This window comes from Granulicella sp. L46, assembly GCF_009765785.1.
In the GTDB taxonomy this organism is placed as follows: Bacteria; Acidobacteriota; Terriglobia; order Terriglobales; family Acidobacteriaceae; genus Granulicella.
In genome coordinates this window covers 225,689-283,359 of record NZ_LMUT01000007.1, presented here as the reverse complement: position 1 = coordinate 283,359, position 57,671 = coordinate 225,689, and the positions used below count along the sequence as shown (strand labels likewise).

Genomic DNA, 57,671 nt, shown 5'->3' with positions numbered 1-57,671 from the left:
GTGACGCTGTCGAACGGCTTCTCGGCGATTGCGAAGCAGGTGGGTCCTGCGGTCGTCAACATCAACACGGAGATCCTGCCGAAGGAGAGCGCAACTCCCGGGCAGCAGGAAGGGCCGACGGGACGCAACCCGCGCGGGCAAAATCCCGAGGGTGGCCAGGGCGACCAGGGCATGCAGGACTTCTTCAACCACTTCTTTGGCGGACAGCCTGGAGGCGGACAAGAAGAAACCGGTCCAAGCCGGGCGCTGGGTTCTGGCTTTATTGTTGATCCGCGCGGCTACATCATTACCAACAACCATGTGATCGACAAGGCGGATCGGATCTATGTGAAGCTCTCGACGGACTCTGAAGATTCGACCGATCCGGGTCGGCTTGCGACGGTGGTGGGTGTGGACAAGGAAACCGACATTGCGGTGATCAAGATCAAGAGCGACACTCCTCTGCCAACGGTGAAGTTGGGCAACTCGGATAGCGCGCAGGTAGGCGACTGGGTGCTGGCGATTGGCGAGCCGTTTGGTTTGTCGGAGACGGTGTCGGCGGGCATCATCTCGGCGCGCAACCGTTCGATCGACGAAGGCGGCGATGCGAATGGCGTCGCCAAGAACGAGTTCCAGAAGTTTATTCAGACCGATGCTGCGATCAATCCCGGCAACTCGGGTGGACCGCTGGTGGATATGCAGGGCGAAGTGATTGGCATGAACACCGCCATCTTTACGCAGTCGGCCGGCAATGAAGGCATTGGGTTCGCGATGCCGTCGAACGTGATCATCGGCGTCTACAACCAGCTGATTGCGCCCGAGCACAAGGTCGTCCGCGGTTCGATCGGCATTCAATTCCAGCCGGCTACATCGTCGGCGGTCGCAAGGGAATACGGATTCTCAAACGGCGGCGTCATGGTCGGTGAGGTGGTTCCGGGTGGACCGGCGGCAAAGGCGGGCATCCAGCCACGGGACGTTATCGTGTCCGTGGACGGGAAGCAGATCAAGAACGGCGATGAACTAATCGCCATCGTCTCCATGAAACATCCGGGATCGACGGTAAGTCTGGGAGTTCTTCGCGGAGGTAAGCAGATCACGATCGCCTGCGGCATTGCGGATCGCTCCAAGCTGTATGAGAACCAGGGCAAAGCAGAGGATGATTCCAATGAGCCGGGCCCCGCAGATGCAGGACAGAGCAAGTTCGGAATCACTGTGCAGGCAGTTCCACAGCAGCTGCAGAGCCGTCTGCACATCGCGGGCGGCGTTACCGTGACCAGTGTAAAGCCGGGTTCGTTTGCCGACTCCATCCAGCTGGGCCAGGGCGCGGTGATTGTGGAGATCAATCGCAAGCCGGTGACTGATATTGCTAGCTACAACGCCATCGCGAGTTCGCTGAAGTCGGGCGATGATGTGGTGTTTGTGATCCGCATTCCGCAGCGTCCGGGTGGCGGCGACTCGTTCGTCGGCGGGACGCTTCCATAGGCTGAGGACAGGAAGTGGCGCAGACGATAATGTCTGCGCCCTTTGGTCTAGCACCTTATGGGTACACTAAAGAGCACCAAGTGTGGTTACACTCAGCTTGCAAGCCATTGCGTGAGAACCAACATTCGGTTAGGCTTGACGGCGAAACGCGGGTTGATCGTGTCGCGCGGTTAAGCTAAACAGGCAAGAGGGAGGTAAGCCGCACGATGCGTATATCTATCCTTAAGGGTATTCCGGCAGGGCTTCTATTACTGGCGGTGCCGGCATTTGCATCCGTTCACCCGAAGGCCGGCTCGTCGAAGAAGCACTACAGTGCGAGCGTGAAGGAAGCTTCGGTAAAGCACTCCAAGGGTGTCCATTCGCGGTCGGCGCACGAGAAGGCGCCGCTGGAGATGCCCGCCGAACGAGCTTCACAGATTCAGACGGCATTGATTAAACAGGGATATCTGACCGGTGAGCCCACAGGCAGGTGGGACGACCAGAGCGTCTCCGCCATGCAGAAAATGCAGGGCGATAACGGTTGGCAGACGAAGATTACGCCAGACTCTCGAGCACTGATTAAGCTTGGCCTCGGACCAACGGATACGGCGGCGTCTGTACCTGGTGCCGATATTGCTTCAGGAAACGGCAAGAGCTCGTCGCAGGACATGGCAGAGGCGCAACAGCAGCCGAAATAGCAGAAACATTGGTAATGCCGGCCATCGGCTATGCTTGGAAGATTAAGACGGTTTTTGGCCTTCCAAGCTGGCCGTGGCGCTGGCGAGCCTGGTTTTGAGTATTGCGGCATTACCGGTCTCAGCGCACGCAATCGAAATCAAAGTCTCTGCATAGGCGCTGGAACACACTTTCAATAATCAACTGTTCAATGGAGCCGATGGGCGCTACTGCTTCCGCGGCAGCGCTGCGTCGCCGTGCTTCGCATATGCGCAGGAACCGAAGGTCAGCTTCAAGGACGAGCGCATCGTTATCCATGTTAAGAGGCATGCAAAGTTAGGCGGGAAGATTGGCGGAAGCTGCCTCGGTGTAGGGATTAATACCGAGGCGACCGGATATGAAGTGAAGCTCGATAACCTGAAGGTGCACTCGATGCAGGTGAGCGGGGATGCGTTGGTGGTGGACTTTGATGGGGATCTGTCGGTGCATTGAGTTGTCAGTTCTCAGTTGTCAGTTCACGGCCGACTGACAGCTGAGAACTAACAACTAAGGACTTTCTACCGCCAGCTGACGGCGAGGTGCCAGCGGTGGCCACGCTCGGCAGATTTGCGCAGTACGGCCCCGTATTCGTGAAGTTCACTGAGGATCTCGGGGCCTTCGCTGCCGAACTGGTGGGGATCGGCTTCGATCGCGGTAATGAGCGCTTCGAGCGTATCAAGGCCGTCTTCGGGGCGATACCACTGTGGGGGCGGAAGGCGCTTGAGCAGGTCGGGATTGCCGCCACCCTCCTGGATGAGGAGCGACATGGAATTTTCGTCGGCGGAGAAGAATTCGAGCAACGGCTTAACGCCCAGTTGGAGAGCAAGCTTTTCGATAGCGCTCTCGTAACGCGCAAGCACACGGCCGTTCACGTAGATGTTGTAGCCAGGGTCTTCGCCCTCGACCACGATATACATCGAGGCTGCCATTGGGTTGAGTGTAGCGCCGGCAGGGTTGTGGATTGAAGGCTTGGGAGCGACGAACCTATTTGGGTTCGCGGATGAGGCGCAGGTGTTCCTAAACGGGAAGCGTGGGGACAGGGGACGCGTCGGCGGCTGACCCATCGCCCGGCGGCAGGAGAAGATAGATGCCGGCAACGATCAACAGGATGAGGCCAGTAAACCAGTGAGCCGTCAGTCTGGGGCGCACGAGGACAATTCCCTCCAGAATGATCAGCAACGGCACCCAGGTGAACTGCGAGGACCAGCGAGTGGATCCAAGCCGGGAGAGCGTGGCGATGACGAGTAGGGCGACGATACCATCGCAGGCGATCGCCAGGAGGGAGAAGGTGGGACGCACGCCGGCGAGGAAGCGGCTCGCTGCGACTGCGGCGGCGAATAGGACGGTGGCACCCACAAGCGCGCTCGTGGTGCGAGGGACGCTCCGGGAATGATCGGTGCAAAACAGAACTGCGCCCAGGCCGGTGAGAACCGGCGCTAGTAGCAGGAGAAGGTCGGTGCGGAGGTCTCCGACGCTGGGCTGGACGAGCACCAGGAGAAGGCCGGCGACTGTAGCCAGCGCTGGCCAGATGCGGCCGGCAATGCCGTCGGAGATTTCGGCGCCGAGGGCGCTGGACGCAATCGCGATGACAATCGGGGTGAGCGCTAGGGCGATAGTAAGGGCGCTGGAGTCGAGATCACGTCCGGGAAGGAGAAAGCCGATGGCGGGGCCGCCGAATAGCATGGCGCCCGCAAAAAACCAGCGGAGCGTGGCCGCGCGCGAAGGCTTGGGCCGCGGAGATGCTTGCTGTCGTTTGGGGAGCAGAAAGGCGAACGCAAGCAACGTCGCCCAGGCACAGCCGAGGGTCTGCGAGGTGAGAGTCGACTCGGCGTCAGGGCGCGCGGCGGAGACTGCCCAGCGACTTCCTCCTACGAGGACCAGCAAGAGGAAGGGCCACCAGCGCTGAGCTTCCACTTGCTGGGTTTGCCTGGCTTGTTGGATTTGGCTGGGCGTGTTCAGACGACGTCCCCTTCCCTCGCTACAAGGCTAGACGTGCGAGGAGGCATGGTGGATTCGCAAAAACAGAGAAGCCGCGCTGAGTGCGCGGCTTCTCTGTTGGATAAGGTCCGAGCGAAAACTAGCTGTTGCCGCCCTGCGGAGTTGGAGTGGGGGTGCCGGGACGACGGCTGCGACGACGGCGTCCACGGCGCTGACCGGCGGGACGTGCACCAGCAGCCAGAGCTGCCGAACCATCCTGCGGTGCGCCTTCGGTTGCCTCTACCTCTTCGCCACCCTCGTCATCGCCTTCGAACTCGTCACCGTCGTCGTCGAAGTCGTCTCCGCCTTCGAGAACGATGGTGGATTCATGCTTGGGCTGTTCGGGTGCGGGAGCTGCGGGACGCTCAGTGCGCTCGGGACGCGGGCCACGATCACGATCACGGCCGCCGCGCTCACCACGCTCGCCACGGTCAGAGCGCTCGCCGCGGTCAGAACGTTCGGAACGCTCGCCGCCGCCTGAATCAGCTACCGGTGGGAGGCCGAGCTTCTCGCGCTGCTCGCGCAGAACTGCTTTGCGGGAGAGCTTGATGCGGTTGCCCTCGATGGAGAGAACCTTGACGAGGATTTGATCACCCTCGCGAAGCTCATCCTTGACTTCCTTGACGCGGTGCTCTGCAATCTCGGAGACGTGGAGGAGGCCGTCGGTGCCGGGGAAAATTTCGACGAAGGCGCCAAACTCTGCAAGCCGAACGACCTTGCCGAGATAGGTCTTACCTACTTCGGGGACGGCCGTAATGTCGCTGATCATCTGGATAGCCTTGGCAAGACCGTCGGCGTCGGACGAAGCCACGTTGACGCGGCCCGTGTCGTCAACATCGATCTTGACGCCCGTCGCATCGACGATGCCACGGATCACCTTGCCGCCAGGTCCGATGAGGTCGCGGATCTTGTCAGTAGGGATCTGGATGGTGTGGATGCGGGGAGCGAAGGCGCTCTTCTCTTCAGCACCCTTGGAGATAACGGCGTCCATGGTGTCTAGGAGGAAGAGACGGCCCTGGCGCGCCTGTTCGAGGGCTTCACGCATGATCTGGGTGGTGATGCCCATGATCTTGATGTCCATCTGCAGGGCGGTGATGCCGTTGCGGGTTCCGGCGACCTTGAAGTCCATGTCGCCGTAGTGATCTTCAGCGCCCGCGATGTCGGTGAGGACGGCGTACTTGTCGCCTTCCTTGACCAGCCCCATGGCTACACCGGCAACCGATCCCTTGAGGGGAATGCCGGCCTGCATGAGGGATAAGGAGGCGCCGCAGACGGTCGCCATGGAGCTGGAACCGTTGGACTCAAGGATATCGGAGACGACGCGGAGGGTGTACGGGGACTCGTCCTCAGCGGGAAGGACGGCCTCGATAGCTCGCCAAGCGAGCGCGCCGTGGCCGATTTCGCGACGACCCACGCCGGTCATACGTCCAACCTCACCAACGGAGAACGGCGGAAAGTTATAGTGCAACATGAACTTCCGCTTCTGCTCGCCTTCGTAGCTTTCCATGCGCTGGGCGTCGTCGGTGGTGCCGAGAGTTGCAGAGACCAGCGCCTGGGTTTCGCCGCGGGTGAAGAGGGCGGAACCGTGGACACGTGGGAGAACGCCGGTCTCGATCGAGATCGCACGGATCTCGTCGAAGGCGCGGTGATCGGGACGGATGCGGTCGTTCAGGACCTGATCTCGGAAGATAGTTTCGCGCAGGCCTTCGAAGTACTTCGAGAGCTTCTTGGCAGCCGCAGGATCGTCGGCGGGAAGCTCCTTCTTGAGCTCGTCCTTGATCTCCTTGACCTTGGCGTAGCTCTCAAACTTGGGATTCTTCTTGGTGTCCAGCGCGTCGCGGAGGCGATCGCCGACCTTAGCCTTGAGGGCTGCGGCATAGGCTTCGTCGTTCTCAAGCGGCGTGACAGTGCGCTTGGTCTTGCCAGCGAGCGAGACGAGGTGCTCAATGCCGGCGACAATCTTCTTGATCTCTTCGTGGGCGAACTCGATCGCGCCGACGACGACTTCTTCGGGGATTTCCTTCGCGCCGGACTCGACCATCACGATGCCGTCCTTGGTGCCGACGACCATGATGTTGAGCTTGCTGACGAGGCGCTCGGAGTAGGTGGGATTGACGAGGTACTGACCATCAATGTAGCCCACGCGGACCGCGCCGACGGGACCGTGGAATGGGATGTCCGAGAGCGCGAGGGCGCAGCTGGCGCCGTTGATGCCGAGCACGTCGGGATCATTTTCCTTATCGGCAGAGTAGACGAACGCGACTACCTGCGTCTCGTTGCGGAAGGCCTCGGGGAAGAGCGGGCGGATGGGGCGATCGATCTGGCGCGAGGTGAGGATTTCCTTCTCGCTGGGACGGCCTTCGCGTTTGATGAAGCCGCCAGGGATGCGTCCGCCGGCGTAGGTGAACTCACGGTACTCCACGGTGAGGGGGAAGAAGTCGATGCCCTCTTTGGGGTCGGGCGAGGCTACGGCTGTGGCGAGAACGGCGTTGTCGCCGCTGGTGGTGAAGGCGGCGCCGGAAGCCTGCTTGGCAATGCGTCCTGTCTCGAATTTGATGTGCTTGCCACCGGCAAGCTCAACGGTTACGTCATGCTTCATAAACGTTCCTCTTTTTCTCTGTCTTTATCTTTAAGCTCGTTGGGTCGTCTGGCGCTCGGTGAGGAGCACTAAGACGAAAGCCCCGCCGAAGCTGCTTCGGTCGGGGCTTCAGATTCTGTGGGCTTGGATACAGAGGTGGGTTGAAGCCAGCGCGATGAGGCGCCGCGATGTGCATCGAGTCGAGCGGCGCGAACAGAAGCAACCACAGTCACTCCCATCCCGTCGATGGCTTTGCGCAGATTCAATCTTCAACCACTCCTGGTGGGGCCGCCGAGGCACAATGAGACCGCAGCAGCACGGATAGGCTACTTGCGGATACCCAGTTTGCCGATGACGTCACGGTAGCGGTCCGAATCCGTCTTCTTGAGGTAATCAAGAAGGCGGCGGCGCTTGCTCACCAGCATCAACAGACCACGGCGCGAGCCATGATCCTTCTTGTGGGTTTTGAAGTGCTCGGTCAGCTCGCCAATACGCTCGCTGAGGATCGCAATCTGCACCTCAGGACTTCCAGTGTCCGAGTCGTGCGTGCGGAACTTGGTAATAATGTCTGATTTCTTCGCTGTTGCCAACACGGCGGGTCTTACTCCTGATTCTCTATGCTCTAGTCCACTTCACGTTAGTGTCCTCTTAAAAGATACCACGCGGAGGGCCGGAAATGGCCTCCGCGTGGCTTGATTTCTGCTGGGTTTGCGCTGATTTTACTTGGCAATGTGCAACTTGAGGAACTCAAGCGCGCGCTGATGGGCCAGCTTGGAGGCGGCGGGGACGTAACTGGCACGCGCTTCGTTGGCGAAAGCATGCCCTGCGCCCTCGTAGAGGAAAATCTCAACGTCGGGATGCGCGGTGCGGACGGCGTCGATCTGGTCCTTGCCGATGTGGTCGTCGTCCGCGCCGAAGTGAAGTTGCACGGGGCAGAAAGGTTCCTCCGCCGCGAACTTGCCAATGCCGCCGGCGTAGAAACCGACTGCGGCCTTGAGGTTAATCTTGAGAGCTTTGGCGCGCGTTGCACTAAGCCAGGTCAGGAGTCCGCCGTAGCAGAATCCAATCACGCCAGTTCCCTTGCCCGTGCCCGCAACATGCGCTGCAGCTGCGGCTACGTCGAGGAGTTGGGTGTCCGGGTTCAGCTTTCCGTAGAGGTCGTAGGCCTCCTTCAGGTCATCACCCGTGTAGCCCAGCTCAATGCTCTTTCCGAATCGATCGAAGAGCGCCGGCGCGATTGCGACGAAATCGTGGCGGGCGTACTCGTCTGCCACCGACCGAATCGACGGATTAACACCAAAGATTTCCTGAATGACGACTACTGCTCCCAGCGGCTCGCCCTTAGGCTTGGCTACATATGCGCTTAACTCGTGGCCGTCGGCCGCCTTCAACTCTACCCATTCACTCATGCTTGCTTCCCTCCAAACTTCAGATGCTCGATCGGCCACAAAAGGCGCACAGCCCGCAGCGGATCTCAGAGGGGATGACGTTGCAAGGATCACTAGAGACGCAACACTAGCCAAGCTGTTTGGAGCATTGTGATTAAAGTTTGCGGGACGATTTGCGACCATGTAATCGATTAGCTTTTCCGCGAGATCGGCGGCTGAGACGTGATAGCGGCCCTCAGCGATGGCTGTTCGGATACGGGCAATATGCTCCATGCGGGCAAGCGAGGCGCCGGAGGAAGGCTGTTCAGCTCCGGCCGCGTGCCTACGGATCGAGCGGAGCTGATCGCTGGATAACATCTTGACCGCAGCGTCGAGGCGCGGCATTTCCTGGCAGCGTAATGTGTAATCAAACAATCGTTGGGATTTCCGCAATCTGTTCAATGAGACCATCCTCATGATGTCTATCGGCAGATCGGGAGGAAACATTAAGGCTGTCTAACAATAATTTAGCAATCGGTCGGTGTGTTGCGCATTCGCCGCACGGCAGTTGGCTTCTGGATCTTCGGTATGCCGTGGAGGCTGGCACGCAGCCGAACCACGGCCGAGGAGTGGATCTGCGAGACGCGTGACTCCACCACACCCAAGGTTAGGCCGATCTCCCGCATCGTTAGCTCTTCGTAGTAATAGAGGGTCAGAACCATGCGCTCTTTCTCCGGCAGCTCCTCGATGGCGTCAACCAGCAACTGCCGCATCTCTCCCTGGAGACAAAGGAAGAGCGGATCGTCCTCGGGTGAACCTGCAATATAGGCGAGCTGGTCTTCGCCGGAGTCGTCGTTGTGTTCCAGATTGAGACTGCCGATCTCGAGTCCCTTGAGCTGCCCAAGTAATAGCTGGTACTCGTGGATGCCAAGATTCAACTCGCGAGCGATCTCCGTCTCGGTGGGCGTGCGCCGCAGGTTGCGGGTCATCGTCTGAATGGCTTCCTGCACGGCGCGCCCCTTGCGGCGAAGTTCGCGCGGGCTCCAGTCCAGAACCCGCAGAGAATCCAGGATGGCGCCGCGTATACGGAACTGCGCGTGAGTCTCAAGTGACACCGGCTCCAACGCCGCATTACTTCCTGGATCGCCCTCGTCCATCACGCGACGCACCGCCGCCTGGAAGTTCAGATCCTTGGTGTGATACCCCGGAGTATCAATATTCGCCATATTGGACGTAATCATCTGTTGTCGGTCCGTCAGAACCTTCAGATACCCTTGCAACATCTCTACAGACGAAAAGGAAGACATATTAAGCAACCCTCCTTGGCGGCAAGCCATATTCGCGGATCCGATTGCGCAGAGTGCGCAGACTAATACCCAGCATCACCGCCGCATGGGTCCTGTTTCCGTCGGTGAGGGCCAGCGTGTTCTCTACATGCAACCGTTCCAGTTCGCGAATCGGTGTTCCCGCCAGCGTCGCGGGAGATAGCACCGGCGCCAGAGCCGATGACAAATTCGACGACCGCGCCGCGACCTGAAATTCTCTGTCGAAACACCCGGCATCGATGTCCTGGGCATCGCTCAGCGTGACCACGCGACGAATAAAATTCGCCAGTTCCCGAACATTTCCCGGCCACGAGTGAGTTTGCAAACGATCCAGAAACTCCGGTCTCAGCTGCGGCGCTCGAGTCTGTGACTGGGCCGCGTGCTTCTCTGCGAAATACTTCGCAAGCGCTGGAATGTCTTCCTTCCGATCGCGCAGCGGCGGTAGCGACAGTGGAATTACATTGAGCCGATAGAACAGATCACTGCGAAACTGCCTTCGTTCCACCATCGCGGCCAGCGACACGTTCGTCGTGGCGATCACTCGAATATCCACATGCACGGACCGCGACTCGCCCAACCGCTCAAACTCACGCTCCTGCAACGCGCGCAACAGCTTCGGCTGCAGATGCAGGGGCATCTCCCCAATCTCGTCCAGCAGAATCGTGCCACCGTCCGCGAGCTCGAACTTGCCCGGCTTCGCACTCACAGCTCCAGTGAACGCCCCTCGCGCATGCCCAAACAGTTCACTCTCGAGCAGCGATTCCGGAACCGCCGCGCAGTTCAACGCAACAAACGGCTTGTTCCTGCGATCGCTCGAGTCATGAATAAACCGCGCAAGCAACTCCTTACCCGTCCCGCTCTCGGCCTCCACCAGCACATCCGCATTCGTGCTCGCCGCCGATCGCGCCCTCTGCAACGCTCGCAGCAGCGACGGCGATCGTCCAATGATTCCGCTGGCCAGGGAATCGTCCTCTACCGGCGCTTGCCTTGCTACCTGCATCACCTTCGCCGCAGTCGCCTGCAGTTGGTCAAACGAGATCGGCTTGGTCAGGTAATCCAGCGCTCCATCGCGCATCGCGCTCACCGCATCCGGCACCGAACCATACGCCGTCAGCAGGATCACCGCCGTCCCCGGAGACAGCTGCCGCGTCGCCCGCATTACTTCCATACCAGTTCCGTCTGGCATGCGTATATCGGTGACGACCAGGTCAAACTCCTTGCCTTCCAGGTGGCTGATCGCCTCACGAACCGAGCCAGCCACCTCAACCCTCCAGCCATGACGCAGAAAATTCGCACGCAACGCCGTCCTGATTCCCGGCTCGTCGTCGACCACCATCACCGATGAAACTCGATCACTCGTCATAACGCCACAAACTCCATTTCAAACGTGCTGCCACTATGCACACGGCTACATACCCGAATCTCTCCACCATGCCCATCCACAATCCGCTTACACACCGCCAGCCCCAGGCCTGGCGTGCCCCCCTGCCCACTGAATCCTGCTTCAAAGACGCGCCCGATCGTCTGCTCCGAGATACCGCACCCCGTATCACTCACTTCCACGACAGCGCGGAGCATTCCACCTCGCCCCACGCCCCGGGTGGTGACCGTAACCTTCCCTCCAGCCGGCGTATGACGAATTGCATTGCAAATCAGGTTCAGCAGTACCTGTCGTAGCTGGTTCTCGCTGCCCTGAATCCTCAGCTCTTCCTCGCTCCGCAGCGACAGCGTCACACCCGCCTGTTCCGCAATCGGACGCACAAACTCCACCCCATCGCGAACACATGCCGACAGCTCGATCGGCATCAACGGAACACTGCTACCACCATGTAGGCTGAGCACGTTGTTAACTGTCGCCGACAGCAAACGAATCCCCGCCCGCAGATGCGACACCCACAACGACGCCTGCTCAGGATCCTCCACCAGCAACCCCGCAAACAACTCCATGCTCGCCAACGGATTTCTAATCTCATGCGCCAGGATCGCCGAAACTTCGGCCAGCGCCATCGCACTCCGTGCCGCCTCGCGCTCCTGCTCCGCCTCTTTCGTTGCGGTCACATCGCGCAGTATCCAGATGCTCTGCAAGCCGCGCTTTCCCACCCCGCCAATCGACCGAAGAGATGCGCCCGACAGCCGCTTCTTGCTGATCGCCAACCACCGGCTCGTCTCGCCACAAGCAAAGCACACCTCGTGCTCAACCTGTTCTTCGACTCCCGCAACCAGCATGTCGAGATCCACAGAACTCACCGTCGCCACATCGCGCAGTGTCCGCACCTGCGCACTGCCAAGCTCAAGCAGCCGCCGGCCTTCGGGATTGATGGTCACAATCATCTCGGCGGTATCCAGCACCAAAACGCCACACGGCATCGAATCGATCATCTGCTGCAGCGCACCGCGCATCGCTTCGTTTTCGGCCAAGCTCCGCGTCAACGCCGCATTCCGCTCCGCCAACTCCGTTCCCAGGTGGCCCACCTCCCGCTGCAGGTCCCGATACGATCCCTCCAACAGCGAGGAAGCAGAGATAAACTCTGAGAACGCGTCCGCCAGCAGCTTCGGGCTCTGCAGGGACGTCAGCGCGGAATCGTTTATTGGAACCACATGAGAACCGGGCAACATTTGCCTATTTCAATTGCACGACAGTTGCCAAACTCGATGACATGCAGCGCATAAACATCCTGCACCGCCAAAATATTCCCGAACGAAACAAAATCCTTAGCACTACAAGAGAATGTGCTCGGCCAGAATTACCCGTCCGGAGCCCGCCAGGATTGTCGCCCGTTCCATCACATTCCGCAGCTCGCGCACGTTCCCTGGCCAGTCATGCTTGGCCAGCACCTGCATCGCCTCATAGCCAATCGTCATCCCCGCGCCGAACCGGTTGAGGAATGTAGCCGCCAAGTCCTCCAGGTCTTCCATTCGCTCTCGCAACGGCGGAAGCTGTATGGGAAAGATCGCCAGCCGGTAGTAAAGATCGTCACGAAACAGCTGCTTCTCAATCTGCTGTTTCAAATGAACATTCGTCGCCGCCACCACCCGCACATCCACCTTCAGATTGTCGTTGCCACCCAGCCGCTGCACCTCGCCCTGCTCCAGAAACCGCAGCAGCTTGCCCTGCAGCGACAGCGGCATGTCGCCAATCTCATCCAGGAAAAGCGTTCCCCCATGCGCCGCATGGATCCGCCCGATGCGCGACTGCACCGCCCCTGTAAACGCGCCCTTGGTATAGCCAAACAGCTCCGCCTCGAGCAGCGATTCCGGAATCGCAGAGCAATTCACCACCACGAACGGCTGCTTCCTGCGCGGACTGATCTGATGAATCTCCTGCGCCACCAAATCCTTGCCCGTCCCACTCTCCCCCGTCACAAGCACCGTCGTATCGCGCGCCGCAACCATCCGCGTTAACTCATACGCGCGCTGCATCAGCGCCGAGTTCCCCACCATGCCCCGCAGATTATTTCTCTCCGTCTGCAAGCGCGGTAACATCTCTTCCGCCCGGATTCCACGCACGTTCCCGCCAGCAACTCTGTCGACATTGACCAACTCCATCAGCCACTTCGATACGGGCGTCGTCGCTCCATCTCCCGCCTGCATCTGCCCGGTTCTTGCGTTGAGCGTCACCACCTGCGTATTCGGAAACCTCCTCTTCACCATTCCGTGAAACTCATCCGGGTCCAGATCCGGCAGCATCGGATCCAGCAGCAACACTCCATCCCCATCCTCATGTTGGTGCAGTACCTCGAGCGCCCCCGCACCGCTACTCGCCTCGAACACATTCCACCGCGGATGGCCAAGCTTGCCATGAACACTCTCCCGAAGCCTGACGTTTGAGCTCACAACAAAGACATTGGTTGCAGCTTGATGATCGTGCTGTGCAAAGCTTGCGACTGATGTTCCCATGACGAAATACCCTCATACCCTAAAGTGAAAACTTCGTGACGACTGCAAACTCGCTTGCACCCGTGACACCGTGCTGCCGCTTACCCATCCCGAAACTCATACCCAATTCCGCGCACGGTGTGGGTCAGCTTGCGCTCACCCGGCCCATCCACCTTGTCCCGCACATACTTCATATAGACATCCACAATATTGGTGGAGGGCTGGTGCGGCACCTTCCAGACGTCTTCAAACAACATCGCTCGACTAACCGGCCGTCCCACATGCTGCAGCATGTAATCAACGATCGAAAACTCCCGCGGCGTCAAGTCAATTCGCCGCCCATTGCGCTCCACCCGATGCTCCTCGCGATACAACCGCAAATCGCCCACCTCGGACAGATTCGGAACCACCCGCGCGTGCCGGCGCATTAGCGAATTGACCCGCGCCAGCAGCTCAGCAAAGGAGAACGGCTTGACCATAAAGTCATCCGCCCCGCTCTGAAACGCCAGAACCTTGTCCTCAACCCTGCTGCGCGCCGTCAACACCAGCATCGGCAACCGCGGCTTTTCAGGCCTCACTCGCTGGATCAGGCTCATGCCATCCAGCCGCGGAAGGTTCAGATCCAGGATCACCAGGTCATGCCGCCGTTCCTCCTGCAGCGCATCAAGCGCCGCCTCTCCGTCATGCACCACCTCAACCTCAAAACTCTCGCACTGCAACTCCTGGCTCAAGAAGTTCGCCAGCGAAGCATCCTCATCCGCAATCAGGATGCTTCCCCGCCCCCAGTTCTTTCCCGCTCCCAGGCCGCTCTCCGGTACCGTGTTCTCCCGCCGTGCAATCGCAATCGTCGACTGTTCCATATCGTTACCAACGCTCCCAAAACGCCCTACACCCTTAACCACTTCTAACCACTTCGGTGAGACCTGACTCCTGTGCGTCTCATCGTTCTCATCAAACTCTCCGCTTACCCTCGCGGTGTACCTTTACCATCCACTTCCTTGCCCCGCCGCACAACGAATACTCATGCAGATCTAATCCTTTCTGCTCCCAATGCGGGACACCTCACGCCAGTCCCATTTCGGCTCACCGTGGCAATTCTGATTCCCTCAAACTTTTGCCCCCAATTCGCCTTTTATTCGCTAAAATGAGCGCATGGCTATCACGCGTCGGCAAAAAGAGGTTCTCGACTTTCTCTCCACCTTCACCTCCCGCAACGGCTATTCCCCCTCCTACGAGGAGATCGCCGCCGGCCTCGGCCTCAGTTCGCTTGCCACCGTCCACAAGCACGTCACCAATCTCCAGACCAAGGGCCTCCTCCAGCGCGCTCACAATCGCAGCCGCTCCATCGACGTCATCCCGCAGCGCCCGCCCCGCAAGACGATGGACCGCCTTCCCCTGCTCGGCCGCATCGCCGCCGGCAAGCCCGTAGAGGCCATAGAAACTGCCGAAACCATCTCGCTGGGCGACATAATCGGAAGCCGTGAGGTCTACGCCCTCGAGGTCCAGGGCGATTCCATGCGCGACGAACACATCGTCTCCGGCGACTACGTTCTGGTCGAGCGCACCCGCACCGCCCGCGAAGGTGAGATTATCGTCGCCCTGATCGATGGCACCGACGCCACCCTCAAGCGCTTCTACAGGGAGGGCGCCCTCATCCGCCTGCAGCCCTCCAACAGCGAGATGAAGCCGATCTACGCCCCCGCCAAAAACGTCAGTATCCAGGGAAAAGTCCTGGGCATGCTCCGCAAGTACGCCTGATCTTCCCAAAATCCCCGAATTCAGCGCCTGATGGAACCGGGCCGCCCGCTGCTGCGTAATCCTTCTCCGAAGAGCAAATCCTTAAGGCTTCGGAGACCCCTTGAAATCGAAATCGAAATCGCGCAAGCGCCTTTGGATCATCCTCGCGATCGTAGTCTGCGTAGTGGCAGGCGGTGGCTTCCTCGCCGCCAAGACCCTCGGCGGAGCGCCTCCCCTTGATCCCTCCCAGCTTGGCAGCGTCGACACAGGCGATATCGCACGCTCGGTCGTCGCCACCGGCAAGGTCCAGCCAATCACCGAAGTCGAGGTGAAGTCCAAGGCCAGCGGCATCGTCACCAAGCTCGACACCGACATCAACCACACCGTTCGCAAAGGCGAAGTCCTCGCCCAGCTCGATCAGGAAGAGATCCTCGACCAGGTCGCCGCGCAAAAGGCCCAACTCGCCGCAGCCGAATCCAGCGCCCGCTCCGCCGCCGCCGCTGTCTCCTTCGATAAGGTAGCCGCCGAGGCCCCCGATCTGCCCATGTTCGAGCACTCCTACCACCGCGCCCTCGAGATGCAGCAGCAAGGCGTCCTCTCCACCCAGGCCATGGACGACGCCCACCAGAAGTACCTCTCCGCTCTCAACACCCGCGACAAGGCCGTCGCCCAGATTGCCGTCGATAACGCCAAGCTCCACCAGAGCGAGGCTCAAGTCCAGCAATCGCAGGCCTCGCTCAAACAGCTAGAGGAGCAGCTCTCCTACACCACCGTCACCTCGCCCATCGCCGGCGTCGTCCTCTCCCGCGACGTGCAGGTCGGCGACGCCGTGAGCTCCATTCTCGTCCTCGGCTCTACTGCCACCCTCGTCATGACCCTCGGCGACACCCACGAAGTCTACGTCAAAGGCAAAGTCGACGAGTCCGACATCGCCAAGGTCTATCTCGGGCAGGCCGCCCGCATCAAGGTTCAGAGCTTCCCCAACCGCAGCTTCGCCGGACGCGTCACCAAGATCGCCCCACTCGGCGTCGAGAAGGACAACGTCACCACCTTCGAAGTACAGATCTCCATCGATAATCCCGGCGGCGAGCTCAAGGCCAACATGACCGCCAACGCCGAGATCGTTCTCGAAGAGCATAAGAACGTCCTCAGCGTCCCCGAACAGGCCGTGATCTACGACAAGGATCGCAACGCCTCGGTGTGGGTGCCAGACACCCACGGCAAAGATGGTCACCGTATCGTCCCCATCAAGATCGGCATCTCCAACGGCAGCCGCATCGAAGTGCTCTCGGGCCTCAAGGCAGGGGACAAAGTAGTTCTTCAGCAAACTTCGTAATAGCTTAGTCCTCCAGCAGACTTCGCAACTCTATCCAGGAAGGTACATCATGAAACTTCATCTACTCGCTGCAGCGACTCTCTTGACGGTATCGACGGCCGCATTCGCCTCCGATAGCCAGTTCGAGCGCACCCTCAACGTCTCCGCGCAGCCCGACCTATTCGTCTCCACCGGCTCCGGCGACATCACCATCCATCCCGGCAGCGATAACCAGGTCCACATCGTCGGCCACATCCACGCCGGCTGGTCCTTGACCGGCGGCGACCAGGAAGCACGCATCCGCCGCATCGTCGAAAACCCTCCCATCACCCAGGACGGCAACACCATCCACGTAGGTGAGAGCAACGATCACGAGCTCTTCAACCACCTCAGCATCGATTACGTCGTCACCGCTCCAGTCTCGGTCGCGCTCAATCTCCACAGCGGCTCCGGCGACATCACCATTGACCACGCCGGGCGCTACCTCTCGGCATCCAGCGGCTCCGGCGACGTCCGTGCCCACGGCATCAACGGGCCCAGCGACCTCAGCACAGGCTCGGGCGACATTGAACTGCAAGCCATCGGTTCCGGCGATATCAAAGCCAAGACCGGATCTGGCGGCATCAAGATCCAAGGCCTGAACGGAGCACTCACGGCCCGCAGCGGCTCAGGCGACATCCAGGCTGACGGTCACCTCACCGGCGCAGCCATGCTCGGCTCCGGCTCCGGCGACATCAAGCTGCGTCTCACCCCCGACGCCCACTTCAACCTCGAAGCCTCCACCGGCTCCGGCGACATCCATGTCGGCTTCCCCGGCGCACCCCAACAGAATGACTCTACGCGCCATCACCTCACCGGCCCAGTCAATGGTGGCGGCGCTCCTCTCGAAGTACGCACCGGTTCAGGCGACGTCACCATCGATCACCTCTAAAACGTCGCCTTCGACTGTGAACGGGGCGGATACACTAGCACCATGGTTAGTGTTCCGCCCCGTTTGCTCGTCTTCGATCTAGACGGCACGCTCATCGACTCCTCCCTCGACCTCTGCAACTCCGTAAACGCCGCCCTCGCCCACGTCGGCAAGCCTTCCCTGCCCAATCCCCTCATCGCCAGCTACATCGGCGACGGCGCCGCGATGCTCGTCCGCCGCGCCCTCGGCGACCCCCATGACCTGGACGCCCTTCACCCCAACGAAGCCGACGATCTCTTCCGTCGCACCTTCGATTACTTCCTCACCTACTACCGCGCCCACAAGCTCGACAACACCCGCTGCTACGATGGCGTACTCGAAGCCCTCACGCAGATCCGCACGCGCAATCCGCATCTGCCCATGGCCGTCCTCACCAACAAGCCCGTGAACCCATCGCGCGACATCTGCCGCGCCCTCGGTCTGGAGCCTTTCTTCTTCCAGAACTACGGCGGCAACTCCTTTGACACCAAGAAGCCCGACCCCGAAGGCCTTCTCACTCTCATCGCCGAAGCGTCAGCGCTCCTCGCATCCCCGCTCACCCCGCAAGACACCACAATGATCGGTGACTCGGACGTCGATGCGCTCACAGCGCAACGTTGCGGCACGCACTTCCTCGGCTGCACCTTCGGCCTAGCCCCCGCCGCACTAGCCGCCGCCCAACCCGAGCAGACCGTCGACCACCCATCCGAGTGGCCCGCAGCCCTCGGCCTCTAGAAATTTGCAATCGCTCAGGGCCGAAGGTTCTCTACATCACAACCTAGGGCAGAAGGTCCTCCATCACAGCTCAGGGCCAAAGGCCCGCTCCATCACAGCCTAGGGCGCAGCCCTAGGTCGCCATGGCCTCCAGGTTCCGAGGGCTGAAAGTCCGTTCTAAATTATTCCTCGAACGTTAAACTAGGCCTCTAACCTACTTCTTCCAAGCCCCCACCAGCCGCCGCACCACAATCAACTCTCCAAGATGGTACGCATCATGATCGGCCAGCAGCAACGCCTGTCGCAGCAGGTTCTGACCATCGCCCCACGCAAACGGCGCCACCAACTCCGCATCATCCGCAGACTTCAGCAGCTTCTCAAATGCCTTCCGATCGTCGCGAATCTGGGCAATCGACTGCTCCCACGCCGCATCGTTCTTCGGCTCCGCAGACTTCGGCCAATACTCCTCGGGCCACTTCAGCTCTTTATAGCTGCCATCTGTATTGCTGCTGAAGTCAAGGATGTCTTTCTGCGTAATCCGGATATGCTCCAGAATCTGCCACCCAGAGTAAGGCAATCCCTCCGGCACGACCCCACGCAGCTTCGCCGGGAAGTCCTTCACCGCCTCATCGAACGTCGCATGAGCCTGCCCGCCATCCAGCAGCGCCTGCAACTGTTTCCGTAACGCCTGTCCGAGTTCCGCTTCCGCATTCGCATGCTTTGTCATGCACTATCAGATGCGGCTCTATTCGCCCGCGTCACTTTTTTCGAGCGGCCACAACCAAGCCGCGCCACGCACGCCGCTCGAATCCCCATGCTGGTTCTTCAGGATCGGCGTCTCCACCCCGCCACCAAATCCATAGTCGCGCAGCCGCATCGCCAGCTCGCCGTCATACAACCGATCCAGATTGGACAGCCCTCCCCCCAGCACAATCGCATCCGGATCGAGCACATTCACCACCGTCGAAAGCCCCCGCGCCATGCGGTCAACCAGCCGCTCCAGCGCCTGCTTGGCCTCTTCATCGCCAGCCTCCGCAGCCTGCACAATCTCCGCCCCACGCAAGTTGCGACTACTCGTCCGCGCGAAGTCCCACTCCAGCCCAGTCCCCGAAATCCACGTCTCCAAACATCCATGGTGCCCGCAGTAACACAGCGGCCCCGGCAACTCGGTGGCACTCGCCCAGGGCAAAGGCGTGTGCCCCCACTCCCCCGCCAGACCGTTCGGCCCATTGTGTACGTGCCCCGAGAACGTCACGCCGCCTCCACATCCCGTCCCGAAGATCACGCCAAACACCACCTCATAATCCTTCGCCGCGCCGTCGGTCGCCTCGCTGATCGCAAAGCAATTCGCATCATTCGCGCAGCGCACCTCTCGGCCCAGCGCTTCCGACAGATCCTTCTGCAACGGCTTCCCGTTCAGCCACGTCGAATTCGCATTCTTCACCAGCCCCGTTGCCGGAACAATCGTTCCCGGAATCCCGACACCCACTGTCCCCGTCAGCCCAGTCACGGTCTCCAACTCATGGACCAACCCCACGATCGCGGCAATCGTCCCCTCATAATCCCCCTTGGGCGTCGCCGTGCGAATCCGCTGCAACTCCGCACCCTTCGCATCCAGGGCAATGCCCTCAATCTTCGTTCCACCAACATCCACACCAATCCGCATCGTTTTCCTTCACTCCTGATCCTGCGTTCCGCCCTCACGCTCCCGGCAGATGCGTTAAGCCTAACGCGAGAGCGATCCCCACCGCCAAGCCGACAATCTGCCCCAGCACCGCTCTCGGCCGGCGCTCATGTTGCAACTCCGGCAGTAGATCAACAAGTGAAATATACAGAAAACTTCCCGCACTCACCGGTAACAACCACGCCACCTTATGCGACCCATCGTTACCCATCGCTGCCACCAGCGCCCATCCCAGCAAACTCGACGCGCCAGCACCGACCGCCAGCACCGCCGCCCGTCCGCGCGCAATCCCCATATGAATTAGCAGCGCAAAATCCCCCAGCCGATGCGGCACCTCGTGCAACCCCACCGCCAGCGCCGTCACCCAACCCACGCGCGCATCAATTGCAAACGCGGCCGCGATACCGGTGCCATCCACCAGGCTATGCATAAAACTTCCCAGCAACAGCGTCGCCGGTCTCGACGCATGATGGTGATGGTGATGCCCCCGCTCATGTGCCTCTTCCGCGTCCGTCGCCGGCTCGGCACTCACCCCGGAGAACACATGAAACAAGCGCTCAAAGCTGTACAAGCCAAGCATCGTCAGCACCAGCACAATCCACACTGAGCCGCGATTCCCCAGTGCCTCGACCGCCTCCGGCAGCAGGTGAACCACCCCCGTTGCCAGCAGAACCCCCACCGCCACGCTGATCACATACGGCAGCGCACGCCGCAGCCACGCCTCCGAGCGATGCAGCGACACCACCGAAATCGCAGCAAACACCTGCACCCCGATCACTGCAATCAGCGACGCTATCGTCCGTGTGTGCACAAACTCTCCCCCACCATCCTACCGTCTAACTTTCCGCACCCACTGTGACGGCCGTCCTACAATCCCTGCGAACGCCACGCGGCGTTCGTCCAGATCCGCTCTGCGCCGCCAAACCTTCGGCAAAACTCTGCAATGTCCGTCGTCGCCGCCTCATCAATCTGCGAGTCGTAACACCACGCAACGCGCCTCTTCTTCGCCACCGCGTCCTCTACATCAGTAAGTCCCGCGCCGCCCGCGAGCGCTGGCTCAAGCTTGCTCTGCACCGCCAACGCAAGTTGGACCACAACTGCATCGATCGCCTCCTCACCCGTCACGGCGCCAGCCTCTGGAAGCTCCTCGTAAAACGCCACCGGAGTCGCCGCTGTGGCCAGCGCACTCAACGCCACATTCCGCGCCGTCACATGATCGACATGCCCACCAAGCCCCAGCGGAAGCACCCATGCTCCCGCTTTACTCATCTCCAGCGCTCGCTTAATCTTCGCGACCACCTTCTCCGAAGCATCCGCCACCCGCCCAAACACCTCGTTCGCTCCGATATGCAACCGCAGCGGAGCATCCTTCAGATTCAGATCTGTAATCGTGAACTTGGCAACCCCAACCTGCTTCCGCCAAGCCTCATCCTCGCGCTTCCGCACCGCCGTCACAAACGACACGCGATCGTTCCGATGCAGCAACCCCACATCCGAGTAAGGCGCAAATTCGCTGCGCGTAAAGCAGCTCACCACTTCGACGGCGTGGCCCTCTCGGAGCCACGCCCCAATCGACAGTCCCAGCGCGAAGGCCGCATCTCCGCGATGCGGAGAAACCACGGTAATCTTCACTGTCCGGTCTCCTCGCAACCTCTACTACCCGCGTCCTGTTTCACTTACTTAAGATTGGTCAGTGTCGGTTGAATCTTCACACTGATCCCATCCAGCTGAGCTTGGTACGCCACAATGCGCTTCAGCGTGTCGTACGGCACGTCCACCGGCGGCAGCGCGCGTCCGTTCACCACCAGGATCGGTGCCAGATCTGCGCCGGCCTTTGCCGCCAGCGCAATCGAGGCCTCCACAACCGCCTTTGTCTCCGGCGTCGCAGAGCAAGTCGCAACGCTCTTCGCATCCGCGCCCGCAGCCACAACCGCAGCATCCAGCGCCGGCTGCAGTGTCTCCGGCGTCAGCCCCTTCTGCCTGTTGTAAATCTCCTGGCCATACGCGAAGAACGCGGCGTCTCCCTTTGCCTTGCGAACACACACTCCCTCCGCTGCCGCATGAAACGCATACGGGCTGGCATCAGCCGGAAGGTACTCCACCACCAACCGTGCTTGCGGAATGTCCTTCACCAGGTTGTTCGCAACATCCTGAGCGTCCTTCGACCGCGCATTCAAAAAGTCAGCGAACAATACCATCAACAGGTCCTTACTCGCAGCCCCCTCAGCAGGTCCATCCACACCCTGCTGCAGCAGCGCGCGCCGCTCCGCAAAAGGCGTTGGCCCAAAGTCGACCACCCCGCCCGCAATCGCGTGCTTACCATCCGGCGTGACAAAAAAATCGTTTCGCGACACCTTATCTGGATGCGACTTGTCGGTCGCAAACACAATAACTCTCGTCACACCGGGAGCTTGTGTTTTCAAAATCGCCGCCACGCTCCAAATGCGATTGTCGTCAAAACCCCACGCCTGCTTCAGAAAGGCATTCACCTCTGCTGTCGTCGGTGAGCTAGCCGTGAAATTCTTCAAATTCACTGGCGGGAACGGATTCGCCGGCGCCGCTGCATTCCCTGCAGGAGCCTGCGGTGCCGCTACCTGCGCCGCGTCCGCCGTTGCCGGAGACATCACCGGCGCTGCAGGCGCCTGCGCCAACGCTCCCATACCCGCCATTACCAGCATCATGCTTGCGATCGTCTTCATGCTGCGAACCTCATTCACCATCAACTTCTTCACTATGCGATATCTCCTCGAGTCAAATCCAGCCTCGCGGCCGTCACACTAAACTTCGCGTCTCGCCGCTATCGGAAATCTTCTTCCCATACCAAACGACTTGCGTGAAACCTTCAACACTGGCGCTGCCTGCTGCCGCTTATACTCGCTCAACTCCACCAGCCGAATCACCTTCCGCACCAGCTCAAGCTCCACACCCTGCGACCGCACAATCTCCTCCGCAGAGCGGTAGTCCTCAATGTACGCCCGCACAATCGGGTCAAGCACATCATACGGTGGCAGCGAGTCCGTATCCTTCTGCCCCGGCCGCAACTCAGCCGACGGCGACTTCGTCAGCGTATCTTCCGGAATCACTTCGCGCTCGCGATTCACCCACCGGCTCAGTTCATATACCTCGGTCTTATACACATCGCCAATCACCGCCAGCGCCCCCACCATATCTCCATACAGTGTGCAGTACCCGCAAGCCATCTCGCTCTTATTGCCAGTCGTCAGCACCAGCGCGCCAGTCTTATTCGACAGCGCCATCAACAAACTCCCACGAATCCTAGGCTGCAGATTCTCTTCCGCCAACCCAAATTCAGTCCCCTTGAAAAATGGCTCCAGCGACGTCGAAAACTCTTCATAGATCGCGCGAATCGGCACAGTCGAAAACGCGATCCCCAAATTCTGCGCCAGCTTCTCCGCATCGGTCACCGACCCGGTCGAAGAAAACTCGCTCGGCATCCCAATGCCCCGCACATTCTCCGCGCCCAACGCCTCAACAGCAATCGCCGCAACCAGCGCCGAGTCAATCCCTCCGCTCAACCCCACAATCGCCTTCCTAAATCCGCACTTGCTCAAATAATCCCGCGTCCCCAGCACCAGCGCCTGCCACGTCTTCTCCACGCGATCCTCACCGCCAGCATCGCTCTCGTTTCCGAGCGTCTCAGCCGCGCTCGACTCTACTCCCGAGCCAACGCCCTGCTCCTCCGTTTCGAAGACCAGCAAGTCTTCGACAAAGCTATTCGCCTGCGCAAACACCTCGCCATCAGGCCTCACCGCGAACGACCCGCCATCGAAGATCAAGCTATCGTTCGCTCCCACCTGGTTCACCATCACCACCGTCGCGCGATGCCGCTTCGCCAGCGCGCCAATCATCCGCTGCCGCACCTCCAGCTTTCCATGCCAGAACGGCGACGCGGAAATATTCAGAATCAGCCGATGCCCGCTCAGCGGCTGCGGCAGCACCGCCCACTGCCGCATCAATTCCTCAATCGGATCCACCGGATACATCTGCCGAGGCCAGAACATCTTGTCGTTCCACGCATCCTCGCAGATCGTGATGGCGACGGCCTTCCAATTCACCACCGACAGCGCCTGATTCTTCGCCGGCTCAAAATACCGCTGCTCATCGAACACGTCATAGAACGGCAACAGCATCTTCTGCTGCACGAACTTGATCTCGCCGTCTTCCATCAGCGCCGCAACATTGCGCACGCGTTTCCCTGACGAACTCTCGCACCGCATTGGCGAACCGCACAGCACCGCCGGCCGACCCTCGCCGCGCGTCAGCTCCGCCACCGCTGCCAGCGTCTCCTCGGCGCGCTTCACAAAGCTTTCCTTTTCCAGCAAATCGGCTGGCGGATACCCACACGTCGCCAGCTCCGGAAACATCACCAGCGCAGCACCCTCAGCCGCCGCCCGTTCGACAAACTCCGCGATCTTCCGCAGGTTCCCCGAGAAGTCTCCAACCGTTGGATTGATTTGCGCCAGCGCGATCCGCACCCTTACAGTCTATCGCGAAGCCCAGTTCCCCCACCCAGAGAGTCCACGCCCTCTCTATCCTCTACACCCTATCCCCTACACCCTGCTCTTAAGATCCAGTACCCGCCAGCACCACACCGATCGTCCGTGCCAGGATGCGAAGATCCAACAGCAAATTCCAGTTCTCGACGTACGCCGTGTCCAGAGAAATATAGCTATCAAACGACGGATCCTGCCGCGCCTCTACCTGCCACAGCCCGGTAATCCCCGGCAACACATCCAGCCTGCGCAGATGCGCCAGGTCGTACTTCTCTACCTCGGACGCCAGCGGCGGCCGCGGTCCCACCAAGCTCATGTCACCTATCAACACATTGATGAACTGCGGCAGCTCATCTAGCGAATACTTCCGCAGCCGCGCGCCCACTTTTGTGATTCTGGGATCATTACTCATTTTGAACAGAATCCCGTCGCGCTCATTCTTGTGCGCAAGGTCTTCCTTCATCCTGTCCGCATCAGCCACCATCGTCCTGAACTTGAGGCAGGTAAACGTTCTGCCCTTACGCCCAATGCGTGCCGCCCGATAGAACACCGCTCCTGGCGAATCCATTCGGATCAGCAACGCAATTACCAACATCACCGGCGAAAGCACCAGCAGCGCCAGCGACGACAGCATCACGTCCAGCACACGCTTGATCAGGAACGCGCCACGCGGGAACTCCCGCTGATGCAGCGGAATCGTCGGGAATTGCCCTATGAACTCAACCGGCGCATTCCACGCCAGTCCGTCATATAGGTCGGGCACCACCCGTACTTCAATCCCGTTAACCCGCGCCTCTTCCACCACCGAAATCACCATCTGCTTGTCTGCCGGCGTCGAGAAATAGATCTCATCCACAAAAAGTGACCGCGCCAGTGCCACGCAGTTATGAATGTTCCCAATAATCTGCGAGTTCGCCCCGTCCTCGTCATCTTCTTCCAGCGATACAAATCCCATGAAGCGGAAGCCCATATGCGGCAGCGCCTGGAGATGATTCCGCAGCGCATGCGCCACCCGGCCATGCCCCACGATCAGCACGTTCCGCGTCTCGCGCCCCTGCAGATATCGGCGCTGCATCATCTTGCGTTCAATGGCTCGCCGCGCCATCAGGAAGGTGGCCGTGATCACGATCGTCAGCGCCACCACCAGGCGCGAAACCGCGTACTGTTTCATCACATACAGCGTCCCGCAGAGCATCAGCCCCGACGTCAGGGTCGTCTGAACCGTGAGGCGTTGCTCATTCAATCCGCTGCGCACATCCTGTGACCGATAGAGACCGAAGAGCCGCGCGAAGATCACCAGGTACACACCGAAAACCAGCAGGTAGGCAATCGATACCAGCGGTGCCGTCGCCTCCAGGTGCCGAAGCACCGTATGGCTGGTCGGCTTCACCACCGGATCCAGGCGGATCCTAAACGCGATAAACCCGGCGATCAGCGCGCTCACAAAATCCAGCATCGCCCAGACCATGATCGTAAACGACGGCCTGGAAAACAGCCGAACCCGTTCCTGCATGCGCGCTTGATGGCGTCGCTGGCTCGAAATAGTCGCTTGCTTCAGATAATCGAGGGTCGCCATAGTCCTGATTTTTCGGTCCCGGGGCCGCTTGTTATGCCATAAGCTTCATGGCGGAGTTGGTGTGTACTCGAAAGCTTAACTCTTTGTAGACACGCTCTTTATCGTCAGTTATGGGTTCTCTATTAGTGTAAAGGATCACCGCTTGTTGAAATGGGTACTTAAGACGCTATACCGGCAACACCAACTCATCCAACGAGAAAAATTCGTGCAGAATCGGGTCGTCGCTAGCCTTCATTTCTTCAGTCGTTCCGAAAAAACGCACCTTGCCTTCGTGCAGAAACACCAATCGATCTGCCAGCTTCTCTGCAAAACGCATGTCATGCGTGACGACAATGCTTGTAAGATGCATTTGCATTTTGAGACGTTGGATCAGATTTCCAAGTAGGTGCGCCATCAGCGGATCCACCATCGTTGTGGGCTCGTCGTACAGCACCGCCGACGGCTGCGACGCCAACGCCCGCGCAATTGCCACCGACCGCTTCATTCCCGTCGACAACTCCGACGGTAGCTGATTCTCCATCCCCGCCACCCCCACCATCTCCAGTAAACCCTTCACCACCTGCAGGATCTGATCCTCCTCCATGTCCCCCCGTTCCCGGAGCGGGAATGCCACATTTTCACCGACGGTAATCGAATCGAATAGTGCCCCGTTCTGAAACACCATCGTCACCTTGCGCCGAATATCTTGCATCTCCGGCTCCGTATACCCCGCAATGTTCTGCCCCGCCACCAGCACGGTCCCACTGTCCGGCTTCAGAAAACCCATCAAAATCTGCAGCGATACCGACTTCCCCACACCGCTTCGACCCAGAATGCACAACGTTTCCCCAGGCTTTACGTAAAAACTGACGTCTTTCAGCACCACCAGGTCACCAAACGACTTATTCACACTCTCAAACGCGATATACGGCGCCACGTCCTCCGCCCCAATCGCAGCTTCGTCCGTCCCATCCGCCGCCCGCATCGCGGACTCCTCGGCCGCCGACACCGGCTCGTCCGCAATCGCCGCGTTCCCTTCCTTGTTCGCCGCCGCCGCCTCTTCGATAAACTCCTGCACCGTCGGCGCCACGTCCTCCGACACGTCCTCAATCAACGGCTTTTCACTGTGCTCCCCCGCTGCAGTCGTCCCAGCTCCCCCCTCAGCCGCAGAGTCAGGAATAGCCTTCGGCTCGGTCCGAAACCCAGGGATCGACGAACGCTTGGGCTCGGTATCAGCGGGCGCAGGTGGCTCAGTCGGCGAGTCAGGAGGATTAACAGGTTCACTCATAGCTGTACCTCCTATGATGCACGCTTTCCCTCAAACCAGCCGCCCCAAAAACCAGCCAAGCCGCACCTCCAAGGATGCCCCCTACCTGCCACCCTCCCCACCCGCTCGCGCCCAGGCCTCAGCCTCCGCCAGATCTTCCGGCGTATTCACATTCGCAAACCACCGCTCCAGCGTCTCCCGATCCGGAGCACCGTCCCCGACGCGACCATACAATTCGTACTCGTCATACATCCACAAAGCGCAACCGTCGGACTCTGCCGAACGATTCAGCAGCACCTCCAGCCGCCTCTCCCCGCCATCCAGCGACTTTGCAAAAGACGTCAGCCTTTCCCGGTGCAACAAGCAGAACGCCGGCTGCTTCCCTCCTATGCCGAGAAAGCTCACCGTCATCCCAACACGCATCGCCTCCTCAGCCCACCGCCGGAGCAATTCCCCCGGAACTAGTGGAACATCGACCGGCATGAACAATGCCCACGCCTGCCTCGAAGCCCGCAACCCAGCCTCAATCCCCGCCGCCGGCCCCACACCCACCCGCGTCTCCCGCATCACCGGCGCGTACTCCGCCAAATCCTCCCGATTTCCCGCGATCCACACCTCCGCACAGAATCCCCGCAGCTTTTCCACAGCTATTTCCACCATCGGACGCCCCCAGAACTGCAGCAACGCCTTATCTTCCCCCATCCGCGAACTTTTTCCACCGGCCAGCACAAACCCGTGCACTGGCAGCTTCGCATCTTGCGCCATACCCGGAATACCTCACAGCTCCCATCGCGGAACTTTAACTCCGCGAACTTTGCGCCAAAGCTTCGACCTAAGCTCCCGCCCCCACCTTATCCAGGAATCGCACAATCGATTCAATGCCGCGATGAAAGTTCGCCAGATGAAACTTCTCATTCGGCGCATGCAGATTATCGTCCGGCAGCCCAAACCCCATCATCACCGTCGGAATCCCCAACTCGCGCACGAAATCCCCCACAATCGGGATCGATCCGCCACCCCGTACGAACACCGTCTCCTTCCCAAAAACCTCAGCCATCGCCTCCGTCGCCGCGTGCACATACGCGTTATCCGTGCTCACCACGATCGGCTCGCCCGAGTGAATCAGCGTCACCTTCACCTGGATCCCCTTAGGGCAAATCTCCTCCACAAATTTCTTATACTTCGCAAACGTCGCCTCCGGCTTCATCCCCGGAACCAGCCGGAAGCTGATCTTCGCCGTAGCCTTCGCCGGAATCACCGTCTTCGCTCCGACCCCAACAAACCCACCCGGCATCCCATGCACGTCCATCGTCGGCCGCGACCACGTCCGTTCCAGCACGCTGAACATCGCCTCGCCCGTCAGCTCGCTCGACCCCACCTCATGCTTCCGATACTCCTCCTCATCAAACGGCAGCGATCGCCATGCCTCAAGCTCGGCCTTGGTAGGCTCCTCAATCCCGTCATAGAATCCCGGAATCGCAATCCGCCCATCCTCCTTCTTCAACTGCGCAATCATCTGCGCCAGCGCCACAAACGGATTCGGCGCCGCCCCGCCATACATCCCAGAGTGCAGATCGGTCGCCGCGCCCCGCGCCTCAAGCTCGGTATAAATCATTCCGCGCAACCCCACGCACAACGTCGGCAGCTCCGGCGCAAACATCTCCGTATCCGACACCAGCGCCGCGTCAGCCTTCAACTGGTCGCCATGCTCGCGCACAAACGCGGCAATCCCCTCGCCGCCAACTTCTTCTTCTCCCTCCACAATCACCCGCACATTCACCGGCAGCTTCCCATCGGCCTTCATCGCCGACTCCAGCGCCTTCACATGCATCCACATCTGTCCCTTGTCATCCACCGCCCCCCGCGCATAGATATTCCCATCCCTCTCCGTAGGCTCAAACGGAGGCGACTTCCACTCATCCAGCGGCTCAGCCGGCTGAACATCATAGTGCCCATAGAGCAACACCGTAGGCTTCGCCTTTCCATCGGCTGAGGGCTCTGCCTTCAACCAATCCGCATACACCAGCGGATGTCCACCCTCATGCGCAGCCGAAGTCGTCTCAATCAACCGCACATTCTCCATCCCCGCAGCGCGCAGCCCATCCGCGACAAACTCTGCCGCCTTCCGCACATCGCCCACATGCTCCGGTGCCGTCGACACCGACGGAATCCGCAACAGGTCCTTCAGCTCCTCAACAAACCGTGCTCCCTGCTCCCGCGCATACCCAACCGCTGCTTCGCTCATCAATCGTCCTCTTCCTCACCCATCGCGCTTGAAACTCTGCCTCTTGTTCGACGCAATGCAGGCTCCCTCAGCATAAACTTCGCCCGGCATTGCATCCACCCCGCCCCGCATGGCATCCATACACTAAGCAATAGATGACAAAGCTTTCATCGAGAGGACCTTGTTGCCCTCTCGCGCGTCTACTGATCACAGTCTCTCGTCAATCCATAGGCCGCTCCAAAACAGGAAGGCTGCACCCATCAAACGTACGGAATTGTCCAAGGGGAAGAATGCACCAGCTTTTTTCGAAGCCTCTTTCATCGAAGCACAGCGCTTCGCTCTCGCTTGCCATTTTCTTCCTCGGCACGACACTGCACGCGCAGCAAACCACCATCGCAGCCACTCCCGCGACGCCCGCTCCCATCCAGACGGCCTTCCTATCCCCTGCCCTGGACCTGAGCATCCCTCAGTACATCTCCAGCAGCGCAGACTCCGATCAACCCGCGCCCCCAGCCGACATCGACGCGCCGCAAGCCCAGTCTCAATCCACCGAGCCCGCTCCCAAGCAGACCTCCCGCATCCTCGGTATCCTCCCCAACTTCCGTGCCGTCAGTGCCGACGTCAAGCTGCCACCCCAGACCGTTAAGCAGAAGTTCACCACAGCCTTCGAAGATTCCTTCGACTACTCCTCCATCTTCATCCCGCTCGCTATCGCCGGTTACGACGTAGCAACGAACCCGTATCCCGAGCTCGGCCACGGCGGCTCTGCCTTCGGTCAATATCTCTGGCGCGCAGCCGTGGATCAAACCGTCGAGAACTTCATGGTCGAAGCCATCGTTCCATCCATCACCCACCAGGACAACCGCTACTACACCCTAGGCCACGGCGGCTTCTGGAAGCGTACCGGCTACGCTCTCACCCGTGCCGTCATTACCCGTAACGACGCCGGCAAGGAAACCTTCAACACCAGCGAAGTGATCGGCTCCGGCGCCGCCGCCGGAATCTCCACCACCTATTACCCCGCCCGCGAGCGCTCCGTCGGCAACTTCGGCAGCGAATGGGCTCTCGACATCGGCATCGATGCCGCCTCCTTCGTCGTCAAGGAGTTCTGGCCCGACGTCAATCACGCCCTCTTTCACGGCGCCAAGCCCTCGCACACCGCCACAGCCCAGTAACTCTCGCTACGGCCGCGCCACCTCGATCACAATCGACCCCATCCCCGCGCTCGCGGCATACGCCGTGTGCGCCTCCTTGATCTCGTCCAGCCCGAACCGCGCCTTCACCGGCACCGCAATCTTTCCTTCTTTCAGCCAGTCAAACAGCGTCGCCAGGTCCGCCGAGAAATACTTCGAGCCACGCATCACACCGAAGAACGTCGCCCGCTTCCCCGTCCAAACCGCCAAATTCCGCGCAAACAATTTCAGGATCATCGGCACCGGATTCCGCTCAGGCCCACCAGTCCACGCCGGCAGATTCTGCCCGTATCCCACCAGCACTCCACCCTTCTTCAATATCGAGTACGACTCGTCGAAGCTCTCATATCCCAGCGCATCGAACACCGCATCAACCCCACCCAACTGCTTCATCTCCCCAATCCAATTCTTATTCGAGTAATCCAGCGGCACCGCCCCCAGCGCCCTCAACTCCTCATGCTTCTTTGCCGATGCGGTTCCGTACACCTCCGCCCCCATCACCTTTCCCAGCCGCAGCAGTGCGCCTCCCACACCGCCACTCAACCCGTGCACAAAAATCCTCTGCCCCGCCTTCACCTTCGCCGAGCGAAAAAAAAAAACCACCGCCTCGCCCCCATCCACACCATCCGGAACCCGCACTAAATACTTCTCAGGCAGATTAATCCGCTCCGCCTGCCCCTCATACTTCGACAGGCACGCCACCCAATCGCCCACCGCAAACTTCGAGCACCCCTGCCCGTTCGCCACCACCGTCCCCACCACGCTATAGCCCGGCGTCAGCGGCGGCTTCTTCTGCAGCGGATACGTCCCTCGCCGCATGTTAACATCCGAGCCCGACACGATCGTGTACTCCACCGCCAGCTGCACCTCCCCAGCCGCCGGCGCCGGCAACTCTGCTTCGACGACAGCCAGCACGCTCTCGTCCCCATACGCCGTAATAACAACCTTCTTGATCTTCGCCAAAGCCACACCTCGAGAAACGTCTCCTCGTTTGAGACGCGCCCCAATCCATTCGGCTCAATCTTTTCGGCCCCTACTTCGCCCCCGCAAACGACTTATTGAAGAACGCCACCACCCGCTGCCGTGCATCGAACCCATGCCAAGGCTCATTGCTAGGCGACCCATAGATCGCTCCGCCCAGCGGCCCATGATCCACCCGCGGATACGTAATCAACTCGACCGGCACGCCCATCTGCCGCAGCGCGTGATACATCTCCAGCGACTGCCCCAGCGGATCCGTCGTGTCATCCTGCCCCTGCAGCAGCATGAACGGCGTCTTCGCCTGCGCCACCCCACTCACCGGACTCTGCCGCCACGCATCTGCCTGATGCATCCACGGCTTCCCGAAGTACCACTGGTCATACAAGCTTCCCTTCTCCGTCCCATACTCGCTGTTCTGATCAATCACCGGAGCCGCACTCACAATCGCCTTGAACCGCGTAGTCTTCGTCTCGACAAACGCAGCCATCTCGCCACCATAGCTGTATCCGATCAGCGCCATCTTGTCCGCATCCACCGGCTCAGTCTTCAGCACATAATCCACGCCCGCCATAATGTCGCGATAGTCCGCACCACCCAGATCATTCTTGTTCGCCGCCGCAAACTCTGCGCCCCGCCCAGTGCTTCCCCGAGGATTCGTTCGCAGCACCGCCCACCCCTGCGCCAACAAGTAATCCGTGAAAATCGAATAGCTGTCGACATACGCGCCCAGCGGCCCGCCATGCACCTCCACGATCAGCGGCACTTTCTTCGTCGCAGCCTCAGGCGGCAGATACAGCAGCCCCTCAATGGTCAGCTTCTCGTTCTTCCACTCCACGCGCTTCGGCGCCGCACTCTTCACATCCTTCGGCGCAAGCTCAGGAGTAGCCAACACCTTCGGCGTCTCTCCCAACGCCGCGCTATACAACAGCACCGGCGCCTTGCCTCCACTGCTCCCAAGAAACACCCACCCACTCTGCGCCTCATTAGTCACCGCGGACGATACCGCAGCCACAGGCAGCGCAACCGCCGAGCTCTTCCCATCCGCCGCATACCGCATCAACCTCGCTTCAACACCCTCCTCGGTATCCTGCAACACCCCACCGTCCAACAATGCAATCGGTTCTTGGTGCCCGACCGTCCCCATAAATCCATCCGTAAGATTCACCGTCGTCTTGCTCGCCAAATCGTACGTGTACATATCCTCATATCCCGGAGGCGCATCCTTCTTCGCCTGCGCAAGATAGACAATCTTCCCGCCATCATGCGACCAAACAGCCGGCCCCACGGTAGCCGGAATCCCCTCCACCTTCTCCGCATGCGATGGATCACTAGCCTTAACAATCCACGCGCTACCCGCCGGCCCCAGCTCCCCGACGCCGTTCGGGCCCTCGGCAATCGCCACCAATTTACTAGAATCCGCACTCCACGACGCCCCCCGCACATCCATCGGCGCGCCCGTCACCGTCAGCTTCTCCGTCGCCACATCCAGCAGATACATCCGCGACCCATGCAGCCCGTGGTCGACCCACTCCGCATCGGCCTTAGCGTCCTTCGCCTTCTTCTCTCCCGGAGTCTCCGGGTCCGCCGCAAAGATCGCAATCGTCTTCCCATCAGGCGACACGCGATAACTAGCGACATCAATCGCCACCGGCTCAACCTTTTCGTCGTCCTTCTTCGCGTCATCCTTCTTCGCCGGCGCAGTCACCGGAGGCAGCGCCCCCTCGCGCTTCGATTCATCCACCTGCGGCGTCACCTTCAGATCAAAAACCTTCGCCTCGCCACCACCCATCGGCAGCCGATAAAGCTGCGTATGCTCTCCCCGATGAGCCAGAAATAGCACCGACAAACCATCCGGCATCCACTGTGCCCGCTGCTCCCCGCGCTTGTCGCCCGCCGGAGAATACGTCAACTGCCGCGCCGCACCACCACCCACCTCCACCAGCCAGATATGCCCCTTCGCGCCATCGGCAGTAGCATCCGCAATCCGCACCAGCACCTGCTTCCCATCCGGAGAAAGCTGCGGATCGCTCATCCCTTTGTAGTGACGCAGCTGCTCGTTAGTAGGAAACGCAGGCGCCTTGTCGTTAGTGGCAGGCGAAGGCGCGTTCGCCTGGCCATAACCAGTCGAAGCAAACGAAAGGGCAAGCACCACCAGGGCGCAGGTCCGGCAACCAAATGTCAACATGGCGATAGCCTAACTCAAAACTTCGGTCGTCTAATCCATAATTCGACAGTCCAACGCATAATCAAGTAGTCCTCACCAAAACTCGGAGACCGCCATGCGCCTCGTCCCTCGCAAGTTTTTCCCTATCGCCCTCGCCGCCGCCACGCTCCTCCTTCCCACCTCCGCCCTCGCCGAGCCCACCGCCGACCAGATCCTCTCGCAGTCCCGCGCCACCGCCGCCGCCCAACACAAAAACATCCTGCTCATCTTCGGCGCCTCCTGGTGCGGCCCCTGCCACATGTTCCAGCACTTCCTCGACGACCCCACCATCGCCCCCATCATGAACAAGGCCTTCGTCATCACCACGCTCGACGCCGACGAACTCACCACCGACACCAAGCACCACGACACCCCGGGCGCCGTAGACCTCCGCGCCAAGCTCGGCGGCGGCGCCGTCGGCATCCCATACCTCGTCATGCTCACGCCGGCCTGCCATCCGATCATCAACTCCCTCCGCCCCGACCCCAAGGCTCCCGCCGGTGGCAACATCGGCTATCCCGCCGTCCCCGCCGAGGTCGACTGGTTCATGCAGATGCTCCAGAAATCCGCGCCCACCCTCACCCCACAAGACACCGCCACGATCCACGCCTGGCTAACCGCCCACGGCTCCTGATCGTCTAATCCGCAGGGTCCATTACCAGTTCCAACCCCACGCTCGATGCATTCTTCCTTTGAAGCGTCGAGCCCTGCGATAAAATCCAAACACCATGCGTCCCCTCACCTCACACCTCGTCCAGCAGCAACGGCAGCTCTCCCGGGCGGCCTTGACGCGTGTGAGTCCTCGGACATCGAAAGCATCCTAGCTCTCGAACCTGACCACCAACCCAAAGCCCCCAACCTTCCGGCGGGCTTTTTCTTTGCGGCCCACCGGTTCACCACACCTGGAGCCCAAGATGAATCCCTTTACCCCCTTCACCTCAGACCACGAAATCGCAGCGATCGCAAGCGGCCTCCTCGATCGAACCCTGCCCAAGCCCCACTGGACCCACGCCGCTCACTTCGCCTCAACCCTATGGTTGCTCTCCGAGCGCCCCGAGCTCGACCTGCCCCGCGAACTCCCAACCATCATTCGCGCCTACAACGAAGCGACCGGCATAGCCAATACCGACCACAGCGGCTATCACCACACCATCACGCTCGCCTCCATCCGCGCTGCCCGATCCTTCCTCGCCGCCAGCCTCCACCCGCCCCTGTTCCTCACCTGCAATGCGCTCCTCGCGTCTTCTCTCGGCGCATCCCGTTGGCTCCTCTCCTATTGGTCACGCGAACGGCTCTTCTCCCCGGAAGCAAGGCGCGCATGGCTCGACCCCGACCTCCAGAACCTGCCCTTCTAACGATTTACAATCTACCGTCCACTTTCACGCGCATTTCGTTTAACATAGAGAGCGTATGCGTCTGCGGAATCGCCATCTCGCCTGCCTCCTCCTCCTGCTCTCGTCCCTGAGCGCAGCGGATGCTCGCAGCCTGCGCTCCGGAGAACTTACCCTCGGCGGCCGCTACATCAGCACCCTGCTCTGCCAAAGTGCGGTTGCGGTCATCGCAAAGCCTCTAGCCGAGCACACCGCACCCGCTCGCACCGAAGCCTTCGTGCTCCCGCCTGCCTCCCGTGCGCTCCACGCCGCTGCATGGACCATGCGTCCACCCGCTGAGCACACTGCCGCACTCCACGCCGCAACCTCCAGCCTCAGCTAAACGACGCTCATCAGCGTCCTGCGGACCCACCTCCGCACATCAGTATCCGCGCCTACGCGCCACCCCCCAAAGGAACCCACCGTGTTCAACGCCGCCCTCGCCAAAGTCTTCGGCACCTCCAACGAACGTGCCGTCAAGCGCATGCTCCCCGTCCTCGCCCAGATCAACAGCTTTGAAGAAGCCACCAAGCAGCTCACCGACGCCGAGCTCACCGCCAAGACCACAGAATTCCGCGCCCGCATCGCCGCTGCCCTCGAAAACATCACTGACCCCGAAGCCCTCATCGCCGCCGAGAAAGCCGCCCTCGACGAAATCCTTCCCGAAGCCTTCGCCGTAGTCCGCGAAGCCGGCCGCCGCACCGTCGGCATGCGCCACTTCGACGTCCAGATGATCGGCGGCATGGTCCTCCACCAGGGCAAGATCGCCGAGATGAAGACCGGCGAAGGCAAGACCCTCGTCGCCACGCTCCCCTGCTACCTCAACGCGCTCGCCGGTCACGGCGTCCACGTAGTCACCGTGAACGACTACCTCGCCAAGCGCGACGCCGAATGGATGGGCAAGATCTACGGCTTCCTCGGCCTCTCCGTCGGTGTCATCGTCCACGATCTCTCCGACCAGCAGCGCCGCGAAGCTTACGGGGCCGACATCACCTACGGGACGAATAACGAATTTGGCTTCGACTACCTCCGCGACAACATGAAGTTCGAACTCCCCGACCAGGTCCAGCGCGGCCACTTCTACTGCATCGTCGACGAAGTCGATTCCATCCTCATCGACGAAGCCCGCACCCCCCTCATCATCTCCGGCCCCACAGACAAGACCACCGACAAGTACGCCATTGCCGACAAGATCATTCCCCAGCTAGAGCTAGGCGAGCTCATCGAAACCCTCGAAACCAAAACCTGGTCCGGCGATTACGTCGTCGACGAAAAAGCCCGCGCCATCACCGTCACCGACGAAGGCTTCGAGAAGGTCGAGCAGCTCCTCGGCATCGGCAACATCGCCGACCCGGAAAACTGGGACATGAAGCACCACATCGAAGTCGCCATCAAGGCCCACAATCTCTACAAGCGTGACGTCGAATACGTCGTCAAGGACGGCGAAGTCATCATCGTCGACGAGTTCACGGGCCGCCTCATGCCCGGCCGCCGCTGGTCCGACGGGCTACATCAAGCGGTAGAAGCGAAAGAGGGAGTGCAAATCCGCAAAGAAGATCAGACCCTCGCCACCATCACCTTCCAGAACTACTTCCGCCTCTACAAAAAGCTCTCCGGCATGACCGGCACCGCCGAAACCGAAGCCTCCGAGTTCGACTCCATCTACAAGCTCGAAATCGTCGTCATCCCCACCAACCGCATCATGCAGCGCATCGAAAACCCCGACGTCGTCTTCCGCACGGCCAAAGAAAAATACTTCGCCGTCGCCGACGAAATCGAGCGCCTCCACGCCGCCAAGCAGCCCGTCCTCGTCGGCACCACGAGCATCGAAAAGTCCGAGCTCCTCTCCGACATCCTCAAGCGCAAGAACGTCCGCCACGTCGTCCTCAACGCGAAGTTCCACGAGAAGGAAGCTGAAATCGTAGCCCAGGCCGGACGTCTCGGCATGGTCACCATCTCCACCAACATGGCTGGCCGCGGTACGGACATCCTGCTCGGCGGCAACTCCGAGTTCATGGCCAAGCAAGACCTCGTCAAGCGCAAAGCCGCCCGCGCCGTCTCCGCAGCCGAAGGCGCCATCGCTCCCGTCGCGGCTCCCGGCTTCGTCCGCTTCTACTACCAGTCGCAGGAGTTCGAACTCCCGCAGCAGGACTGGGATGCCGCCATCGAAGCCCACGCCACCGCCACCAAATCCGAGCACGATGCCGTCATCGAAGCCGGCGGCCTACACATCCTCGGCACCGAGCGCCACGAGTCACGCCGCGTCGACAACCAGCTCCGTGGCCGCGCCGGCCGTCAAGGCGATCCCGGCTCCTCCCGCTTCTTCCTCTCCCTCGAAGACGACCTCATGCGCATCTTCGCCCGCGAGTGGGTCTCCACCCTCCTCCAGTCGCTCGGCATGGAAGAAGACGTCCCCATCGAATCGCGCATGATCTCCAAGCGCATCGAAGGCGCCCAAAAAGCAGTCGAGTCTCAAAACTTCGAGTCCCGCAAGCACGTCCTCGAGTACGACGACGTCATGAACAAGCAGCGCGAGGCCGTCTACTCCCTTCGTCGCCAGCTCATGGAAGGCGTTGCCCAGAAGCAGCTCATCACCGAAGACTACGTCTCCACCATCCTCTCCGGCATCCTCGACGAGTTCGCTCCCGAGAAGGCCCACCCTGAGCAATGGAACACCGAACAGATCTTCGCCCAGGTCTACGACGTCTTCGGTGCCAAACTCGAAAGCGAGATCGATCCCACCCAACTCAACCGCCACGAGTTCGGCGACGCCATCTATAACAAGCTCAACGAACGCTACGACATCAAAGAAAAAATCCTCGGCGAAGTCCAGCTCCGCTACCACGAGCGCGTCGTCATGCTCTCCGTCCTCGACGCCCTCTGGAAAGAGCATCTCCTCAACATGGATCATCTCAAGGAAGGCATCGGCCTCCGCGGCTACGGCCAGAAGGATCCCCTCGTCGAGTACAAGCAGGAATCCTTCAGCCTCTTCGAATCGATGATGATGCGCTTCCAGGAAGACACCGCCCGCAACCTCTTCCGCATGCAGATCCTCGCTCCCGATGGCACGCCTATCGAAAGCCTCGAGCAGCTCGCCCAGCTCCAGCTCGGCCAGGGCGCGCCCCCGCCTCCACCGGCCCAGCAGCAACTCCCCATGGACGCCACCTTCATCGGCAACCAGCCCGAGGCCCACCGCGCCGGGCCGCAGGATGCCCCACCCCCCACCATCCCCACGCGCGCCCCCTCCACCACCATCGATGCCCTCGAGCGCGAGTTCCAGCGCAACAAGCAGCGCGACCTCGCCGCCGCACGCCAGGCCGGTGGCTCAACCGCCGCGGCCACCGCAACCCAGCGCCGCACCGGCACAGAAGTAGGCCGCAACGACCCCTGCTTCTGTGGCTCCGGTAAGAAGTATAAAAAATGCCACGGAGCTAACGCCTAACCCCTTCTCCATCTGAACAAGTCGGCACCTCCCGGCTATCTTCTAGACCTGACAGCGCATCATACCTCGAGTCCCCCGGAGGTACGGGGCAGTTCCGACTTTCGAGGGCCCTACTTGCCGACGTTTCCAACCCGCACCGACGGTGAAGCCGCTACACTGCTACGGCAAATGCAGCAGTTCTTCGAGGCCACCACCGATGCGGTCTGCTTCCTCGATCGCGACTATTGCTTCACTTTCCTTAATCGCCGTGCACAGGAGATCGTCTCCATGGGCCTCGACCTCACCGGCAGAAACCTCTTCGAAGTCTTCCCCGCCACCGTATACGAAGGCTCTCCCTACGTGGCGTCCTACCACCGAAGCATGGACGAAGGCCTTCCCGCCGAGTTCGAAGCCTTCTACCCCGAGCCCCTCAACGTCTGGCTCCGCGTCCAAAGCTATCCCACCGACGACGGCATCATCATCTTCTTCCGCGACTTCACCTCCGAGAGGATCGATCGCGAAGCCCTCCGGACGAAGACCCTCGAAGCAGAGCGCCAGCACTCTGAAATCGAGGCCATCTATCGCACCGCGCCCATCGGCCTCGCCCTCTTCGACGTAGACGACTATCGCTACCTCCGCCTAAACGATCGCCAGGCCGCCTTCTTCGGCCTCAAGCCCGAACAGATCGTCGGCCGCACCGTCACCGAGATGGCCCCCATCCCCGGCCTCAAGGAACTCTTCGATGGTGTCCGCGCTGGCAAGTCAGTCATCAATTACCCACTCGAAGGCGAACTCATCACCGACCCCGGCGAGCATCGCTTCTGGACAGTAAACTATCTTCCCGTTTACGGCCCCGACGGCAAGGTTCAGGCCATCAGCGCCGCCAGTCTCGAAATTACCCAGCAGAAAAAGGCCGAACGAGCCCTTATCGAGAGCGAAAAACTCGCCGTCGTCGGCCGCCTCGCCAGCTCCATCGCCCACGAGATCAACAACCCCCTCGAGTCCGTCACCAACCTCATCTACCTCGCCCAGGTCGCCGAGTCTCTCGAGGAATCCCGCGGCTACCTCACCACCGCCGAGATCGAACTTCGTCGCGCTGCCGCCATCACCAGCCAAACCCTCCGCTTCCACCGCCAGGCCACCAACCCGCAGCTCATGAACGTTCGCGACCTCAACGACACGGTGCTCTCCATCTATCAGGGCCGCATCAACAACACCCGCGTCCGCATCGAGCACCGCAGCCGAGCCCGCCGCAAAGTTCACTGCTTCGACGGAGAAATCCGCCAGGTCATCTCCAACCTCATCGGCAACGCGCTCGACGTCATGCCCAGCGGAGGCCGCCTCCTCGTGCGCGAACGCGAGGCCACCAACTGGCGCACCGGCGAGCCCGGCGTCTCCATCACCATCGCCGACAACGCCAGCGGCATGAGCCCCGAAGTCCAGTCCCGCATCTTCAACCCCTTCTTCACCACCAAGGGCGTCACCGGCACCGGTCTCGGCCTCTGGGTCAGCAAAGAAATCGTGCAGCGCCATCGCGGCGAACTAGACGTCCGCAGCAGCCAATCCCCCGCCCACCACGGCACCGTCTTCACCCTCTTCCTCCCCTTCGACGCCGTCATTCGCTAGCAAACGAAACGAACTTCTTTCTACTTCACCATTGCTTTCACCAGCAATTGCCGCCATACCGCATCCGGCAAAAATCGGTTCATCCAAAAAAATGGGCCGGGTTTAGCGAGGTAACGTAATCGATTGCTGGAATCATTCGCAGCGCGGTAAATCACTTTCGCAACCTCCTCGGGCTTGGCCCCTGCAGCGTTGCTCTTCGTAAATACAGCCAGAAATTTGGCCATGCTTGCTCGATACGGGTCACTCACCGCCATTTGCTTGCTGCCCTTACCGAATTCGGTATTGATGCTGCCCGGCTCGATCATTTTTACGCGAATATTAAACGGCTCCAACTCGTAGCGCATGGATTCGCTCAACCCTTCCACTGCGAATTTCGTCGCGATGTAAGACGAGGCATACGGAAGTGCCATGCGGCCAATAATGGAAGAGACATTCAGTATCAATCCTTCGCCCGAGCCGCGCATGACCGGAAGAATTTGCTGCGTCACCCCAATCAGGCCGAACAGATTCGTCGCAAATTGCTGTTGAATCTGCTGACCGTCGATGGCTTCAATGGGACCGAACAAGCCATACCCTGCATTGTTCAGCAGCACGTCAATCTTCTTATAACGAGTCAACGTTGCGGCTATCGCTTGTGCAATGGAATCCGCATTCGTTACATCCAACGCCAATATGCTAATTTGCGGATGTTGAAGCACCGAATCGGCCTTGACCGGCTCGCGCATCGTTGCGGCAACATTCCAGCCTCGTTCGGCGAAGTAAACCGCAGTAGCCCGTCCGATACCGCTAGAGGCGCCCGTTATCAAAATTGTTTTAGCCATTTTTATTGTTCCTCCAAAGATGCGAAAATGCGTCTTGACTGTGTGTCGTGAAAAGACTACATGGTATAGACATACCAAATGGTATTTCGGTTGCAAATAGTTTTCGTGCGTTATGCTGGAAACGTGCCAAAAGCGATCAAGCAGAGGTTAACCCGGCAGGAGAGCCGGCTCGAAACCAGGGCAAGGCTTCTGGAGTCAGCAGCTCAGTTGTTTGCCAGGGGCGGCTATGAGGGCGCGTCCGTCGACCTGATTGCGGAGAGCGCAGGCTATTCCAAAGGAGCGTTCTACTCCAATTTTGAGAGCAAGGAAGCTATCTTCCTGGAACTTCTCGACGCCCATAAGCGGCGCGAGATTGACGCCTTGGCGCAGCTTCTTGCCCAGGACATTCCTGCGCCGGAACTTCTGTCGCTCATCCGCAACTCTGAAACCGTACGCGGCTCCGATTTCGACTTCGGTTTACTTTCTGCGGAGTTCCAACTGCAAGCCTGCCGCGACAAGACGTTTGCCAGAACCTATGCCAAGCTGCACCGCACTCACCGGGACACCATGGCAGGACTCGTCACCAAACTCTTTGCCAAACTTAATCGAATTCCGCCGTCTGATCCGAAACATCTTGCCGACATCATTATGGCCTTGACCACCGGCCTATCTTTACAAAGAACAAGCATGCAAGGGTCTCTACAAAAAGGATTCGTTACTGAGGCGATCCTTCTCGTACTTGGCCTTAATCGTTTGCCGATTTAGAGCTCGTCCGCGCTCGCGAACAGCACTGTAACGATAACGCGCCTCTCAATACTCAAGCCGCCGCGCCGCCATTCCTCCGCATGGCGCATATCGCACGCGCTACACTCGACCTACGCTCGACTCACTTCCCGCAGGAGCATGACCAAGCCCATGACCACGACCAAGCGCTTTCTGGCCCTCGTCTGCAACCTCGCCTTCCTCTCTCTCGCCACACGCGCCCAAACCCCTCCGCCCAGTACAGACCCCACCGAACGCGCCGAAGCCTTCGCCGTAGTCGACGCGTACCTCGACAGCGTGCAAGCCTACCACCACATCCCCGCGCTCTCCGCCGGCATCGTCGTCGGCGACAACCTCGCCTGGTCCAAGGGCTACGGCACCATCGACCTCCAGCACACCGTCCCCGCCAGCCCGCAAACCATCTACTCCATCTGCTCCATCTCCAAGCTCTTCACCTCCATCGCGCTCATGCAGCAGGTAGAAGCCGGCAAAGTTCAACTCGACGCCCCGCTCACCACCTACCTTCCCTGGGCGACCTTCAAGCCACCCACCGGCGACACCGGCCCCATCACTCTCCGCGGCCTTCTCACCCACTCCGCCGGCCTTCCCCGAGAATCCGACAGCCCCTATTGGACCGGCCCCGACTTCCCCTTTCCCACCGAAGCCCAGATCAAGTCCGCGCTCCCCAACCAAACCGCGCTCTACCCCGCCGAGCGCTACTTCCAGTACAGCAATCTAGGCCTCACCCTGGTCGGTGAAACCGTGCAGGCCGTAACCAACCAGCCCTACACCGACTACGCGCAAGCCCACATCCTCACGCCCCTCAACCTCACCGACACCCGCACCCACATGCCCATGGAGCTCTACGGCAAGCAACTCGCCGTAGCCTACAGTTCCATCAAGCGCGACGGCACCCGCGACGTGGTCAAGCCCTTCAACGCCCGCGGCATCACCCCCGCCGCCGGCTACACTTCCACCGTCGTCGACCTGGGCAAGTTCGCCTCCTGGAACTTCCGTCTCCTCCGCACCGAAAAACCCGAAGTCCTCAAGCCCTCCACCCTCCGCGAGATGCAGCGCGTCCAGTACATGGATCCCGACTGGAAAACCAGCTGGGGTCTCGGCTTCGAGATCGATCGCAAAGAAGACCACACCTACGTAGGTCACGGCGGCAACTGCCCCGGCTATCAAACCGCCATCCACATGCGCCCCGACGACGAGACCGCCGTCATCCTCCTCAACGATTCCGCCGAGCAGGTAGAACCCTACGTCCCCCACGTCTTCGAGCTCCTCGACAAGCGCAAAGGCTACAAGTTCAAAGGCACGCTCCCCACCGGCATCACCCTGGCCGACTACACCGGCCACTACTCCAACATGCCTTGGAGCTCCGAAGAAATCATCCTCCCCTGGGCCGGCGGCCTCGCCGTGCTGGTCCTTCCCTCCACCGACCCCGCCAACGCCATCCAGTTCCTCAAGCCCAAAGGCAACGACACCTTCCGCCGCGTCCGCAAAGATGGCACCGAAGCCGAAGAAGTCAAGTTCAACCGCGACGCCTCCGGCAAGATCATCAACTACATCACCTTCAGCAACGTCGCCACCCGCACCGCGCCCCTGGCCCCCTAACGCGCAAGCACCCCATCGTGCATCTCACCAACAGGTTCCAGTAACCGGTTCAGGAGATGCACGATGGCCAGCGCCCCGCAACCCACGCAAGCACCCACCCCCATCCCGCCCGACGACCTCGCCCGCGTGCTCGTCGCCGCCTCAGCCGACAGCTCCACCCTCCCTCACATCGGCCTCGTCGGCGACACGTACACAATCCTCCTTTCCGGCCACGACACCGCCGGCCGCTATTGCCTCATCGACATGCACATCCCTCCCGGCGGTGGCCCACCCCCGCACCGTCACGACTTTGAAGAATCCTTCATCCTCCTCGACGGCGAGATCGAAGCCACCTTCCGCGGCCAGAAGTCCACGGCCAAAGCCGGCGAAACCATCCACATCCCCGCCAACGCTCCCCACCAATTCCACAACGTCAGCAACCAGCCCGTACGCATGCTCTGCATCTGCTCGCCCGCCGGTCAGGAGGATTTCTTCGCCAAGGTAGGCGTGCCCGTAGCCACCCGCACCACGCCGCCTCCTCCTCTCACTCCCACCGAGCAGGCCGCCTTCCGCACCCGAGCCGAAACCCTTGCCCCACAGTACAAGACAGAACTCCTTCCCCCGGCCTAACCCTTCCAACGCACGAGGAGTCTCTCCCCATGAACGTCATCATCTTCGGCGGCACCGGTAAAACAGGCAGTCTCGTCGTCGAGCGCGCCCTCACCAAAGGCCACACCGTCACCGTCCTCGTCCGCGACCCCATCAAGTTCAAAGTCCCCAACGTCCGCGTCTGTGCCGGCGACGCCACCAATCCCTCCGACGTCCTCGCCGCCATGCACGGCCAGCAGGCCGTCATCGAAACCATCGGCGGTACCACCCCATGGAAATCCACGCACCTCGAATCCGACGCTATTCACGCAATCATTCACGCCATGCAGGAAGAGAGCGTGCGTCGCCTCATCAGCGTCTCCATGATGGGCATCGGCAACAGCCGCGCCCAGGCTCCTTTCTGGTACCGTTCCCTGCTCATGCCCACCTTCCTCCACGGCTCCACGCAGGACAAAACCACCAAGGAAGCCGCCATCACCGCCGAGCACGTCGAGTACGTCATCGTCCGTCCGCCCATCCTCAAAGACACGCCCGCCACCGGCCAGGTCCACATCCTCGCTCCCAACGCCATCGGCCACACCATCACTCGTGCCGACCTCGCCAACTTCCTCGTCGACCAGCTAGAAACCGACGCCAACCTCAACCGCGCCGTCACTGTCGTCAACACCTGACCCGGCCTGTACCTTCTGCCAGTGTTTCCCCACTGGATCACCTTGTATCCTTATTCCTATGGATTTAGAACTCACCGTCACCAAGGCCCTCGCGCTCCTCGCCTCCGATCACCCTCCCCTCCTCCTCGACGTCCGCGAGCCATGGGAATATCTAACCGCGCACATCCAGGCCAGCGTCATCATCCCCATGAACGAGATCCCCGGCCGCGCCCACCAGGAGCTCGACGAAGAAGCACACATCCTCGTTGTCTGCCACCACGGCGCCCGGTCCCTCTCCGTAGCCAACTGGCTCCGCGGCCAAGGCTTCGAGAAAGCCCAATCCATCTCCGGCGGCATCGACGCCTGGTCCACCCACATCGACCCCACCATCCCCCGCTATTAAATTCCAGCCGGCCCTTGTATAGTGGCGAAGCACCCTCGGAGACCCATCTCACGTGAAGCTCGCCACACTTCCCCTCGCCGCCCTCCTCCTCACCGCGCCCCTCGCCACCGCCCAAACCGCGCCGAACTTCCTCACCACCTACAAAGGCACGCCCTACACCGACGCCCACCACCCCATCGGCGCGCAAGCCATCCCCGGCATCGTGCAGTGCGCCTACTACGACCTCGGCGGCGAAGGCATCGCCTACCACGACACCGACGCCGTCAATCACGGCAGCGGCGAACTCAACCCTGCCAACGGCACCTACCTCAACGAGTTCCGCATGCACGAAGGCGTCGACACTTCCTACACCAAGTTCCACGACCCCAAAGTCCCCATCGACAACAACCCCTACGACCTAGTCACCCCGCCCGACGGCCAGCTTTACGTCGGCTGGACCGAACCCGGCGAGTGGTTCAACCTAACCGTCAACGTAGCCCACGCCGGCCTCTACACCGCCGACCTCCTCTACACCTCCAACCGCGGCGGCACCATCTCCCTCGACGTTAACGGAGTCCCCACCGCACCCATCACCATCCCCAGCACCTTCAGCAAAGACGAGCCTGTAGCCTGGCGCCAATGGCACCACTGGAACCTCCTCACCCACGCCACCACCCTCCAACTCCCAGCCGGCCGCAGCGTCCTCACCGTCCACATCCTCACCGAAGGCCAAATGAACTTAGCCACCTTCAACTTCAAACCCGCCCCCTAGCTTTCCCTCGCCCTCGCCCTCGCCGTTGCCGCTGCCGTTGCCGTTGCTTTTGGCATTGCCGTTGCCTTTCTTTGACAATTTCTGAAAGAAATTGTCCTTCCGAGCGCAGCGAGGAACCTGCTGTCTCCCGTTCTTGCCCTTGCCTTTCTTTCTGTCATTCCCCCCGGGAATCTGCTTCTCGCAACTTCCCGCCCCCACGCGCGACACCAACAAAGAGGCGGCCATCAGGCCGCCTCTCTGCTTCATTTCTCCGCAAATTACCTACGCACTCTTCCGCCGCAAATCCGGTGAAGCCTTCTTCTCATCCTCCACGCTCTTCTTCGCCGAGTACTTCTCCTTCGCCGACTTCGGTCCCTTCTTCTCCGCAGGCTGTTCCGCCGACGCCTTCAGAATCGGCTTAGCCGCCGCAGTAATCTTCTCCGCCGCAGCCTCCTCCTCCGACAGATTCTCCTCCAGCAACTGCACCACCTCGTCCAGACCCAGCGTCTCCGCCATCGCAATGGCCGCCTGGTATCCGGCGATCTCGTAGTGCTCCGTCCGTAGCGCAGCGCCCACTATACCGGCATCGAACGACGGACCTTCCTCGTCCTTCTCGAGCGCATCCGCACCCTCTTCAATCACGCCTTCCATTCCATTGCAGTGCTCACCCGTCGGCTTCTCTCCAAGGTGTTCGAACACCGTACGCAAACGCAGCACCTGGCCCTTGGTCTCTTCAAGGTGATCGGTAAACAATTGCTTAAGCGCCTTGTCCTTCGCGCCCTTAGCCAGCTTTGGCAGCGCCTTCACCAACTGGTTTTCCGCGCTATACATATCCCGTAGTTCGTCGACTAAAACATCCTGTAATGCCATGATTGATCTCCTGTGATCGCGCTTCCCGGGCTTCCCCAGCCAGTTGTGGCATGGCCTCGCGCACGCATCAGCACCATGAGAGTTTGCCGCAACGCGAAGGGTTGGCTAGTAACTTCCGCACTCTTACAACACTTGACCGGATCAAACTTTCTCCAGACCCAAACCCCGCATCTAACGGCTCCATGTGCCCCGCACCTGCCAAATCGGCGCGCAAGCAATCCGCCGCGCCCGCCCCCATCCCCGACCCAATCGACTCCGCCCGCGCCGCCGGCCTGCGCTACGTATACGACACCCGCCCCGGCATCTCCCGCCACCGCACCCGCACCGGCTTCACCTACCGCACCCCCGACAACAAACCCCTCCGTGCCCGTAACGCTGAAGACAAGGAAACCCTAGCCCGTATCAAGTCCCTCGTCATCCCGCCCGCCTGGGAAAGCGTCTGGATCTGCACCCTCGCCAACGGCCATCTGCAAGCCACCGGCCGCGACGCCAAAGGCCGCAAGCAATCCCGCTACCACCCCAAGTGGCGCGAAGTCCGTGACCAATCTAAGTACGAACACATGCTCCACTTCGGCGCCACCCTCCCCACCATCCGCGAGCGTGTAAACGAACACCTCACCCTCCCCGGCCTCCCCCGCGAAAAAGTTCTAGCCACCCTAGTCCGCCTCTTAGAAACCACCTTCATCCGCATCGGCAACGAATCCTACGCGCGCGAAAATAATTCCTTCGGCCTAACCACCCTCCGCCGCCGCCACGTCGACATCAACGGCTCCCGCCTCACCTTCAAATTCAAAGGCAAGTCCGGCGTCGAGCACACCATCAACCTCACCGATCGCCGCCTCGCCCGCATCGTAAAAACCTGCCGCGACATCCCCGGCTACGAACTTTTCTCCTACCTCGACGACGAAGGCAATGCCCACACCATCGACTCCACCGACGTAAACGCCTACCTCGACGGCATCACCGATCCCGACTCCCACTTCACCGCGAAAGACTTCCGAACCTGGGCCGGCACGGTACTGGCCGCGATGACCCTCCGCGACTTCGAACCCTGCGACACCGAAGCCCAGCTCAAGAAAAATCTCGTCCAGGCCATCAAGTCCGTATCCCAGCAACTCGGCAACACCCCCACCGTCTGCCGCAAGTGCTACATCCACCCCGCCGTCCTCGACGCGTACCTAACCGGCGCGATGGCCACCCTCCTCGCCGATCTCAAGCCCTCCGCCAACTCCGCGCCCCACGCTCTCCGCCCCGAAGAATCCGCCCTTATGCACTTGCTCGAACAGCAACTATCCCAGGCCGCCGCATAAAGAACAGGCCCACGCCGCCGGATTGGGCAAAACGCCTTTCGCCGTCATCCTGAGGCGCAGCCGAAGGACCCCCGCATTTGCATTTGCTTTTGCTGTTGCTCTTGCTTCTTCTTTTGCCCTTGCCTCTCTTTCTGTCATTTCCTCTGGGAATCTGCTGTCTGTTCCGCTCTCCACCCATGCCAGCTACCATTACTCTTATGCCCGACTCGCCCCAGGACGACCCCCGCGTCTACTTCGCCGCTGAGCGCACCTTCCTAGCCTGGATCCGCACCGGCCTCGGCCTCATGGGTGTTGGCTTCGCCGTCAGCCGCTTCGGCCTCTTCCTCCGCGAGCTTTCCTCAACCCAGCACGCCCCAGCCGAAACCGAAACCACCCACTCCGTCATCATCGGCGTTGCGCTCGTAGCCCTCGGCGTCCTGATCAACATCACCTCGGTCTTCAGTCACTTCCGCACCGTCAGAAAACTCTCCGCCGGTACCTGGCAGCCCGGCCAACCCTCCCGCACCGCCATCTCCCTCGCGATCATCCTCGCACTCCTCGGTATCGCCATGGCCATCTACCTCATCCGCTTCCGCTGATTTTTTCAATCACGTTTGACTTGACCTGCCAGAAGATTCCTCCGATACTCCTCGCAAACTGAAAGGAGACCACCATGGCCCACCCCGTAGTCCACTTCGAAATCGGCTGCAAAGATAAGGAAACCACCAGCGCCTTCTACCAAAACGTCTTCGGCTGGTCCATCGACCCCGGCCCCATGGGCATGATCAACACCGGCTCAACCGAAGGCATAGCCGGCCACATCGCGGCCCTCGGCCACGAGCCCCACCAATTCACCCACTTCTACATCCAAACCGACGACGTCGCCGCCAGCCTCCAGCAAGTAGAAGCCGCCGGTGGCAAAACGGTAGTCCCACCAGTCCCGATCCCCACCGGCACCTTCGCCTGGTTCAGCGACCCCGAAGGCAACACAGTAGGCCTCTGGAAACCCAACGCCTGAAACTGAGAACTAACAACTGAGAACTGACAACTCGTTCTCACTTCGCCCTCGGATGTGTCTCGTCATAAACCTTCTGCACCTGCCCCACGGTCAACTGCGTATACCGCTGCGTAGTCGACAACCGTTCATGCCCCAGCATCTCCTGGATCGCCCGCAGATCCGCCCCCTCCTCCAGCATGTGCGTTCCAAACGCGTGTCTCAGCGTATGCGGATGCACATCCGCGGCCAACCCCCGGCTCAGCGCAATCGACTTCACAATCCTCCCCACACTCCGCGTAGTCAGCCGAGCCCCACCCTTCGCCACCCCCACCCGCAACCGAATCAGCAGCGGCCCATCGTGCACCAGCTTGCCCATCCCCACGCCCTCCAGCTTCGACTGCCTCTGAGGCAAGTAAGCCCGCACCGCCTCCGCCGCCGCATCACCCAACGGCACCAGCCGCTCCTTCTTCCCTTTACCAAACACGCGAATCGCATCATCCCGCCAATGGATCGCATCCATATCCAACCCCACTAACTCCGAGTTACGAATCCCACACCCATACAACAACTCAAAGATCACCCGCTCCCTCTCCGGCCAGCTAGCAACCTCTTCACCGCCCATAGATCTGGGTGCCCCATGTCTCGCTTCTGAGACATGGGTTTCCACCGCTCTTCCCGTAGGCGTCATTGAATCCAACACCCGATTCACCTCTTCCATACTAGGCACCCGCGGCAAATGTTTCGGCAGCTTAGGAGTGCTCACCAACAGCGCAGGATTACTCTCCACCAACCCAGCCTTAGCCGCCCACTTAAACCAGCTCCGAATCGCGGCCAGCGCCCGAGCCACGCTAGCCTTCGTCAACCCCTTATCCAACAGCGTCGCCATATAAGCGCGAATATGCGCATGTTCCACCGACGCCATCACCGCCCCCTCCCCCAGCGTCTCCGTCAAAAACTCCGCAAACCCCCGCACCTCCCGCGAGTAAGCCCGCAACGTATGTTCACTAGCCCCCCGCTCATCCCGCATCATCCCGAGAAATTTTTCCGCCAGCCCGAAAAAGTTTTGCTTACCCATGCCGACGCGCCTGAACCTTTCTAGCAATCCACAGCACCAACCCCACAACCGCGGAATAGAAAATCCAGTTCCCAACAAACACCAGCAAGAGACTGGAAATCCGCAGGTCAGTCCTCATAGCCATCGCGAAGTGGATGCCCGGCAAAGCAAGCACCTGGAAGCTATGCCCGCGCACTTCACTCACGACAAACGCAATCGCCGCCCCAGCCAGCACAATCAGCAGAACCGTCCGTTGCCCCCTCATGCCTCCACCCCACTTCTCCGAGTAGCCCGCGGATGATGCAACCGATGCACCGTCTTCAACCGATCAATCGCCAGATGCGTATACACCTGCGTCGTAGCAATATCCGCATGCCCCAGCAGCGTCTGCACGGTCCTCAAGTCCGCGCCGTGCTCCACCATATGCGTAGCCATACTATGCCGCAGCTTATGCGGACTAGCATGCCGATCCAGCGCCCGCACGATCTTCCAAACCATCTGCGTAGTAAGCGGCTTCCCCCGCACGCTCAGGAACAACGCTCTCTGCAGCGACTTCCCCAACAACTCTCTCCGCCCACGCGCCACATAAGCCTCCAGCGCCTCGACAGCCGACCGCCCAATCGGCACAATCCTCTCCTTATCGCCCTTCCCCCTCACCTGCACGCTAGCCGTCTCCAGCCGCAAATCCTCCTGCCGCAGCGCGACAATCTCCCCCACCCGCAACCCACCCGCATACAGCAACTCCAACATCGCATGATCCCGCAGCGCGGCCCCACTAGCATCCGCCGCCCGCGCAGCAACACCAGTCTTTCCCAGCATCTCGCCAACCTCGCTCTCCGCCAGCGACTTGGGCAGCACCTTCCAACTCGACGGCGACTCAATATTCACCGTAGGATCCCGCGTCACCCGCTTCTCAACCAGCAGCCACTTATAGAACCCCCGCACGCAACTCAACTTCCGCGCAATCGACCGCGACTGCACCCCATGCTCTCGCAGATGCTGCATAAACCCGCTAACGTCCCCCTGCTCCGCGCTCAAGAAAGTCTTCACCCCACTGCCCCCCGCGCCGCCGCCCTCGAGAAACTCCGCAAACATCTCCAGGTCGCGCAGATAAGCCTCGCAACTAAGCGGCCGCAGCCCCTTCTCCACCCGCAAGTGCGTCATATACTCGCGCAGCATCTCCCCGCTACTCCCAACATTTGACGCCGTCTTCATCCCTAGATTCTCGCGCCCCCCTCCCCCAACCGCCAGCCCCCGTACCTCCCTCGCCACGTCTTACTCCCCTCCACCATCCCTCCACCCAAAATCTGTCATCCTGAGCGGAGCAATTCACGCACTTGCGAATTGCGCAGCCGAAGGACCCGCCACCAAGCTTGCAGCCGCACATCTTGGGCACCTTTCGGCCCCATCTCCACTGCTAAACTACCTATAGCCATGTTTGAAACTCTCTCCGACAAACTCCAACGCTCCTTCAAGACCCTCCGCGGCCAGGGCACCCTCACCGACGAGAACATCAACGAAGCTCTCCGCGAGATCCGTGTAGCCCTCCTAGAATCCGACGTCAACCTCGACGTAGCCCGCGACCTCATCGAAAAAATCCGCGCCAAATCCCTCGGCTCGCAGGTCACGACAGCCCTCTCCCCCGCCGAGCAAATCGTAAAAATCGTCCGCGACGAACTCATCGCCACCCTCGGCACGGACACGGCCCGCTTCAAATTCGCCTCGCAACCCCCAACAGTAATCCTGATGGCCGGCCTGCAAGGCTCCGGCAAAACCACATCCTCCGGCAAGCTGGCCCAGTGGCTAAAGAAGGGTGGCCACCGCCCCCTGCTCGTCTCGGTCGACGTCTACCGCCCCGCCGCCCGCGAGCAGCTAGCGGTAGTCGCCAAGTCCATCGGAGCCCAACTCTACGAAGGCAAGCTCGACCCCACCCAGACCCACGGCACCGACGACGTCCTCCGCCTGGCCAAAGAAGCCCGCCGCGAAGCCGTCAACTCCGCCTGCGACATCCTCATCGTCGACACCGCCGGCCGCCTGGGCATCGACGAGTCCCTCATGGACGAGATGGCCCAGCTTAAAAAGCTTCTCTCCCCCACCGAGATCCTCTTCGTAGCCGACGCCATGACCGGCCAGGACGCCGTCAACTCCGCCAAGGCCTTCAACGACAAGCTCCAAATCACCGGCGCCATCCTCACCAAGATGGACGGCGACAGCCGCGGTGGCGCCGCCCTCAGCATCCGCCAAATCACCGGCCAACCCATCAAGTTCCTCGGCACCGGCGAAAAGCCCGACGCCTTCGAAGCCTTCCACCCCGACCGCATCGTCTCCCGCATCCTCGGCATGGGCGACATCGCGACCCTCCTCGAGCGCGCCGAAGAAAAGCTCGACAAGACCAAGGCCGCCGACTTCGCCAAGAAGGCCCTCTCCGGCGACGGCTTCTCCCTCGAAGACTTCCGCGAGCAGCTCCGCCAAATCAAGAAGCTCGGCAGCATGCAATCCATCATGAAGATGCTCCCCTCGGTCGGCCCCTTCGCCGCCATGCAGCAAGCCGCCGGCAGCGTCGACGAGAAGCAATTCGCCCGCGTAGAAACCATCATCGACTCGATGACCACCAAGGAGCGCCGCAACGCCGCCATCATCAACGGCAGCCGCCGCAAGCGCATCGCCCTCGGCAGCGGCACCACGGTACAAGAGGTCAACAACCTCCTCCGTCAACACCAGCAAATGAGCAAAATGTTCAAGACCATGGGCTCAGGCGGAGGCAAAATGCAACAACGCCTAATGAGCCAAATGGGCGGCGGCCAAAGATTCGGACGATAAGCTAATCAACAACGAGCGGTTCGGCGGACGACTCAGTACCGGAAGGTGCCGCCTCCGGCTTTTTCTTTCTGCTCCTTGGCTTAGCCACCTTCTTGGGCGAAACGTCAGAGACAAATCCGTAGAGACACTCCGCATTCATTAACTCGAAGAGCTTGACCGTACGATTCAAAGAGATTCGGGAGAAGAGCGGGAGATTATCAGATTTCTTTGTTGGACTTTTGTGAGTCACAATCACAAAGCGCACACCAAATGCTCTAGAACTCAAGGGTGCTTCCGGAAAAAGCGGATTATTCTGGCCAGCAACTTTGACGATAAGATCCCCCAACTTGCCGCGCGATGCGCTTTCGATACGGAGAATTTCGAAGGCGTTCGTACCCTGATTGAACAAATGGCTCAACTGCGCTGAAACGGTAGATCGCTTGACGTGATACAGAAGACCAGCCCCGCCCTCGACTCGATAAAGGTCACATGGTTCAATCTGAGACTGTCCGTCGGGGCTAATATCAGCAAGATCTAAGCAGATGAAAGATTTATCAGCTATGGCGACTGCCTTGTTGTATGCACCCTCATTGTCGTGTGAATACGGCGGCATTCCCAAATCGACGCAAAGCGGATCGAGCTTGCTCTTCAGGCGCTGTACATAAGAATCTTCGACTCGGTACCACTTACCTTCGAGTAGATGATATGTTTGTTCTTCAATTCCGAATTTTGTCTCAAACATAAGACATCGATAAACCGAATAATGTTTTTTTCGCACCTCATCGTCATCACAGAGGTCAACGCCTTGGCGTTTTAGATCGTCCAGTGACAGACTTGTTCTGTCCTTTGCATTTTTAATTAGATATTCGATGTAAGTGCCGAAAAACACATCCTCATATAGCAGGCTCGGCCCCTCTCCAGTGAACGCAACATAGTGCACGCCGCTTGAGTAATCGACGATTTCGGGGATGACAAGATACAGGCTGTCGTCACCCTCCCTAACCGCGGATACTAGAGCAGCATTCAGTTGGTTAATCACCCCCGCATCGCGAACGGGCATTATATTCTGGAGATCAGGAAAAGTTGTTTTATAAACTTCGCTGTTATAGAGCTCCAACAGTTGGGCGCATCTCCCGCCGAGTTCCTTAGCAGAGCAGTCCAGGCTGATGCTCAAGCTGCTCGCGCCTGTTACGTGGCGAAAGAGCTCTTCGTACTTCGCTGAGACCTTTCCAGTGATACTTTTCACCACCGAAGAGTCTCGATCAAAATCGAAAAAGGTGAGATCAGCACCCATAGGCATCTGCGTACGCTTTCTACGTGCAGCACCTGGATCGACTGTGTCTGTGCTTCGGAGCTCTTTAGGGTCCACGCAGTTGAGCGTTACCCGCAAACCGAAATCATGCTCGATACTGTCATCGCTAAGATTGTGGTAAACAAGTCCAAAAGTTAGGGCGAAACACCTATCTTGGATAGGAACGAACAACAAGGCACCTTTTCTAGCTTGCCGCAATTCCGCAGTGATTCCTAAATAGCTCCTCCACCAAGGCAGCGAAGAGGGAGCATCCAATACAAATACGCTCGACCCTGGAGGCAAATCTTTGCCGTCTACAGGCAATAGCTTATGGTTGGATTTGAGGGAGTTAGTACCGTCAAAGTTGGGCTTCAGAAGATGAATAGAAAACGGGCGACTCTTGCTCAATTTGTAAATCCCCGGATTTGATTTGGATTGCTTGCGAAAGCGTACTTGTTTCGGCCGCTCTCCGCAAGGCAAATGAATCCGACCAGAGGATACAAATTCAGTCGATCGAGACGGCGAACTCGGAACGCTTAGATTTATAACCTGCGCAGAAACTAAGAAGGATTATTCACTGAGCGGCGCGTCGTTATGTGCTTAGTCTCTCGACTCAGCGGCTCAAGTGCATCGAAGGGGCACGGCTTCAGCCGTGCCATAAACCCGCCGGGCCAACGGCCCTACCGCTCTGCCGAAGGCCGGAGCGCAGCCGCAGGCGGAGCGACTGGATTGCATCTGCTGGTCCGCAAGCGCTACGCCTGCTAAACTTTCGCCTACCGGGCCAATCAAACTAGCGAAGCAGAGGAATTATCGTGGCTAGAAGGCGTAATCAGGATAAGGCGCTGGGAGCGCTCTTAGCACTCGGCCTCATCATTGGCATCCCACTCTGGATAATCCGCGAGGCGTCAGACGCCGTCGGCCCCCTCGCTGTAGTCGCCATCTTGATCGGCCTCGCCGTAGGGTTCCTCCTACTACGCATCCGCGCTCGCGCTGCGCGCCGGGCGCAGTTGCTCGAAAAATACGGGGATGAGAATGTAGTCGAACTAATCATGAAGCGTAGCTTTTGGCAGGGACAAACGGACCAGCAACTCATCGACTCTATAGGCAGACCAGTTGCCATAGACGACCACCTCCTAAAGACCAAGAAGCGACAGACTTGGAAGTACAACCAAACGGGCGTGAACCGCTACAAGCTTCGCCTTACATTGGAAAATGATGTCGTCATAGGTTGGGATAAGAAAGCATAAGAGCTTCAGCCGTGCCATAAACCCGCCGGGCCTTCGGCCCTACCGCTCTGCCGAAGGCCGGAGCGCAGCCGCAGGCGGAGCGACCAACCTGCCTTCCCCGCCCCCGCCCACCCCGCCCAACCGACAGCCACGCGAAGCCCTCGCCGTCCGCGCAGGACCGCAGAACCCTGTCAAGCCCCCCAGCACCCCAGAAACCACCAAACCCCCTATAAACACTGGCGATTTATATTTCCAAAACTTGGCATAGTTACCCCCACCCACCAACTACAATAGAGATAGCCCCCAAAACACCAACACAATTCCCACCCTGCTGCCTCAAAACCAGCTAAGTCCTTTAGAAAGTCATACTCCACCCATAACCCGTGTGACGAGACTACTTTAGCGCCATCTTCTCCACCCGAGGGAGGGGTACTTTCACCCCTAACCCCAGCATCGAGACTACTTTAGAGCAGAGGTATGACTTAAGGGGTGGGGAGGGGGGTATCCACCCCCGCGCATGAACGCCCCGTGAATTCGCACCCGAAAAACTTGCACCACTTTCCCGCAACTGATACATCTAAAACACATGTCCCGCCAAACTCAGTCGCGACGCACCTCCCAATGTTGTCCGCGCTGTTGTTGCCGCTGAACGTTCTGATTCGTCCGTTCCGTTCACGCGCCCCCTTCTCCTTCCAATTCCATAAGCCAGCCTGACGAACCTCCATCCGTCCAGCGGCTCCCCAAAGGAGCATTATGCCCGCACCCGCGCGCCGCCTCTCCCTCGACACCTGGGCCGTTCTCCTCTCGCTCACCCTCGCCCTCCTCGTCCGCATCGGCATCCTCAAAGTCGTCCCCTGGTAACGGAGCCCACCATGCCCAACACCATCGCCATCAACCAAGCCGCGACCACCGCAACCAAGCCCACCGCAACTAAACCCACCACCACCAACCCGCTAGGCCTAATCCCCGGCATCCTCCTCCTCGCCGCCGTGGGCTACGCAGGCAAGTTCATCGAGCAATTCATCGCCCGCTACGGCAAGTCCCACCACCTCGTCCTCCCCAACATCGAGTACGTCCTCTGGGCCATCCTCATCGGCCTCCTCATCGCCAACACCATCGGCGTCCCCGAACTCTTCCGCCGCGGCGTCGCCACCTACGAGTTCTGGCTCAAGACCGGCATCGTCCTCCTCGGCGCCCGCTTCATCCTCGGCGACATCGCCAAGCTAGGCGGCATCGCCCTCCTCCTCGTCTTCGTCGAGATCGCCCTCGGCCTAGCCTTCATGACCTACCTCGGCAAGGCCTTCCATCTCAAGCCGAAGCTCGTCTCTCTCCTCGCCGTCGGCTCCTCCATCTGCGGCGTCTCCGCCATCATCGCCGCACAAGGCGCCATCGAAGCCGACGAGGAAGACTCCTCCTTCGCCATCGCCGCCATCCTCGCCCTCGGCGCCATCTCCCTCTTCGTCTTCCCTCTCGTCGGACACGCGCTCCACCTCAGCGACCGCGCCTACGGTGTCTGGACAGGCCTCGCCGTAGACAACACCGCCGAAACCGCCGCCGCCGGAGCCCTCTACTCCGACGCAGCCGGCAAAGTCGCAGTCCTAGTCAAAACCTGCCGCAACGCCATGATCGGCTTCGTAGTCCTCGGCTACGCCATCTACTGGGCATCGAAAGGCCAGGCCGCCGGCATCCAGAACAAGGCAGCCTTCCTCTGGACAAAGTTCCCCAAGTTCGTCCTGGGCTTCCTTCTCATCTCTCTACTAGCCAGCGTAGGCTTCTTCTCCAAGCCCGGCCTGCTCGCGATCGGCAACCTCTCCCGCTGGGCCTTCCTCCTAACCTTCGCCGGCGTAGGCCTCCGCACCAACTTCCGCGACCTAAGCAAGCAAGGCCTCCGCCCCTTCCTCGTAGGAGCCATCGGCGAAGTCGTCATCGCACTCGTCACCCTCGGCTTAGTCTTCGCCGCCGACAGAGTCTTCCACCTCTAGCCTCCGTGGCGCATCCCGAACGCGGGCGACGCGCTCAATGTTCGCCGTCCGCGCAGGACCCCTGTATTATTCATGGCAACCCACTCCCACGAGCGCGCATGCCACTGAACCTCACCACCAAGTTCACCGACAACATCTACATCCTCAATTGCGACGGCGCCATCACCCTCGGCCCCGAGGCCACCGCCCTCGAAGCCCAGCTAGAGCGCTGCTCCCACGCGACCGCGAAAATCATCCTGAACCTGGCCAAAGTCCATCGCCTAGACAGCATGGGTCTCGGCCTGATCGTCCGCCACATGGCCGCCCTCCGCAAGCGCAGCGGCGACCTCCGCCTCTCCGCCTCCTCGCCCTTCGTCGCCAGCCTACTCGAGCACACCATGCTCACCACCGTCCTCCGCTCCTACCCCACCGACGCCGACGCCCTAAGCTCCTTCCAGAAATCCACGCCGACCGCGAAACCCCAACAGCAGCAGGGCCGCCGCGTCCTCTTAATCGACAGCTCCCCCGACCTCTGCGCCTTCGTCCGCACCATCCTCTCCCAGCACGGCTTCGACATCAAATCCATCGCCATGCTCCGCGA

The 57,671-nt window shown here is 60.3% G+C and carries 54 protein-coding genes and 1 pseudogene (1 of these 55 cut by a window edge); 25 read left to right on the top strand and 30 right to left on the bottom strand.

What is annotated here, in order from left to right; genetic code table 11:
• Both GSQ80_RS06350 and GSQ80_RS06345 read left to right on the top strand, forming a co-directional pair.
• On the top strand, positions 1 to 1,461 hold the 3' portion of the coding sequence (locus GSQ80_RS06350; RefSeq protein WP_158786800.1) for a trypsin-like peptidase domain-containing protein. It extends 192 nt beyond the left edge of the window; only the last 1,461 of its 1,653 coding nucleotides appear in the window; its start codon lies beyond the left edge, outside the window; the stop codon is at positions 1,459 to 1,461.
• Between the two features lie 206 nt (positions 1,462 to 1,667).
• Positions 1,668 to 2,138 (top strand): peptidoglycan-binding domain-containing protein, encoded by a 471-nt coding sequence (locus GSQ80_RS06345; RefSeq protein ID WP_158786799.1) that lies wholly within the window; start codon positions 1,668 to 1,670, stop codon positions 2,136 to 2,138.
• Positions 2,139 to 2,672: 534 nt separating this feature from the next.
• Here the strand turns inward: GSQ80_RS06345 and GSQ80_RS06335 are convergent.
• From GSQ80_RS06335 to GSQ80_RS06290, 11 genes and pseudogenes are all read right to left on the bottom strand, one after another.
• Positions 2,673 to 3,071: a hypothetical protein gene (locus tag GSQ80_RS06335; protein WP_254059476.1), complete on the bottom strand. Its 399-nt coding sequence runs from the start codon at positions 3,069 to 3,071 to the stop codon at positions 2,673 to 2,675.
• 100 nt (positions 3,072 to 3,171) lie between these two features.
• The gene (locus GSQ80_RS06330; RefSeq protein WP_158786797.1) at positions 3,172 to 4,068 is read right to left on the bottom strand and encodes a hypothetical protein; all 897 of its coding nucleotides are present in this window, start codon (positions 4,066 to 4,068) and stop codon (positions 3,172 to 3,174) included.
• A 163-nt stretch (positions 4,069 to 4,231) separates the two neighbouring features.
• Positions 4,232 to 6,730 (bottom strand): polyribonucleotide nucleotidyltransferase, encoded by a 2,499-nt coding sequence (gene pnp, locus GSQ80_RS06325; RefSeq protein ID WP_158786796.1) that lies wholly within the window; start codon positions 6,728 to 6,730, stop codon positions 4,232 to 4,234.
• A gap of 305 nt (positions 6,731 to 7,035) precedes the next feature.
• On the bottom strand, positions 7,036 to 7,302 hold the full coding sequence (rpsO, locus tag GSQ80_RS06320) for a 30S ribosomal protein S15 (RefSeq protein ID WP_158786795.1): 267 nt from the start codon (positions 7,300 to 7,302) through the stop codon (positions 7,036 to 7,038).
• 126 nt (positions 7,303 to 7,428) lie between these two features.
• Positions 7,429 to 8,118: a dienelactone hydrolase family protein gene (locus GSQ80_RS23260; RefSeq protein ID WP_254059475.1), complete on the bottom strand. Its 690-nt coding sequence runs from the start codon at positions 8,116 to 8,118 to the stop codon at positions 7,429 to 7,431.
• Positions 8,119 to 8,295: 177 nt separating this feature from the next.
• Positions 8,296 to 8,454 (bottom strand): annotated as a pseudogene (locus GSQ80_RS23835) (flagellar biosynthesis anti-sigma factor FlgM); the annotation flags it as partial.
• A gap of 149 nt (positions 8,455 to 8,603) precedes the next feature.
• Positions 8,604 to 9,383, bottom strand: coding sequence for a sigma-70 family RNA polymerase sigma factor (locus tag GSQ80_RS06310; protein ID WP_254059474.1), 780 nt, complete (start codon positions 9,381 to 9,383; stop codon positions 8,604 to 8,606).
• Between the two features lies 1 nt (position 9,384).
• Positions 9,385 to 10,764 (bottom strand): sigma-54 dependent transcriptional regulator, encoded by a 1,380-nt coding sequence (locus tag GSQ80_RS06305; RefSeq protein WP_158786792.1) that lies wholly within the window; start codon positions 10,762 to 10,764, stop codon positions 9,385 to 9,387.
• Complete coding sequence (locus tag GSQ80_RS06300; RefSeq protein ID WP_158786791.1) at positions 10,761 to 12,017, bottom strand: PAS domain-containing sensor histidine kinase; 1,257 nt, start codon at positions 12,015 to 12,017, stop codon at positions 10,761 to 10,763. Before GSQ80_RS06300 ends, GSQ80_RS06305 begins: the two co-directional genes overlap by 4 nt.
• 102 nt (positions 12,018 to 12,119) lie before the next feature.
• Positions 12,120 to 13,298 carry a sigma-54-dependent Fis family transcriptional regulator gene (locus tag GSQ80_RS06295; RefSeq protein WP_158786790.1) on the bottom strand — a complete coding sequence of 393 codons (1,179 nt, stop codon included), beginning with the start codon at positions 13,296 to 13,298 and terminating at the stop codon, positions 12,120 to 12,122.
• Between the two features lie 80 nt (positions 13,299 to 13,378).
• Entirely contained in the window at positions 13,379 to 14,137 is a 759-nt protein-coding gene (locus GSQ80_RS06290; protein ID WP_158786789.1) for a response regulator transcription factor, read from the bottom strand.
• Between the two features lie 292 nt (positions 14,138 to 14,429).
• Here GSQ80_RS06290 and lexA point away from each other — a divergent pair, with 292 nt between their 5' ends.
• The 4 genes from lexA to GSQ80_RS06270 all read left to right on the top strand — a co-directional run bounded on the left by lexA (position 14,430) and on the right by GSQ80_RS06270 (position 18,013).
• Complete coding sequence (gene lexA / locus GSQ80_RS06285) at positions 14,430 to 15,035, top strand: transcriptional repressor LexA (protein WP_158786788.1); 606 nt, start codon at positions 14,430 to 14,432, stop codon at positions 15,033 to 15,035.
• A 100-nt stretch (positions 15,036 to 15,135) separates the two neighbouring features.
• Positions 15,136 to 16,350, top strand: a complete 1,215-nt coding sequence (locus tag GSQ80_RS06280; RefSeq protein ID WP_158786787.1) for an efflux RND transporter periplasmic adaptor subunit — start codon at positions 15,136 to 15,138, stop codon at positions 16,348 to 16,350.
• Positions 16,351 to 16,399: 49 nt separating this feature from the next.
• Complete coding sequence (locus GSQ80_RS06275; protein WP_158786786.1) at positions 16,400 to 17,260, top strand: DUF4097 family beta strand repeat-containing protein; 861 nt, start codon at positions 16,400 to 16,402, stop codon at positions 17,258 to 17,260.
• Positions 17,261 to 17,302: 42 nt separating this feature from the next.
• Positions 17,303 to 18,013: an HAD family hydrolase gene (locus GSQ80_RS06270; protein ID WP_158786785.1), complete on the top strand. Its 711-nt coding sequence runs from the start codon at positions 17,303 to 17,305 to the stop codon at positions 18,011 to 18,013.
• 193 nt (positions 18,014 to 18,206) lie between these two features.
• Here GSQ80_RS06270 and GSQ80_RS06265 read toward each other — a convergent pair whose 3' ends face one another.
• The 10 genes from GSQ80_RS06265 to GSQ80_RS06220 form a co-directional block, all read right to left on the bottom strand.
• Positions 18,207 to 18,719, bottom strand: coding sequence for a DinB family protein (locus GSQ80_RS06265; protein WP_158786784.1), 513 nt, complete (start codon positions 18,717 to 18,719; stop codon positions 18,207 to 18,209).
• A gap of 18 nt (positions 18,720 to 18,737) precedes the next feature.
• Entirely contained in the window at positions 18,738 to 19,658 is a 921-nt protein-coding gene (locus GSQ80_RS06260) for an ROK family protein (RefSeq protein WP_158786783.1), read from the bottom strand.
• A 34-nt stretch (positions 19,659 to 19,692) separates the two neighbouring features.
• Entirely contained in the window at positions 19,693 to 20,487 is a 795-nt protein-coding gene (locus GSQ80_RS06255) for a ZIP family metal transporter (RefSeq protein WP_158786782.1), read from the bottom strand.
• Positions 20,488 to 20,543: 56 nt separating this feature from the next.
• Entirely contained in the window at positions 20,544 to 21,308 is a 765-nt protein-coding gene (locus tag GSQ80_RS06250) for a PIG-L family deacetylase (RefSeq protein WP_158786781.1), read from the bottom strand.
• A 44-nt stretch (positions 21,309 to 21,352) separates the two neighbouring features.
• Positions 21,353 to 22,408, bottom strand: coding sequence for a thioredoxin domain-containing protein (locus GSQ80_RS06245; RefSeq protein ID WP_158786780.1), 1,056 nt, complete (start codon positions 22,406 to 22,408; stop codon positions 21,353 to 21,355).
• 45 nt (positions 22,409 to 22,453) lie between these two features.
• A complete protein-coding gene (locus GSQ80_RS06240) occupies positions 22,454 to 24,172 on the bottom strand; it encodes an NAD+ synthase (RefSeq protein WP_158786779.1) in 1,719 nt (572 codons plus the stop codon).
• Between the two features lie 88 nt (positions 24,173 to 24,260).
• Positions 24,261 to 25,766, bottom strand: coding sequence for a sugar transferase (locus GSQ80_RS06235; protein ID WP_158786778.1), 1,506 nt, complete (start codon positions 25,764 to 25,766; stop codon positions 24,261 to 24,263).
• A gap of 166 nt (positions 25,767 to 25,932) precedes the next feature.
• Entirely contained in the window at positions 25,933 to 27,033 is a 1,101-nt protein-coding gene (locus GSQ80_RS06230) for an ABC transporter ATP-binding protein (protein WP_158786777.1), read from the bottom strand.
• A gap of 81 nt (positions 27,034 to 27,114) precedes the next feature.
• Positions 27,115 to 27,777 (bottom strand): molybdenum cofactor guanylyltransferase, encoded by a 663-nt coding sequence (locus GSQ80_RS06225; protein WP_158786776.1) that lies wholly within the window; start codon positions 27,775 to 27,777, stop codon positions 27,115 to 27,117.
• Between the two features lie 67 nt (positions 27,778 to 27,844).
• A complete protein-coding gene (locus GSQ80_RS06220) occupies positions 27,845 to 29,257 on the bottom strand; it encodes a dipeptidase (RefSeq protein ID WP_158786775.1) in 1,413 nt (470 codons plus the stop codon).
• 269 nt (positions 29,258 to 29,526) lie between these two features.
• On the opposite strand from GSQ80_RS06220, the gene GSQ80_RS06215 reads away from it, so the two are divergent.
• The gene (locus GSQ80_RS06215; protein WP_254059473.1) at positions 29,527 to 30,411 is read left to right on the top strand and encodes a hypothetical protein; all 885 of its coding nucleotides are present in this window, start codon (positions 29,527 to 29,529) and stop codon (positions 30,409 to 30,411) included.
• Between the two features lie 6 nt (positions 30,412 to 30,417).
• On the opposite strand, the gene GSQ80_RS06210 is transcribed toward GSQ80_RS06215, so the two are convergent.
• Together GSQ80_RS06210 and GSQ80_RS06205 are read right to left on the bottom strand one after the other, a co-directional pair.
• Positions 30,418 to 31,398, bottom strand: coding sequence for a medium chain dehydrogenase/reductase family protein (locus GSQ80_RS06210; RefSeq protein ID WP_158786774.1), 981 nt, complete (start codon positions 31,396 to 31,398; stop codon positions 30,418 to 30,420).
• 64 nt (positions 31,399 to 31,462) lie between these two features.
• On the bottom strand, positions 31,463 to 33,595 hold the full coding sequence (locus tag GSQ80_RS06205; RefSeq protein ID WP_158786773.1) for a S9 family peptidase: 2,133 nt from the start codon (positions 33,593 to 33,595) through the stop codon (positions 31,463 to 31,465).
• Positions 33,596 to 33,689: 94 nt separating this feature from the next.
• On the opposite strand from GSQ80_RS06205, the gene GSQ80_RS06200 reads away from it, so the two are divergent.
• The 5 genes from GSQ80_RS06200 (at position 33,690) to GSQ80_RS06180 (ending at position 40,030) form a co-directional block, all read left to right on the top strand.
• Positions 33,690 to 34,247: a thioredoxin family protein gene (locus tag GSQ80_RS06200; protein ID WP_158786772.1), complete on the top strand. Its 558-nt coding sequence runs from the start codon at positions 33,690 to 33,692 to the stop codon at positions 34,245 to 34,247.
• Positions 34,248 to 34,527: 280 nt separating this feature from the next.
• A complete protein-coding gene (locus GSQ80_RS06195) occupies positions 34,528 to 34,968 on the top strand; it encodes a hypothetical protein (protein WP_158786771.1) in 441 nt (146 codons plus the stop codon).
• Between the two features lie 55 nt (positions 34,969 to 35,023).
• Complete coding sequence (locus tag GSQ80_RS06190; RefSeq protein WP_158786770.1) at positions 35,024 to 35,326, top strand: hypothetical protein; 303 nt, start codon at positions 35,024 to 35,026, stop codon at positions 35,324 to 35,326.
• An 81-nt stretch (positions 35,327 to 35,407) separates the two neighbouring features.
• Entirely contained in the window at positions 35,408 to 38,425 is a 3,018-nt protein-coding gene (gene secA, locus GSQ80_RS06185) for a preprotein translocase subunit SecA (RefSeq protein WP_158786769.1), read from the top strand.
• Between the two features lie 114 nt (positions 38,426 to 38,539).
• Complete coding sequence (locus GSQ80_RS06180) at positions 38,540 to 40,030, top strand: PAS domain-containing sensor histidine kinase (RefSeq protein ID WP_254059472.1); 1,491 nt, start codon at positions 38,540 to 38,542, stop codon at positions 40,028 to 40,030.
• A gap of 20 nt (positions 40,031 to 40,050) precedes the next feature.
• Here GSQ80_RS06180 and GSQ80_RS06175 read toward each other — a convergent pair whose 3' ends face one another.
• The gene (locus tag GSQ80_RS06175; RefSeq protein WP_158786768.1) at positions 40,051 to 40,851 is read right to left on the bottom strand and encodes an SDR family oxidoreductase; all 801 of its coding nucleotides are present in this window, start codon (positions 40,849 to 40,851) and stop codon (positions 40,051 to 40,053) included.
• 123 nt (positions 40,852 to 40,974) lie between these two features.
• Here GSQ80_RS06175 and GSQ80_RS06170 point away from each other — a divergent pair, with 123 nt between their 5' ends.
• From GSQ80_RS06170 to GSQ80_RS06145, 6 genes are all read left to right on the top strand, one after another.
• Positions 40,975 to 41,595, top strand: a complete 621-nt coding sequence (locus GSQ80_RS06170; RefSeq protein WP_254059471.1) for a TetR/AcrR family transcriptional regulator — start codon at positions 40,975 to 40,977, stop codon at positions 41,593 to 41,595.
• A 150-nt stretch (positions 41,596 to 41,745) separates the two neighbouring features.
• On the top strand, positions 41,746 to 43,212 hold the full coding sequence (locus tag GSQ80_RS06165) for a serine hydrolase (RefSeq protein ID WP_158786767.1): 1,467 nt from the start codon (positions 41,746 to 41,748) through the stop codon (positions 43,210 to 43,212).
• A gap of 63 nt (positions 43,213 to 43,275) precedes the next feature.
• Positions 43,276 to 43,821: a cupin domain-containing protein gene (locus tag GSQ80_RS06160; protein WP_158786766.1), complete on the top strand. Its 546-nt coding sequence runs from the start codon at positions 43,276 to 43,278 to the stop codon at positions 43,819 to 43,821.
• A 29-nt stretch (positions 43,822 to 43,850) separates the two neighbouring features.
• Positions 43,851 to 44,471 carry an NAD(P)-dependent oxidoreductase gene (locus GSQ80_RS06155; RefSeq protein WP_158786765.1) on the top strand — a complete coding sequence of 207 codons (621 nt, stop codon included), beginning with the start codon at positions 43,851 to 43,853 and terminating at the stop codon, positions 44,469 to 44,471.
• 58 nt (positions 44,472 to 44,529) lie between these two features.
• Complete coding sequence (locus GSQ80_RS06150) at positions 44,530 to 44,853, top strand: rhodanese-like domain-containing protein (RefSeq protein WP_158786764.1); 324 nt, start codon at positions 44,530 to 44,532, stop codon at positions 44,851 to 44,853.
• A gap of 52 nt (positions 44,854 to 44,905) precedes the next feature.
• Positions 44,906 to 45,604 (top strand): hypothetical protein, encoded by a 699-nt coding sequence (locus GSQ80_RS06145; RefSeq protein ID WP_254059470.1) that lies wholly within the window; start codon positions 44,906 to 44,908, stop codon positions 45,602 to 45,604.
• Here GSQ80_RS06145 and GSQ80_RS06140 read toward each other — a convergent pair.
• Positions 45,572 to 45,850: a hypothetical protein gene (locus GSQ80_RS06140; RefSeq protein WP_158786763.1), complete on the bottom strand. Its 279-nt coding sequence runs from the start codon at positions 45,848 to 45,850 to the stop codon at positions 45,572 to 45,574. The genes GSQ80_RS06145 and GSQ80_RS06140 overlap by 33 nt on opposite strands.
• 15 nt (positions 45,851 to 45,865) lie before the next feature.
• The gene (locus tag GSQ80_RS06135; RefSeq protein WP_158786762.1) at positions 45,866 to 46,453 is read right to left on the bottom strand and encodes a ferritin-like domain-containing protein; all 588 of its coding nucleotides are present in this window, start codon (positions 46,451 to 46,453) and stop codon (positions 45,866 to 45,868) included.
• 50 nt (positions 46,454 to 46,503) lie between these two features.
• Between GSQ80_RS06135 and GSQ80_RS06130 the strand changes: the two genes are divergently transcribed.
• The 3 genes from GSQ80_RS06130 to GSQ80_RS06120 all read left to right on the top strand — a co-directional run bounded on the left by GSQ80_RS06130 (position 46,504) and on the right by GSQ80_RS06120 (position 48,760).
• A complete protein-coding gene (locus tag GSQ80_RS06130; protein WP_254059469.1) occupies positions 46,504 to 47,763 on the top strand; it encodes a DNA topoisomerase IB in 1,260 nt (419 codons plus the stop codon).
• Positions 47,764 to 47,939: 176 nt separating this feature from the next.
• A complete protein-coding gene (locus GSQ80_RS06125; RefSeq protein ID WP_254059468.1) occupies positions 47,940 to 48,341 on the top strand; it encodes a YidH family protein in 402 nt (133 codons plus the stop codon).
• Between the two features lie 74 nt (positions 48,342 to 48,415).
• Complete coding sequence (locus tag GSQ80_RS06120) at positions 48,416 to 48,760, top strand: VOC family protein (RefSeq protein WP_158786760.1); 345 nt, start codon at positions 48,416 to 48,418, stop codon at positions 48,758 to 48,760.
• Positions 48,761 to 48,797: 37 nt separating this feature from the next.
• Here GSQ80_RS06120 and GSQ80_RS06115 read toward each other — a convergent pair whose 3' ends face one another.
• The 3 genes from GSQ80_RS06115 to GSQ80_RS06105 are packed head-to-tail and all read right to left on the bottom strand — an operon-like array spanning position 48,798 to position 51,008.
• Entirely contained in the window at positions 48,798 to 49,814 is a 1,017-nt protein-coding gene (locus GSQ80_RS06115) for a tyrosine-type recombinase/integrase (protein WP_158786759.1), read from the bottom strand.
• Entirely contained in the window at positions 49,807 to 50,058 is a 252-nt protein-coding gene (locus tag GSQ80_RS06110; protein WP_158786758.1) for a hypothetical protein, read from the bottom strand. The genes GSQ80_RS06115 and GSQ80_RS06110 overlap by 8 nt, the downstream gene beginning before the upstream one ends.
• Positions 50,055 to 51,008, bottom strand: coding sequence for a tyrosine recombinase (locus tag GSQ80_RS06105; RefSeq protein ID WP_158786757.1), 954 nt, complete (start codon positions 51,006 to 51,008; stop codon positions 50,055 to 50,057). The genes GSQ80_RS06110 and GSQ80_RS06105 overlap by 4 nt, the downstream gene beginning before the upstream one ends.
• A 219-nt stretch (positions 51,009 to 51,227) precedes the next feature.
• On the opposite strand from GSQ80_RS06105, the gene ffh reads away from it, so the two are divergent.
• A complete protein-coding gene (gene ffh, locus GSQ80_RS06100; protein WP_158786756.1) occupies positions 51,228 to 52,613 on the top strand; it encodes a signal recognition particle protein in 1,386 nt (461 codons plus the stop codon).
• 1 nt (position 52,614) lies between these two features.
• Here the strand turns inward: ffh and GSQ80_RS06095 are convergent, their stop codons facing one another.
• A complete protein-coding gene (locus tag GSQ80_RS06095) occupies positions 52,615 to 54,291 on the bottom strand; it encodes a DUF6119 family protein (RefSeq protein WP_158786755.1) in 1,677 nt (558 codons plus the stop codon).
• A gap of 404 nt (positions 54,292 to 54,695) precedes the next feature.
• On the opposite strand from GSQ80_RS06095, the gene GSQ80_RS06090 reads away from it, so the two are divergent.
• The 3 genes from GSQ80_RS06090 to GSQ80_RS06080 form a co-directional block, all read left to right on the top strand.
• Complete coding sequence (locus GSQ80_RS06090; RefSeq protein WP_216850154.1) at positions 54,696 to 55,130, top strand: hypothetical protein; 435 nt, start codon at positions 54,696 to 54,698, stop codon at positions 55,128 to 55,130.
• Between the two features lie 851 nt (positions 55,131 to 55,981).
• Positions 55,982 to 57,091 carry a YeiH family protein gene (locus GSQ80_RS06085; protein WP_158786754.1) on the top strand — a complete coding sequence of 370 codons (1,110 nt, stop codon included), beginning with the start codon at positions 55,982 to 55,984 and terminating at the stop codon, positions 57,089 to 57,091.
• A 98-nt stretch (positions 57,092 to 57,189) separates the two neighbouring features.
• Positions 57,190 to 57,671, top strand: a 482-nt coding sequence (locus GSQ80_RS06080) for an STAS domain-containing protein (RefSeq protein ID WP_158786753.1), incomplete at its 3' end; no start/stop codon positions are given.

Coding starts and splice junctions, on each gene's coding strand:
- GSQ80_RS06135 (WP_158786762.1), bottom strand. CDS start 46,453: ATGGCATTACAGGATGTTTTAGTCGACGAACTACGGGATATGTATAGC.
- GSQ80_RS06215 (WP_254059473.1), top strand. CDS start 29,527: ATGCACCAGCTTTTTTCGAAGCCTCTTTCATCGAAGCACAGCGCTTCG.
- GSQ80_RS06295 (WP_158786790.1), bottom strand. CDS start 13,298: ATGGGAACATCAGTCGCAAGCTTTGCACAGCACGATCATCAAGCTGCA.
- GSQ80_RS06265 (WP_158786784.1), bottom strand. CDS start 18,719: ATGACAAAGCATGCGAATGCGGAAGCGGAACTCGGACAGGCGTTACGG.
- ffh (WP_158786756.1), top strand. CDS start 51,228: ATGTTTGAAACTCTCTCCGACAAACTCCAACGCTCCTTCAAGACCCTC.
- GSQ80_RS06305 (WP_158786792.1), bottom strand. CDS start 10,764: ATGACGAGTGATCGAGTTTCATCGGTGATGGTGGTCGACGACGAGCCG.
- GSQ80_RS06160 (WP_158786766.1), top strand. CDS start 43,276: ATGGCCAGCGCCCCGCAACCCACGCAAGCACCCACCCCCATCCCGCCC.
- GSQ80_RS06085 (WP_158786754.1), top strand. CDS start 55,982: ATGCCCAACACCATCGCCATCAACCAAGCCGCGACCACCGCAACCAAG.
- GSQ80_RS06190 (WP_158786770.1), top strand. CDS start 35,024: ATGCGTCTGCGGAATCGCCATCTCGCCTGCCTCCTCCTCCTGCTCTCG.
- GSQ80_RS06275 (WP_158786786.1), top strand. CDS start 16,400: ATGAAACTTCATCTACTCGCTGCAGCGACTCTCTTGACGGTATCGACG.
- GSQ80_RS06290 (WP_158786789.1), bottom strand. CDS start 14,137: ATGGAACAGTCGACGATTGCGATTGCACGGCGGGAGAACACGGTACCG.
- GSQ80_RS06345 (WP_158786799.1), top strand. CDS start 1,668: ATGCGTATATCTATCCTTAAGGGTATTCCGGCAGGGCTTCTATTACTG.
- GSQ80_RS23260 (WP_254059475.1), bottom strand. CDS start 8,118: ATGAGTGAATGGGTAGAGTTGAAGGCGGCCGACGGCCACGAGTTAAGC.
- GSQ80_RS06225 (WP_158786776.1), bottom strand. CDS start 27,777: ATGGCGCAAGATGCGAAGCTGCCAGTGCACGGGTTTGTGCTGGCCGGT.
- GSQ80_RS06270 (WP_158786785.1), top strand. CDS start 17,303: ATGGTTAGTGTTCCGCCCCGTTTGCTCGTCTTCGATCTAGACGGCACG.
- GSQ80_RS06195 (WP_158786771.1), top strand. CDS start 34,528: ATGAATCCCTTTACCCCCTTCACCTCAGACCACGAAATCGCAGCGATC.
- GSQ80_RS06165 (WP_158786767.1), top strand. CDS start 41,746: ATGACCACGACCAAGCGCTTTCTGGCCCTCGTCTGCAACCTCGCCTTC.
- GSQ80_RS06220 (WP_158786775.1), bottom strand. CDS start 29,257: ATGAGCGAAGCAGCGGTTGGGTATGCGCGGGAGCAGGGAGCACGGTTT.
- GSQ80_RS06205 (WP_158786773.1), bottom strand. CDS start 33,595: ATGTTGACATTTGGTTGCCGGACCTGCGCCCTGGTGGTGCTTGCCCTT.
- GSQ80_RS06130 (WP_254059469.1), top strand. CDS start 46,504: ATGGCCTCGCGCACGCATCAGCACCATGAGAGTTTGCCGCAACGCGAA.
- GSQ80_RS06105 (WP_158786757.1), bottom strand. CDS start 51,008: ATGAAGACGGCGTCAAATGTTGGGAGTAGCGGGGAGATGCTGCGCGAG.
- GSQ80_RS06115 (WP_158786759.1), bottom strand. CDS start 49,814: ATGGGTAAGCAAAACTTTTTCGGGCTGGCGGAAAAATTTCTCGGGATG.
- lexA (WP_158786788.1), top strand. CDS start 14,430: ATGGCTATCACGCGTCGGCAAAAAGAGGTTCTCGACTTTCTCTCCACC.
- GSQ80_RS06235 (WP_158786778.1), bottom strand. CDS start 25,766: ATGGCGACCCTCGATTATCTGAAGCAAGCGACTATTTCGAGCCAGCGA.
- GSQ80_RS06260 (WP_158786783.1), bottom strand. CDS start 19,658: ATGCGGATTGGTGTGGATGTTGGTGGAACGAAGATTGAGGGCATTGCC.
- GSQ80_RS06125 (WP_254059468.1), top strand. CDS start 47,940: ATGCCAGCTACCATTACTCTTATGCCCGACTCGCCCCAGGACGACCCC.
- GSQ80_RS06310 (WP_254059474.1), bottom strand. CDS start 9,383: ATGTCTTCCTTTTCGTCTGTAGAGATGTTGCAAGGGTATCTGAAGGTT.
- pnp (WP_158786796.1), bottom strand. CDS start 6,730: ATGAAGCATGACGTAACCGTTGAGCTTGCCGGTGGCAAGCACATCAAA.
- GSQ80_RS06200 (WP_158786772.1), top strand. CDS start 33,690: ATGCGCCTCGTCCCTCGCAAGTTTTTCCCTATCGCCCTCGCCGCCGCC.
- GSQ80_RS06300 (WP_158786791.1), bottom strand. CDS start 12,017: ATGTTGCCCGGTTCTCATGTGGTTCCAATAAACGATTCCGCGCTGACG.
- GSQ80_RS06335 (WP_254059476.1), bottom strand. CDS start 3,071: ATGTATATCGTGGTCGAGGGCGAAGACCCTGGCTACAACATCTACGTG.
- GSQ80_RS06150 (WP_158786764.1), top strand. CDS start 44,530: ATGGATTTAGAACTCACCGTCACCAAGGCCCTCGCGCTCCTCGCCTCC.
- GSQ80_RS06140 (WP_158786763.1), bottom strand. CDS start 45,850: ATGAAGCAGAGAGGCGGCCTGATGGCCGCCTCTTTGTTGGTGTCGCGC.
- GSQ80_RS06175 (WP_158786768.1), bottom strand. CDS start 40,851: ATGGCTAAAACAATTTTGATAACGGGCGCCTCTAGCGGTATCGGACGG.
- GSQ80_RS06120 (WP_158786760.1), top strand. CDS start 48,416: ATGGCCCACCCCGTAGTCCACTTCGAAATCGGCTGCAAAGATAAGGAA.
- GSQ80_RS06230 (WP_158786777.1), bottom strand. CDS start 27,033: ATGAGTGAACCTGTTAATCCTCCTGACTCGCCGACTGAGCCACCTGCG.
- GSQ80_RS06155 (WP_158786765.1), top strand. CDS start 43,851: ATGAACGTCATCATCTTCGGCGGCACCGGTAAAACAGGCAGTCTCGTC.
- GSQ80_RS06110 (WP_158786758.1), bottom strand. CDS start 50,058: ATGAGGGGGCAACGGACGGTTCTGCTGATTGTGCTGGCTGGGGCGGCG.